Source organism: Holdemania massiliensis AP2 (genome assembly GCF_000327285.1).
GTDB classification, from domain to species: domain Bacteria; phylum Bacillota_I; class Bacilli_A; order Erysipelotrichales; family Erysipelotrichaceae; genus Holdemania; species Holdemania massiliensis.
Map to the genome: position 1 here is coordinate 29,496 of NZ_HE998572.1, position 57,671 is coordinate 87,166.

The window sequence follows — 57,671 nt, forward strand, 5'->3', positions numbered from 1 at the left end:
CCGTCTACAATATGCTGAACTGTGTAGCTCAGATCCTTCGTCTGATTTTCATCTACCTCAAAATGTGCTGTGTACGTTGCCGCCACATTCAAGCCGCCAACTTTGTTCGGTGAGAAATGAGCTTCTGTGCTGACTTCATCACCTGATGCGTTCGTCCAGTTCACAAAATGGTATCCTGCCGAAGCCGTTGCTGTTGATCCCTGGGCTTTGCCCGTCGCCGGGCTTAATGTTTCATATGTCGGATCTACATTACCACCTGTGGTTGCTTTGTAATTGATTGTGATATCCTCATCTTCAATCCATTGCGCTGTATAAGTTGCATCTGCTGTTACTTTCTCTTGAACTGATGGATTCCAGCCGGCAAACACATATCCTGGTCTAACCGGATCATTAATTAGAGGTGTATTGCTGTTTTTACGCAAATCAGAGTAAACTAATCGTTCACTGCTTATACCACCGTTTAATACATAAGTGACGGTATATTTTTGCTCCGCAACATACTTTCCATAATAGTTTGTATTCTCAGTAATTTTTGAATTAAAATTTGCAGGTTGCGTACATGCTTCATCCGTATACCATCCATCAAACTTATAAGTATCACCATCAAATGTACGATCTTGCGTTGACGGCTTACTTAAGGTAGAAGCAGAAGTCCCTGAAGGAACAAGTATGGAATACCCTTCTTGAATATCAAATGAATCAGAACCTGGCATTTTCATTCTGAACGTTACGTTATACAGATTGTGTTCATTGATGAAAATCTGACCATCCATATGGAAAGTCGGGGTATTTGTACTTACTGTAGGGTTATAACCGTTATTTCCAGCATTAGCCCCTTCCGCTCGTACAAGCCGAATCCATTCCAAAGTATAATATCCTTCTTTTGTTTCATTTCCGCTCCCTGGCGCAGCATATTGATATGTTTTTCCAGCAACATTGATATTAGGATAATTCCCAGGATAGGTAATATTTAGACTTTCATCATACAGATTCACACCATTTGCATAGGTACCCGGTGCATTTAAGCCCACTAGCGATCCTTTTCCCATACCATTCCATATACTGTCAGGAGTTCCTGTACTCCCTATCGTTTTTCCTGGAACCAAGGAATAGAAATAAAGGTCATAACTTTTTTGTCCCGCAGAAACAACATTGACAATAAATGTTTCTGATTTATTGACGTTCCATGTGTGAGTAATCGTCACTGTTCCCGCCTTTTTTCCAGTAATTTTAGCGGTATTACTTGAAGCGTTACTAATTGTTACAGAACCTCCATCGTTAGAACGCTGGTTCCATTTGTGATTATAACTCGTCCAGCTGCCTGATCCTTCAAGATTTGCGGTCGCACCTATTTCCAAAGTGATTTCATTTCGCGCATAAGTTGTTGGCTGATCTTTATTCAGATTTTCAGAAGCTTGGAGTTCAGTCAATCCCTCTACCTCGACAGTTACTTCTTTTGCACCAATTTCAGTGTATTCCTGAGCACTTGTATCAGTTAAAGTGATTTTGAAAGTATATGTTCCATTCTTCGTTGCAATAAAGTCAACCTGACGCAAAGAATCGAGTTCATTCATAACGATTGAAGCATCATCAAGAGTCAGTTCTTCCTCGTTATAAAGAATATCTCCCATGGAAATTGACGGATTACCTAAAACACCTAATCGAATATTTGCACTTGCTTTATTTTCATTGAATATTAATTCATTAGTAATTTCAATGATATCGTTCGGATTCTCCGTCGGTTCCGTTACTTCCGGAGTTTCCGTAGCCTTAGGTTCCTCACTAACCTCCGGTGTAGTTTCTGGAGTCACAGTCGGCTCCGGAGTTTTTTCTGTTTCTTCAGGCTCATTGACCTGCGTTGCAGTTGGGTGAGCCGAAATGTTTAAAGATTGACTTGTTTCCTGGACTTCAACCGTATCGTTAAACGCGGCTCCATCCAGATCCATCGAATCAATTTCATAACCATCGTTGGCTCTGACGGTCAGGGTTCCTGGTGCGACTGATTTGGCTGCGGATACTGTCTGACCATTGACAGTAACGCTTACAGTTAAATTTACGCTATCACTCGCATCAGCCCCGTTGGCGCTTGATTCAATACTGACTACAGAATCGACATCAAAGCTTTCCGCTACAACACGTATCGGCATATCCGTAAAACAGGACATCGTCATCGCTAAGACGGTCAGCCACTTTAAAACTTTGTCAAACCTGTTTGTAATCTTCATCCTCGTTCCTCCTCTCTATTTTGATCATTTTTCCATTAACGCCGACCTTCTGATTTCCTGCAATCCATTCGATTTCAGTTTCGTCGTTAATGACCGTAATGATAGCGTCTTTGTGGACTCCCGGCTCAAATTCAGTAGGCTCTGCTTTCTTCAGGATAATCGCAGTTCCCTTTTTTACTTTTAAGCCAGCTTCATCCTTGTTGTATTTAATCTTGGAATGCTTGGGATTCTTATAGCCCCAGGTAATTGTGTAGCTGCCATCGCCGTTGTAATCAACATGGTTGACAAACAAGCTGAGATTTTGATTCTTAGACATCACAGCAGCCGCAATCACGACAACGCCGGCAGCTAAGAAAGCAAAGAACATCACAGAATCCTGATTTCTGCGGGCAGCCTGCGGCGTGGACTCATCTTCAATTTGTTCCGTTTCCGGTTCGGGTGTGGGCGAATCCGCCAAAACTCCGGTCGGACACAGGAGCAGCATGGCTGTTATAAAACTGAAAATTAATCCTTTCCGCATACACATTACCTCCAAGACACCCTTATCCTATCAATCACTGGTTATAAATCGGTTAGATTTCCAGGTTTTAACGGGGAAAGTTTCAATATTTTCTAAATTGGCTCGCTTTCCTGAATTCTTAAAAAGGGCTATCATAAAAAAAGGAAACAAAAAAGATTGCAGAAGCTCTTTCTGCACGATATAACTACGTTATAAATAAAAAAGGAGGAGAAGGTGATACAATGAAGGGAATGCTGGGAGCGGATTTGGGCGGCTCCGCCATCAAGCTGATTTTTCACCGTAATGACGGAACGATGCAGACACAGACCTGGTCAAAGGCAATCCGTACAGAACACGAACTAACCGAGGTGATTGCAGCCTTTCTAATGCAGGCGGACATCGCCGCTGAGGACATCGAAGGGATCGCCCTGACCGGGGTTGGAAGTTCCTTTATCCGCACCGCGATTTTAGGTAAGACGCCGATGTTGATTGACGAAATCCAAGCCATCGGAATCGGCGCGCAGAAACTTTCACAGAAACAGGACATCCTCGCGGTCAGCATGGGGACCGGAACTGCCTTTGTCCGGGCGGATAACCACCAGATTCTTCATCTTGGCGGCACCGGTGTAGGCGGAGGAACACTGGCCGGTTTGGCACTGCGGTTAACAAAAACAACAGAAATCGATGCCTTTGCCCAGCTGGCTTTGCACGGCAAACTGGAAAATGTTGATCTGAAAGTCGGCGATCTGACCCAGAAAGAAATAAAAACACTGCCCTCAGACTTGACGGCAGCAAATTTCGGGCAGTTAAAAACGTTGGGCAGTCCGGCAGATCAGGCCGCAGGGGTGATCAATATGATTCTCGAAACGATCGGCGTAATGGCGGTTCTGGCACTGCGTTTGGAAAACACGAAGACGATCGTCTTAACCGGCATGCTGACAAAACTACCTCAGGCGCAATCTGTGTTTGAACGGATGAGTCAGCTGTATGCTGTTGATTTTCTCATTCCTCCCAATGCCCCCTATGCCGCTGCATTGGGAGCCATCCTGGCCAGTGAAGGGTTAGATCGTAAAGATTGAAAATTGTTACAGACGAAAGAGCGTAATTTTTGCTTTTTCGTCTTTCTTTTTTTCTGAAACTTCGCGCAAAGGAGTTCTCTCATGTTAGAATGAAACTACTTGTTTGAAAGGAGAATGAACAAATGGATTTTAAGCAGTTAATCGACGAAATCCCGGCCTATGATCATTTCATGACCGTGGATGAAATGGATGCCAGCACCTTGAAACTGGCAGAAGAATATCCAGATTTAGTGACGGTGACACAGGAGGGAACCTCGCGGGGCAATCATCCGATCTATTGTCTGAAGATTGGCGATGGTCCGAAAAATGCCTTTATGTTCGGATGTCCGCATCCGAATGAACCGATGGGGGCGATGATGTTGGAATATTTCTCACGGCGCTTATGTGAGGATGAAGCGCTGCGCAAAGAATTAGGTTATACGTGGTATCTGATTAAAAGCATAGACGTTGACGGAACCCAATTGAATGAAGGCTGGTTCAAAGGACCGTTTACAATTACCAATTATGCCAAAAATTTCTTCCGTCCGGTCGGCTCTGAACAGGCGGAATGGACATTCCCGTTTGTTTACAAAAATTACAGCTGGACCTCGCCAATCCCGGAAACTCAGGTATTAATGAATATCATTGATCGGGTCAAACCGGAATTCATGTATTCCCTGCACAATGCCGGCTTCGGCGGTGCGTATTGGTACGTTTCCGGAAATGAGCCAAGCTTGTGGGATCGCTTCTACAAAGCGGCGGAAAAGCAGAATGTTCCGCTGAATTTGGGTGAACCGGAAATGGTTTATGTCACGCAGTATGCCCCAGCCTGCTACAAAATGACAGGCTCCAAGGATTCTTACGACTATTATGAGAAAAGCATGGAACATCCGGAAGCGATGATGAGTTGCGGCACCAGCTCTGATGATTATGCTTCCCAATATGGGACTTACACATTGGTTGCCGAGCTGCCTTATTTCTTCTCACGCAAAATTGTTTCCGATAAAATCATGCCGTTTACCCGGGCGGAAGCCGCCATTCAGGGTCAACAGGTCAGCCACGATCAGATTGAAGAGATCGGCAAGATTTTAGAACCGGTTAAGCCTTGGTTTACGGATGATAATCCTTTCCCGAAAATCGTTCTGCTGTCTGTTGATAAAAATGACGCTTCCACTCAGACTCAGATTGATTATTATAAAAACACGGAGGCCTACCAACAGCCCTGCAAGGAATCAGAAGCCTTTGATTGTCTGGATATCACCCGTTTCTACACCCTGCTGAGCTGGGGCTTAAGTGTACGGGCAATCCGTTATGCGATGGAACACACCGATATTGATCCGCAGCTGGCAAAGACAGCTTTGGACAAGGCTCAGGCTGGGTTTGACCGTCTGGCCGCCGCGCTGGAAAACGACATCGACTATTCTGTGGTTCCGATCCGCAGTCTGATCGGCGTGCAGTTGGAAAGCGGCATGATCGTAGCCGATCTCATCCGTTCTAAATAAGGATTGAAAAAAGGAAAATCGCCGGATTTTCCTTTTCTTATATCTATTTTTAGCTTTATTCGTCAATTCCTTTGCGGCGATAGACAAGATTGAACGCCAGGGCACAGAGTCCGACCCAGACGATCATCACAGCCAAGCTCATGACGCCTTCCAGACTGACTAACGGAAGACCTGATGCCTGACGCATAACCAGATCGATAAACGCGGTTGTCGGCAAAAACTGAGCGATGGCATGAATGTTCGAGTTCATCGTTGAGAAGATTGCCGGCAGCATAACCAGAATCATAAATGGCGCGGACAAGGTTCCGGTTGACATTTGGTCTTTGCACAGCAGGCCGATCATTGCTCCCATAAACAACAGACTGAGCGAAGCCAGGGTCCCGCCAATCAGATACACCGCAAAGAAATCCATGGATCCTTTTAAAAGGAAGAAATCAACAATTGCGACAATCGTCATTAAAAATAAGGCAATCAGCGATTTGCTTAACAGGAATTCTTCGGCCGACACATCCGAAAGCATTAAAGTGCGCAGCGTGTTCTTTTCTTTTTCTTCCGCGACCATCATGCTTAACAGACTGATCGGGGTCATTGCCAGGTTCATGATCTGACAGATCACGATGAAGTATACAGTCGCCTCACGGTCTTTGGTCATAGGAAGAATATAACCATACATAACGGCAAACACAACCGGCAAGATCAGCATGATCAGTGTATTCTTATTGATCAGCGTCATTTTCAGATCCTTGCGCAATAAGGCAGTCATGACATGACTTCTGAGCTTCATCGTAAATCCCTCCCCGTCAGCTGCAAAAAGATTGTCTTGAGATCCGGCTCCTGCGAATGGATCGTTAACAGCTGACCTTCCTGTTTTAAGGCTTCGCGCAGCGCTTCCGCGTCCTTGCGCACGCGCACGCAGGTTCCGTCCTTGTAACGCAGCTCCACCGCATCTTCGGCATATTTTAACCGCAAATCAGAAGGCGTGCCTTCTTCTACGATATGCCCTTCATTTAAGAAAGCGACGTGATCGCATAATTCCTGAGCTTCTTCCATATTGTGTGTCGTCAGAAAAATCGTTGTTCCCTGGCTGTTCATCTGCCGGATCAGCCGATGCACGTCCTCGCTGGTTGAGGGATCCAGGTTCGCGGTCGGCTCATCCAGAAACAACAGCTTGGGCTGATGCAGAATGGCCCGCGCAAACATCAGCCGCTGCTTCATGCCGCGGGAAAGCTTCTCCGCCTTCTTATTCTGGTGTTCGGCCAAACCCAGCTGTTCAAGCACCTGCTGAATCCGAGTATCGGTTGTTTGGGAAATCCGGGCAAACAGCTTTAAGTTTTCTCTCACTGTCATCTTTTCATAAAATCCGCTGTTGTCCGTCAAGACGCCAATCTGGGAATACAGATCATTACGTCCGGGGACCACCGGCTTGCCTAAAACAGTTAATTCACCGGACTGCGGCTTGAGCTGCCCGGTCAGCAGTTTGATCGTCGTCGTTTTGCCGGCCCCGGAAGGTCCGAGAAAGCCATAAATTTCTCCCTGCTTCACGACGCAGTTCAGTTGATTCAGCGCCGTCTTGCCTTGAAAGGTTTTGGTCAGATTGGCGATGCGAATACATTCGTCCATCGTAGGTTCCTCCTTTGAATATCGGCTTTGATTATATCGGCAACAACAGCGTCTGACAATGAAATATCGACCAGCGGAGCACTGAGAATGTTCAATGGAGTCCTGAAGCGGTTAAAGATTCCACAGCCGCTTCAAATCATCGACACGTCCTTTGCTTAATGGTATGTCAACATCCGGTTGCGTCTTCAGCTTTAAGCCGTAGGAATTGCGCGTCCAGCGGATCAGTTCCTTCACCTTTTCCATATTGACTAAATATGAACGATGACAACGGAAAAAACCATAGGCCGCGAGCCGGTCCTCCAGCTCCTCCATGGTTGAGGGCGTGATAAATTCGCTGCCGTGGACAACGATTCGGCATTTGCCTCCGACGCTTTCTGCGTAATCGATTTCCTGAGGGTCAAAAACAAGAATTTTATCTTCCAGCTTTACGGGGATTTTACCGCAGGCATGCGGCTGAAACGCATCGGCTTCATTCTCCAGTTTAACCAGACTGCCTTGATCCAGCGTGTAGCCAACGCCGGGAAGCAGATACAGCAGCTTCAATGAAACGGTGGTCGTGATAATCTTGGTCGAAACAGCTTGTTCCAGCCAGGCTAAAATCACCGCGCGGCTGCTTTCGTCAAGGTTTAAGAGTGGTTCTTCGATCCAGAGAACCGGCGCCTGATGCAGAATCTCCCGAGCGATGGCTAAACGGCGGCGTTGGGAATAGTCTAGTTTTTCAATCGGCGTCCGTGCCAGGGTTGACAAACGCATCGTTTCCATCACGGATTGAATCGGCAATGCCGATCGGAACAGGCTGGCAAAAAAGCGCAGATATTCCGCTGTCTTCATGTCCTCATAAAAGGCCTCCTGACGCCGCACGATGCCTAACGGACTCACCGCAAGCAGGCAATCCCGAATCTGATCGCTGCCTTGATTGTCGCATTCGATATGAATTAAATGCTCTCCGCTTTCAAGCAGCCGCTGTTTCCACGCTTCGTTCATCCGTTTTCCCGCCTTTCTGATTGTCTTATTTTACATCACATTCGGCCTGTCAAAAATGAAATCTTTCTTAAATCGTGACCTGAAAATGGGAGAGGGCCATCTTCATTGAAGAAGAATCCTGCGGCAGACTTACGGACTGTCCATGTCCCCTGTGCTGCTTAACCCAAAAGAAAAGACGAACGTTGAATGAGTTCGTCAGTTCTGTCTTTCATCGTTCACAACAGCGCAGAGGAAAAGTGTTCATTCCCTTTCGCTGTCTGTCTTACTTTATTCGCTTTTCAGCGTTATCGGACGGCGGTTTTCATAAGCATTTTTTATTGCCTGAATGAAATCGCCGTGCGGATCGTTCAGGGAAATCGTAGCTCCGGTGCGGACATCTTCCAGCATCTGCTTTTCCTCATCCGTCAAAGCCTTAAACTTGGCCTTGTCTTCCTCACTCTTGGCTTCCGCCTGCAGCGGACGGCCGTTGGCATCGGTATACTTGGCAAACCAGTCCTCAACTTCCGCAATCGTCTTGCCGACAAACAGCTGTTCAAAAACATCGGCTTCACTGGCCCAGGTCCCGCTGTTAAGCTTATAGCTGTCGCCGCGTTCCCGCTTTGTTTTCCAGGTTTCAAATTCAGCTAAATACTGATCTTCACTGTCGGCGGTTTTGCCTTCAATTTTGCCGTCATGATTTTCATCGTTGTTATAGCCGCCCTGGCCCGGGAACCCCGAGAACTGCGGCATATCCGCGCCATCGTAGTTCGGCGTTGCAACTTCCAGTTCATCCAGCCTTAATGCTGTGATCCGTCCTTCGTCATCAAACAGTGCGCTGGCTACTACAGTATTGAAGCTGTAAACCGGCACTTCCTGATCATCCTTGCCCGGTCCAACGCGGCCGTTGGAAACCAATCCCAACCCTTCTGCCGCAGCTTCTTTGACTTCCAGCGGCTGACGCATTGCATAAGCTTTTTCCAGCGCTGCGATGAAATCGCCGTGCGGATCTTTCAGAGAAATCGTGGCTCCGGTACGGACATCTTCCAGCATCTGTTTTTCGTCATCATTTAAAGCATTAAATTTAGCCTTGTCTTCATCGCTCTTGGCTTCTGCCTGCAATGGCCGGCCATTGGCGTCGGTATATTTAGCGAACCAGTCTTTGACTTCAGCGACGGTTTTGCCTGTAAACAGCTGTTCAAAAACATTCATCTCACTGGCCCAGGTCCCGCTGTTAAGCTTATAGCTGTCGCCGCGTTCCCGTTTTGTTTTCCAGGTCTCAAATTCGGCCAGATACTGATCTTCACTGTCAGCGGTTTTGCCTTCAATTTTGCCATCGTGGTTCTCATCATTATTATATCCACCTTGACCTGGGAACCCCGAGAACTGCGGCATATCCGCCCCGTCATAATTCGGCGTCGCCACTTCCAATTCATCAAAATTCAAATCCAGAATTTGACCATTCTGATCAAACAGTGCGCTCAGCACGACTTCATTGAAGCTGTAAACCGGCACTTCCTGATCGTCTTTGCCCGGCCCTAAGCGGCCATTGGAAACCATCGCCAGGCCTTGATAGAGATCCGCCGCGGCGACGTCCTTCTTTGGCTCTTCCTTTTCAGCCTTTTCTACATAAGGATAAGCCTGCGGATCCAATGCATTGTTGACCGCATCCTTAATTCCCTGACTGGTGAAAGTCGCCCCGCTGACATTATCCACGTCTGCGGAATTGGCTTTGACAATGGCAGCTGGAAGCTGTTCAATCGCTTTGGAGCCAATGCCCTGGGTTTCTTCATCCCCAACAGCTTTGACCTCTGTGATCTTGCCATCTTTGCGCGTCAGGGTTACTGTAATCAATCCGCCGAAGCCATTGCCTTTCCCTTCCAGTGTTTCCGTTTTCGTTTCTGAACTGCTGCAGGCCGCTGAGGAAAGCATCAGCAGAGCAGCGATCAGAAGCATCGTCAACTTTTTCATAAATTTTCCTCCCTATGATGATTTCAGCATACCACCCGTCCCCGCTTCCGGACAGTCCTTTGCTTCACCGAGTATGGATTAGGGCAGAATCATTATCGATAAACACTAGTTTCTTTTGCTTTATACATTTTCTTATGGAGAAAGCGGTTACGGATGTCAGGCTGGAAAAGATTGAAGTAAAAAAGGAAGCAGAGCTTGGCATTTTTGATAAAAATACGAACAAAGACAAAAAACCGTCGATTCAATTCACTTTTTTCCGACATTGTTTTATGATTAATTCAGAAGCTCTCGGCCATTTATAACAGTCTGTTTAAAAGGGGAAAATGAAATTGAAGAAACAACTTCAGCTTTCAAGCACAACTTTGCTGCTCGCGGCAATCTTTTTATTGATCAATGGGTTAGGGGGAGCCTGGATCTGGCATCGGGAAGTACGCTGGATTGAAAATACTTTATCGGGCCATGGCGAACACGCCGAAATCCAGCTCAACGAGGTTATGGCAGACTACACCCATTCCTTCCAGCTGTTTGTTTGTCTTTTGGATCAGCTGATTCAGGCGCATCCCGATCCGGATGAAATCTGGAATGAATTAAAAGGAATGGATTCCATGTTAGCCCAAATCGAACAAGAAACCTTCGACGGCGTATATATGGTATATCAGGATCGTTATCTGTATAGCTGGGATACCCCTTATGCTGAAAATAAGAGTACAGGCTATCAGCCGCAGGCGCGGCCTTGGTATCAAAATGCGGTGAAGGACCAGGGGGCCGTCGTCTTCACTCCGCCCTATATGAGTTATGCCAATCATTACATTCTGTCAACAATCTCACAGCTAACGGTACGATTATCGGTTCTGACCAGGAAGCGTATTTGGGCAGCGTTTTAAGCGGTGAGACGGCAGCTGCTGAAAAAGCGCTGAGACAGGCGGAAGAAGCCCGGGATAAAATCACTGAGCAGGGGCAGGCAAAGCAGAAAGCCCAGGAAGAAGCGGAGGCAGCAGCACTCTTCCTGCAGTTTCTTCAGACCAACAGCCCTGCCGTCAAACAGCTTTTGGATCAGCCGGCACAGGTGCTGCCCGTCAAAATTGATCAACGCCATTATTACGGAACGATGCAGACGGGGGAGTCCTATCACGTCCTGTTTCTGGTTCCACTCACTTCCCTGCTTGCCCAAAGCGTGCAGGTCTGGCTACTTCCGCTGCTGAGCATTGAACTGATTTTGGTCTACGGTTTAAGCCGGATCCGCAAGGAGCTGCATACCCGCGAGCTGCGGCAGGCCTATATTGAATTGGGACAAACCCAAAAGCGGTTGGAAATCGCCTTGAAAGCAGCCCAGAAAGCAGCGGCGATTGATGATTTAACCGGTATGATGAACGTCAAATCTTTTTGCCAGAATGTTACGGAACAGATTCAGCACATGCAGGAAAACGATCATGGGATTTTAATTTTCCTGGATGGCGATCACTTCAAGACGATCAATGATACCTATGGACATCAGGTCGGTGATGAGGTTATCAAACTGGCTTCCCAGATGATCATCGGACGTATCCGTACGATTGACTTGGCATCGCGGCTGCATGGCGATGAATTCGCAATCTTTGTTTCCAACACTCAGGATTACCAGGTAGCCCGAAAAATTGTTGAGGATATCAACACAACATTGCTTGCCGAATCAGCGCGGCGGCATATGCCGAATATCACCCTGTCCGCCGGAGCGGTCATCGCTACATGCAAAAGCAGCTATCCCCTTCTGGCAAAACAAGCCGATCAAGCGTTATATGATGCTAAAGCAACGCACAACGGCGGTTTTGCCCACGCTTGATCTGACCGCTCAGACCTAGAACAGTGCAGCTCGATTTTCGGGCTGTATTTCCTTTTTCCGCAGCTCGGCCGCATTGACTTTTTAAACAGCCTGACCTTCGCTCCCCTTCTTCCTGTTCCCGTTTTCCAATGCCTGTTTTGACAGCATCATATTTCATTTTCGTTGGAGAAGCTGAACCTTACTTTTATCTTCTGAGGATTCCTCTGTTTCTCTTTCTGGCCGCTTTCCGCTTCCGCGTTTCCAACAAAAAAGCGAGCAGAGAAGAAAAACCTTCCCTGCTGCGCTTGTCCGCTTTAGATCAAAAGCAGATAACCGCTTTCTGCGGGTTTGAGTTGTTCGTCGGTCAGCGTATCCCCGACAACGTTGAGATCCTTGTCCAGAATCATGATCCGACGGCCTTCCGGAACGCTCATTGTCCCGTCAAACGGCTGATCTAGGCGGAAAGTCTGCGGATGATCCGCAAAAGCCTGCCCCTGATAAGCCGGCAGCGTATCCGTGCGCTGGTAACGATAGGAAGCCACTTCGCACAGCTCGGCCTCCCCCTGTGTAAAGAAGTAAGGATCAATCAAATCACGGCTGCCATTGCAGGGGGTGCGCAGAAAACCACGCCCGCGATTTTCTCCAGCTGGAATAAAGCTGCCGTCAAATCCGCCGCTGTACACATCGCTGCCCTGCCGGCCGCTGAACGAAGCGACAAGAATGCCTTCAAAGTCCGGCAAGGCTTCCAGACTGAAACCCGTCATGATCTCCCCAATGACTAAATCCTCCGGCGTTGGATTCACGACAACATAGCGATGATTTAAGCGCTGCTTCCAGGTTTCACTTAACGGGGCAAACGCTTTTGCCTTCATCGCCACCGGATAGCATACGCCGTTCATCTCACTCATCAAATATTCATCGCCTTGTGCTTCGGCAAAGAAATAACTGACCTTTTCATTGGCAATCCAGCGCTGGCCATCGTAGCGCAGATAGGATTCCCATGGGTAAGGCTGACCTTTTAACGGGGTATCCTGGAAGTGGGCAATCGCCCCCTGCATGGCCACGGTTGCAATCGCGCTGGGCATCAGATAGATGCCGCTGCGGGCCTCAACCACAGCTGGCGGAATTGGCTGCGCCCGCTTATAGATTGAAATCCCTTTATGCTGCAGGAGCCATTGCGCCAAAATGTGCAGCGCCGCCTGGGTCACATCGATCTTGCAGTCATGCGTTTCACTGATCGCCAGCACCGCGTTGTACTTGGGAATGATGATCAGCTGAGATGTAAACTGGAAGCTGTTGCCGCCTTTGCGCAGCACACCCTCACCCAGATCAAAATCAGGATCACTGAAGCAGACCGTATCCCAGCCTAAACCATAGGACGGACTCTTCTGATCCTGGGCTAAGAAGGAAACACCCTGCGGCTTAGCCATTTCCTGCTTGCTGGCTTCGGAAAGAATCGGATTCTCAGATAAAAACAACTGGCCGAATTTGCACAAATCGATCATCGATGTCGTCAATCCCCCAGCGCCTTCCACCAATAACAATTCAGCGGGTTTGGCTTTTTCATGAACTAACGGAAAATCCGGATTGCGGTCCTCAATCGTCCGCGTGGAATCCGCCTGAATCGGACCGGTGATGTTTTCCCGCAGAAAATCACTGTACCGCTGTCCGCTGACGCGGGCGACGACGATCTCAGCCAGGGTGAACCCGTCGTTGCAGTAAACCGAATATTCGCCCGGTTTGGCTTTGAGATGACTGTTCGCCAGATAGTTCAGCACTTCTTCATCATAGTCGCGTTTCGTTAAAGCCGTGACAGAAAAACCTTTCCACTGAGTTCCCGGCAAACCGCTGGCATGGTTTAACAGATGCCGCACGGTGATCTTTTTATAATCTTCATCCAGCATTGTAAATTCCGGCACGTACTCCACGACCGGTGTATCCAAGTCGATCAATCCGCGCTGAACCAGCACCATCGCTGCCGCCGTACAATAGATTTTGGAAACCGAGGCTACATTGTAGGTGCAACGTTTTTCCGCCTGGATCTGTTGGGGCTGATCCTGCCAGCCTAATGCATCGGCCGCAACCAGTTCGTCCTCCACCCGCAAGGCATAGGAAACCGACGTGTAATCCTTGGCCAGCGTCATTTTTAAAAAGTCTGAGGTTCTCTTACTCCATTCGCAATCCATATCTTCCACTCCTTATTTTTGTTCATTATACCGCACATCATAAAGAAAAAACACAGGGAAAGGCGGATTCCCGCGATTCCTTGTGTCTCTGATTCTAAAAATGATTGAGCTTGATCGCGGATATCCAGATTCCGCTTACCCCAAGGCGACGTCCAGAATCATCATGATCAGAAAGCCGACCATAAACCCGATCGTGCCGACGTGAGTATGTTCCCCCAGATGGGCTTCCGGAATCAGTTCCTCCACGACGACAAAGATCATCGCACCAGCCGCAAACGAAAGCAGCCACGGCATTAAACCGGCGATCTGCGAGGCTGCCAAAACAGTCAGAATTCCGAAGATCGGTTCAACGATTCCGGATAAACTGCCGTACAGAAATGCTTTAAACCGACTGAAGCCCTCTTGTCTGAGCGGCAGGGAAATCGCTGCGCCTTCCGGAAAATTCTGAATCCCGATGCCAATCGCCAACGCCATCGCCGCTGACATCAAGGCTGGATCCTGATGCTGAGCGGCCATCGCAAAAGCCAGGCCGACCGCCATGCCCTCGGGAATGTTGTGCAGCGTCACCGCCGAGACCAGCAGCGTTGTCTTTTTCCAGTTGCTGCTCAAGCCCTCCGGCTGTTTCTGTTCCAGATGCAGATGCGGAAGAAGATGATCCAGGGCAAACAGAAAGACGCCGCCGGCCACAAAACCGATCGCTGCCGGAATCCAGCCGACTAACCCCATCGCTTCCGCCTCGCTGATCGCCGGAATTAACAGCGACCAAACCGAAGCTGCCACCATGACCCCGGCGGCAAAGCCAAGAAAGCTTTTCTGGATATTCCCTTTGATTTCATTTTTAAAGAAGAAGACGACGGCTGCGCCGGCAGAAGTTAACAGAAAGGTAAAGCCGGTGCCCAAAGCCGCGTAAGCTACTGCGTTCATAAGTGATCCTCCTGATTGTTAGTTTTATTTAACTTTATAAACTTATTGTAGAGTAGGGAGCGATGAAAGTCAATTTGGACGCTTCTTTTTGCTTCAATTCTTTCATCTTTCTTTCAGAGCGAAGGGTTTTCTTCCCACGTGATTCTTAAATGTGGTATCCTATTGAAAACAGAGTAAACTAAAGGAGCGATACCATGACCTCTGCCAAAACCCAACAATATCACGCTGTGGATGTGATGAAATTTGTCTGCGCCTTTCTCGTCATCGTTGTCCACACTTACCCCTTTTATGAAGTCTGGCCGGATTTAGGCTTTGTCACAAGCAATATATTAGGAAGAATCGTCATTCCGTTTTTCTTTATCTCGGCCGGTTATTTCATGCAGATCGGGCGCTGTCATAAGGATGAAAATTACTTCCGAAGCTATATTAAGCGGCTGATTAAGCTGTATCTGATCTGGAGTGTGATCTATATTCCGTTTGGGATGCACAAGCTGGGCAATATGATGGAAATCAGCGGAGCTTTGTGGCTGGCAGCCTTGCCGATCGCTTTGTTCAATATCGGAACCTACTTTCATCTGTGGTATATGTCAGCGCTGATTTTTGCGATGGTTTTCTGTCATCTGTTTTTAAAGAAATTTTCAATGAAGGCTTTGTTGATCCTGGGCGGTCTCTTATTTCTAATTGGATTGGTTGAAACCTATCATGGCTTAATCACCAACGAAATTCTGCTGCAGTCGGTCAACACCTACTTTTTACTGATGTTCACAACCCGCAACGGCTTGTTCTTCGGCGTGCTGTTTGTCGCGATGGGCATGGCACTGGCTGATCTGAACCAGACGAAGACCCTTCGCCATCCCTTTATCAAAGCGGCTGTAGCCTTCGTTTTGTTAGTCGCAGAAGCCTTCACTGTCCGGCATTTTCATTGGGCTTTGGATTACAACATGTATTTGATGACGGTTCCGTTTATCTTGTATTGGTTTGCCGGACTGCTGCAAACGCAGTTAAACTGGAAGCTGAATTTCAAAGCGCTGCGTGAAGCCAGCACCGTGATTTATTTCTGTCATGCGATGTTTTTGGAATTGGGTGAAATCTTACTGGGTTCTTTGTATTTAAACAACGGCGCCGTACGGTTTTTCTTTGTCTTTCCGCTGACGATGATCCTGACGGTCATCATCCGCAAATGGCTGCCCTTTCTGAAATGAACCGTTCCTTACAAAAGTGTTCGTTGAATCGATACTTTTTTCTATGACAATTTCTCGCTTTTATACTATAATGATACACGAACCTATTAAAAAGCTTGATCTGAGCCAAATTATAAACTTTCCTCAGATCAATTAATCTAAAATACCAGCAGATAGAAAGGTGGGATTGGGTGGCAAAGCGCAAGCGAAACCGCACGCGGAAAATCAAACCCTTTACGATTTTACAGAAAACCTATATGATCGCAGCGGTTTTCATTCTCGTTGGTCTGATGACCGTCTACGGTGCAGCAATGATCGTGCTGAAAGGCCCGTCGGTCACCGTCAGCAACCTGCTTACGAGCACGATGATGGAGACCCGGACGTTAAAAAGTGTTGCCCGGCTGTTTTTTTCGGAAGAGGAAATGGAAACGATCATGAACCGCAACTCCGTCAGTGATACCGATGAAATCACGGACTCCGAAACGGATTTTGTCATTGACGAAAGCAAAAAAGATAAAATCGAGATTATTGATATCAAAGGTCCGACGTATGAGGGAAAATTGATGATTGTCTACGATCCGTCGCGCATCCATCTGGCCGTCAATTCGGATTTGGGCAATGCCAACGAAGGCTACTTCGTTGAAGAATACGTAAAAGCCAACGATGCCATCGGCGGAATCAATGCCGGGGGCTTCGATGATCCCAACGGTCAGGGAACCGGCGGAATTCCTTACGGCATCGTGATTCAGGATGGCGAGCTGGTCAGCGGCGGACTGGATGATTACAATTCCGTCATCGGATTTAACGAACAGAATAAGCTGATCGTCGGCAACATGACCGGACGGCAGGCGCTGGAGTACGGCCTGCGCGATGCGGTGACGTTCAAGCCGATCTTTATCGTCAACTATGTTCCGGTTGAAGTCACGGGCACCGGCGGCGGGGTCAATCCGCGCACGGTGATCGGCCAGCGGGAAGACGGAGCCGTGCTGCTGCTGGTCATCGACGGCCGGCAGACAACGAGTCTGGGAGCTTCATATTCTGACTGCATTGACATCATGACGCAATACGGAGCGATGAACGCCGCGAATCTTGACGGCGGGTCTTCGTCGGTCATGGTCTATGACGGCAAGATTATCAACAACGTGGTTTCCATGAACGGCGACCGCAAGGTTCCGACCGCCTTTATCGTGAAATAACAGGAGGGCCTGCATGAGCAACAACGAAGAACAAAAAAAACCGGCCGCGGCGAAAAAGCAGAAGCCGGCAGGCAGCGGGACTTCCAAACGTCCTGCCCGTACCGCCAAACCGGATCAGCCGGTGAAAAAGAAGAAGAAAAAGACGGAAGCGGTGCTGCATCACAGCCCGGAAGGACATACCGGCGGCAAGCAGGAAACTACCGATCTGTGGCATCTATCCGTCGAGCGTATTCGCGAGGCTTCCGAGCGGGAGAGAAGGAAGATCAATTCTTCCAATCAGCAGTTTCTCTATTTTTTGCTCAAACTGTTTCTAGTCCTGATGATCTTGGGCAGCGCCGTCCTGTTTCTGACCTGGAAAGTGCTGGAAAATTACGAGAAGAGTACACCGAACGGAGCAATGAGCAGCTACGTGCATCTGCTTCAGGCGGAGAATTATGATAAAATCTATGAGAAATCTACGATTATCTTTACGCAGTTCAATGAAAAAGAACCGTACATCGAATATCTGAAATCCATTTACGAAGGCGTCGATTTGAAAAAAGCGGTGTTCTCAAAAAAAGCTTATTCCAACGATACGTTTTTATATTATGACATGATGGTGGACCGGCAAAAAATCGCAACGCTGGAACTGATCTACAACGAAGATGAAAAACAATGGAATGTCCGGACGGTAACGGATGCGCGCAACTTCTACATTGAAGTCTTTGGCGATGCCCAGGTCTATGTCAACGGAATCCGCCTGAATGAAAACTACATCACCGAACGCAATGTCAGCTCGGAAGCGTATTCCAACCTCTTCGATCTGAACCAGGCACCGCTGGTCACCCGTTATCACATTGACAATCTGGTCGGAATTCCCACGGTCACCACGCAGGATGACGCTCAGTACAGCGTCGTCAAGGATGCGCTGCAGGACTGCTTCTATATTGCCGATCGTCCAGGCGGAGCCATGGAAGAGGTCATGCGGACGCGGATCCGTGATACGGCCATGACCTATGCGAAATATATCTCAGAAGATACGCGCTTCTCTGATCTGCAGCAGTATTTATACCGCCGGACGAATTATTACAAAGCGATTTCCAGCTTCGTGAACCGCTACTTCTCGACGCATGATTCCTATCGTTTTGACAACATGCACATCAGTGATTTGATCAGCTATGGGGAAGACGTCGGCTTTACCGGAACGATTTCGTTTGGTTATGTCGTGACGATCGAAGGTGAGAAATCCCAAACCTATTCCAATACCTACCAGATGACCTTCCTCAACGTCAGCGGCAAATGGCTTTGCAGCAACCTGGTGATTGCCAACCAAAGTCAGCCGGTAACTGAGGAGATCGAAGCGGAAACGGAATAATCCCAACAAACTCAATGAAAGTCAGCCGGGGAATCCCGGTTTTCTTTTTGGTTTTTTTACGCAAAATAAAAAAGCGGACAGTGCCGCTTACTTATAAACTGAATTTCGTTGATCTGACTTATTTAATGATTTCGCCCATTGCTGAACCCGAGATCGCTGCCGCATTGGCTTCATCCGTATCGATATGCATAGCCAACGCATATTTCTCAGAAACGCGGACAACCGTATCCCCGAAAGTCAGGCTGCGGCCATCCGTATCTATCTTCACAGAAACAATCTGACCGTTGGTGACGCCAAACTTTTCCGCATCGGCCGGCGTCATGTGAACATGCCGTTTCGCAGCGATGACACCTTTCGTGATTTCAATGGAACCGGCTGGACCGATGATCGTTACACCCTGTGTTCCTTCAATATCGCCGGACTCCCGGATCATGGCTTTTACGCCCACCGTACGGGCATCCGTCAAAGACAGCTCAACCTGGGTTTCAGGACGGGTTGGTCCCAGAACGGACAGCTTCATTTCGCCGCGTTCTCCCTTGATTGTTACCTTTTCATTCGAAGCGAACTGACCTGGCTGGGACAGCTCTTTCTTTACAGTTAATTTGTATCCTGGACCGAACAAAGCTTCAACGTCGGCATCGCTCAAATGGATGTGACGGGCAGAAACTTCAACTAATACTTTTTCTTCTGACATAATTTTACTCCCTCTTTCTTTCATGTTCATTATAGTCAATTTCATAAGCTTCGGCAATGGAATTGATTATTTTTTGGTCAAAATTTCGCCGATGATTAATCCGTTGGCCGCCGCTTGGGACAGCGACCGGGTAAAGCCTGCGCCATCCCCCAAAGCGTAGATTCCAGGGCAGTCTTTAATTTCAAAGTTGACACAGTCCGGGCGGGCGGAATAATACTTGCATTCCACGCCGTACAGCAGCGTATCATAGTTAGCGGTCCCCGGCGCCACCTTATCCAGAGCGTGCAGTGTTTCAATGATATTGTCCAGCTGACGCTTCGGCATGCACAGGCTTAAATCACCTGGCACAGCGTTGAGGGTCGGACGGACCGTCGACTGCTTCAGCCGCTTTTCATCCGTCCGCCGGCCGCTTTCCAGATCGCCTAAACGCTGAACAAGCACGCTGCCGCCGGAAATTTTATTCGCCAGCGAAGCGACGTAACGGGCATAATCAATCGGGTCGTTAAACGGTTCGGTGAAGCGGATCGTGCAGAGCAGCGCAAAGTTGGAATTGTCAGTCTTGCGTTCCAGTTCTTTATAGGCGTGGCCATTGACCGTCAAAACTCCGTCGGTATTCTCAGTCACGACTAGGCCGCGCTCGTTAAAACAGAACATCCGCGTCGTATCCCCATAGGCTTTTGACCGGTACAGAATTTTAGGCTCATAGATTTTCTTGGAGAAATGCTCCCATACCATCGCTGGCAATTCAACCCGCACGCCGATATCAACCTGATTATTAGCACAGGCCACACCGTTGCGTTTGCACCAGTCCAGAAAAACCCGACTGCCGGCACGGCCGACCGCAAAGACGATTTTCTCTCCCTTGACACTGTACTGTTGTCCGCGATGCGTAAAATAGACTTCGTGTGTCTGCTTATTCACATCCGTGACCGTACACAGCGTTTCAATCTGGATGCGCTGCTTTAAGTCATCGACCAGATTCTGCATCGTTTTTAAGTTGGCGTCTGTTCCCAAATGCTTTAACTGCGCCTGCTGCATATGCAGATCATAGCGCAGGCAGAGCTGCTTCAGCTCATCATTGGGCACAAAACGTTCCTTCTGAGCCCCAAAGTGCATCAGCACCTGATCCGCCTGTTCGATATAATCCATGACTTTGGTGGGTTCCATGAATTCCGGCAACCATCCGCCGTATTCTGTTGAAATAATATACTTGCCGTCTGAGAAGGCCCCCGCACCGGCAATTCCCTCCATGACTGCGCAAGGCTCACATTTCAGACATTTTTCGGCCTTGCCTGAAATGATCGGACATTGGCGGTGTTCCAAATCCAGTCCTCGTTCCAGAAGCAGAACCGACGCTTTTGGATCCCGTTCGGCAATGCGGTAAGCGCACATTAATCCGCCGATGCCGCCGCCGATGATCACGACATCATATTTGTTGTTACAATTCAAACCCTGATTCCTGCCTTTCTGTATTGACCTTTTCCCGCTCTCCATTTTAGCACAAAAAAGCAGGATTCCCAACGTTTGTATGATATAATAGGAAAAATTGGAGGAAAGAAAATGATTCTTGAAAAACAGCTGAAAGGAACACGCGCTAAGCGTCCGGTGATCATCTTCCTGCATGGCTTTGGAAGAAAACGGACAGGTGAGCTGGAGGCTTTCCAACAAGCGTTTGAGAATGATTATGAGATCATCATGCCGGAGCTTTTTGATCCAGAGGACCCGAAGGATTCCAATGGGATTTTATGGGCGAACCGGGCCCTGCATGTCGTTGAAAAAGAATTGCTGAAACAGCGCCGGGTCATTCTGGGCGGGTTCTCAATGGGCGGTGTCATCGCCAGCTGGATCGCGTCGATGCTTCCAGTGGAGAAGCTGATTCTGATCGCACCGGCCTTCGATCTGATCAATCTGAAGAATACCGGCAATATTCTGACCTCGCTGATCACTCACTTCACCCATCTGGAATCACCGCAGGAAATCGCCAATTTTAATGGTCTGCCGGCAAACTTTTTTCAGACGCTGATCGACGTTGTCGTCCAGTTTCGGCCTTATGCTTCCCGCTTATCCTGTCCCGTGCTCTTGATTCATGGTTCCCAAGACGGCATCGTTTCACCGCAAAGCTCAAAGATTGCCTTCTCCCGCATGCCTTCCGCTCAAAAACAGATGTTTGTGATTGAAAACGGACATCATGTCATGTTTGAAGATGAAGGTGTCTGTCCGGAAGTTCTGGCCTTGATCCAATTGTATCTGAACGATCAGATCGTCATCCGGAATGAGGAAATCTTGGAAGAACAACCACCCCAAGAAGAAAAAGCAGAATAAACCTGAAATCTGATCATTCAAACGTGAGCGTCGTCTTCGTTTGCTGAAATCAGATTTTTTTCTGTTTTAATTTATTGCGAAATTATTACAATTTAATGACAAATTTCACACAATCTTCATAAATTTAAACTATACTTTTTTTCATGAGGTGAATGGAAATGAAATTTGATCGATCTTTTTGGCTGCGGATTCTGCCCTGGGGACTGTTTGGCGCGGCCTTGATTTTCTTGGCTGTTCAGGGTTTTTCCCCGGAAGAAGCAGCTGGCTGTGCCGTAAGCATCAGTGCCGACGGCACTCATATCGGAGATTTGCTGACGACCAGCGATTTGGAAATTCAGATCAACGGTTTGCCACTAAATGTGGATCTTTCCGAAACGGCGCCGTTAGTTGCACCGTTGTCCTTGAGCCGGGAAACGACCAATATTCTGACCTGGACTTCCAGTGACAGAAATCTGCAGATCAGCTGGAATGGTCAGAAGCTGACCTCCCCCGCCGCGATTGAAGTGGAAACCCTCAGTCCGCAGCAATCCTCCGTTCTCACGATCCGTAAAGGCGATTGTCAGCGCCATGTCACCGTGCAGCTGCTGCCGGACAGCTTCCCGACGGTGCAGTTTACCGGTCACAGCCCAAGCGGCGGGGATTTTTATGGAGATCTGATGAATGATGACGGGGATTCCTATATCTTTAAAATGGATAACGACGGACAGCTGTTGTATTACTACCGCGGTTTTTATAATAAGAGCGGTTCAGTAATGAATTTCCAAAAGCATGAATTAGACGGTGTCGTCACTTATTCCTTCTTTGAACCTTCGGCCGATATTTCCGATCATTTGTTGTATATGGGCGTACAATATGGTCACATCAATCTTCTCGATGATCAGTATCAGCTGATTCAACAAATAGAACTTTTGCCTTCTGAACATCTGCCCGCAGGCGGGATGTGTGAGAACCACGAGTTTTTGATGCTCGGTGAAAACCATTATCTGCTTACCGGTTCTGTTGATCAGAACCTATGGGTTTCCAGTGAACAGCGTTATGTTCGGGTAAAAGCAGCCTTGATCCAGGAAATTCTAAACGACGAGGTCATCTTTGAATGGTGCAGCAGCGATCATCCGGCCTTGTTGAGACAGTCGGTAGAAAACAATGATTATACCAATACCAATGATACCTATTACGCTGCGGATTATGCGCATATCAACAGTCTGTGCGTAGATCCGAATGACGGCAATCTGATCGCCTCCTTCCGTAATCTGGATGCAGTCTTAAAGATTGACCGGCAAAGCGGACAGATTCTCTGGACATTAGGCGGCTGGGTGATGATTTCGGGTTGGAGGAAGAGCAGCTTTTCTCCCGTCAGCATTATGCCAAGCTGACGGATGAGGGAACTTTGCTTCTGTTTGATAATGGCAATGCCCAGGAACAGACGCGGATTCTGGAATTTCAGTTAAATGAGAAAAATCAATCGGTGATCACATGGAAGGAAATGATGGTCGATGGAAAATATTCCTTTGCGACCGGCTCGGTGATGAAAACCGAAGCTAACACCTACGTCATCGGCTGGGGCACGGGCAACGTACATTCGCTGATGAGTGAGATTGACTTTGACACCCGCGAAGTTGTGGCGGAGATGATTCCGGCCTATGGTCAATACAGCTACCGTGTGGTGAAGTTCCAGTAATGGATTGAGATAAGCGAAACAGAAAAGACGGGAATGCGTTGCCGGAAGGAGATTCCGGCAACGCATTCCCGTCTTTTTGATGTGATCATGATCTAATTTTGAGATGAAGCTTCAATCCCGTCAGGCTCTGAAACCGCTTCTTCAGCCGGCGGATAGGCTTCCAGCAGCCGCTGCAGTTCCTTTTCCGTCAGCGGCGTGGCTGAGCCATGACGAACGTCTTCATTCGGCAAGGTATACTCCGACTCATCCAGCCAGCGCAGATCGCTGTTCTCTCCCAGCGTTGAAAACTGAGCGACATGGAAGGTTTCGTATGGATAATAGTCCTCATACAGGTAGAAGGAATTTTCTCCATTCACCGGGAACACAAACGGGCCTTCCATAAAGCGCAGCGGAAACAGGAATTCCTGATCATAGGCTTCACCGAACAGATTGGATAACGCCTCTGTGGAAGCGTAATAAATCGTCTGCGCAGCTTTGCGTTCATCTTTGTAAAACAGCCAGTACTTTCCCTGCGTCTGCAGGACGGTTCCGTCGATCACCGTATAGCCCGGCTTAAAGAAATTGCCCGGATAACTGTAATGCTCGAAATCCTTCGTCGCGACATAATACAAGGCGCTCTCATCCTTTTCCGTCGGATCCGAAAAATAGATGTAATATAAGTCCTGCTCAGGATCATAGCTCATTTCCGGCGCCCAGGCCCGAGTTCCGCTCATCTTGAGGAAGGGATCCCATAATGAAACGGAAACAAGCCGATGGTCGGTAAATGTCACCAGATCAGTACTGCGCCAAAGATAAATATCCGGATTGTCAAAGCCTTCGGTAGCCAGTACCACAAAATCACCGGATTTATCCCGTCCGATAAACGGATCACGGATGCGGCCGTTACCCAGTTCGGACGTCAGCACAGGCTGGCCTTGATTGAGATCTGTCCAATGCAGGCCATCGCGGCTGTAAGCCAGTTTGCCGCGCTCCTCGCCCAGCTCTCCATTAAAGTAGGAAAGCACGTAGCCGGTAAATTCATCCAGCACCACAACGTCGCGCTCGATCGTTTCGCTGAGTTGTTCCTGACGGAGGGTTACCCGCAGCCTAGCCTTCACTTTCTCGGTTGGCTCTGTTTTGACGATCCGATTCTCCTGCAGCTCGATTCCGCCGCTCAGCACCGTCCATTCCAGTTCGGATCCGTTGGCCGCCGAGGCCGGCAGCACATCATTCTCGTTCATCAAGGTCTGAAAGTCGTTATTGACTGCGATTTGATCCCGCTTTAATCTTGTTTCCGGGGAATCCGCGAGGACGTGGAAGACAAAATCCTTGGTAAAGGTCTGACCCTGATGCTCCACATGGGCGGTGATCGTCACGGTCTGATCCCCCTGAGCCGTTGTCGGTTGGGTCAGTTTGCCCTGATCCGTAATGATTTCCGGCTTATCGCTGGTCCAGCTGAAGTATAACTCACGATACGGATTTTCAGCAAACCAGAGATTGCCCGTCAGATCATCCCGATTGCTGAAATGGAAGGTATCCAGTACGGCTTTGGGATAAAACCGATCGAATTCAGCGGCCACTTCCTCCGCCGTCCAAGCTTGATTGATAATCTGAAAATCCTGGAATGCCCCCTCCGCCTGCGGATCATTGTAAATCAGGCTCTTGCCTAGGATCAGCTCCTCGCTGCGCAGCTGTTTGACCTGCTTAGCGACATGGCCGGATGCGGTTTGCTGGCCATTAAGATATAAGGTCACCGTATTGCCTTCCTGCGTCAGTACGATGTGATTATAAATTCCCGTTTCTACCGTGGCTTCTTGATCTGAAATGACCCGGTAGGCTTTGTTTCCGGATTGGATGGAATAGTTCAGCCCGCAGCGCTCTCCGGTTGGATTGCCGGAGGTCGCCAGCTGCATCACATGCCGGTCATCCCGTCCCATCGAAAGCAGGGTTGTCCATTCAAAATTGGCTTCCGGTTTAAACCAGAAGGAGATCGTAAAACTCTTGGAATTACGCAAAATCTTAGACTGCATGCGATGTTCTGTTTCTGCGCCAAGACGATAGGCCTGAGCGTCAATCCCTTCATCGCTGAACAAAGCCGGATCACTGGACGCATAGGTTTCCATTTGATCCTGAATCAACGTCGTGCGGCAGCCGCATAACAACCCCGCAAGCAGGCAAAAGCCGCACAGCCACTGAATGATTTTTTTCATGCCTGCACCTCTTTATTCTGATTCATCTTGTGCCGGATTAAACGCCATCCGCGCTGAATCAGCTTGCGGAAGGAAGCATAGGAGAACCAGTAAACAATCGTAAACACCACAAACACAATCATGCCCAGAATGACGCAGCCGATCAGAAAATGCAGGGTTGACGAGGTGACAAACGCCTGCTGCGTCTGCCAACCCGCATAGGCCGCCGCTCCGATCAAGACCGCCACGGCCAAGCGGGAGAACACCATCTTATAGTAACGCAGCGGATTTAACCGGAATACTTTTTTATAAACCAAGACCGGATTATAGAGGAAATCCACGGTCCAGTTCGTCAGCATCGTCGCGGCCAAGACCCCCGCAATACCTAAAGGCTGAATCAAGACGATCGACAGCACAACCTTGGAAATTGCCAGCAGGTAAGCGTTGTTTTTGGCATCCTTAAACAGGCCGTTGGCATCGCGGCAGATGATGATCGGCTCACGCATCGTCATGTAGAAAATATTGATCGCAAATAAGAAGGCGATCAGGAGGGTCACCGAATATTCAGGACGCATTTTCATCCAGATCAGCACGAACCGCCCGATTACCACAAAGATGCAGACCCCGATGATCGAAGCGATGTAAACCGCAAAGTTGAAAAACTCAGTAAACACGCTGTAGGAATCCGCACCGGAGTCATTGAACAGATTGCCGAAGCTGTTGATCGGCGAGGTGATCGCGGAATTGATAATCTTCGACACCGATTCCGTCAGATAACTGTAAGATCCGTACACGCTGGTCATCGTGTAGCCCATGAAAAAGGTGATGACAAGATTATCAGTATTGTTGGTGGCCAGCGTCGATAGACGCTGAATAATCGTATATTTTGCGTTCTTCTGAAAAGCGTCATCATACGCCAGCTGCTTGTTTTCCTTCAGCCACGGATAATTTTTCAAGGCAATCCGGCGGGCGATGAAGTTGGCGATGAACACCTGCAGCCCTTCGATGAGGAAGATATAGACATACGGCAGTTTCAGCAGGATGACCCCCACCATCAAGACCATCCGCAAAATCGCAATCGTCTGAATCCAGATGTTGATTTTGTACTCCTTTTGATCGGCGATGATGACAAAATTCGGTCCCATCAAAAAGTAAGACAAACCAAAAGGAACACAAAGGATCAAAAACATCGTGACCGTTTCACCATATCCCAATGGGGACTGGGCAAACATCGGAAATAACAGCGCCGTCAGCGCGCCGACGATCAGTACCGCCATGCCGGTGAAGCGGAATACCTTGACCGCACCGTTATAAATCGACAGCACTTTGCCGCGGTCATCCTCGGCCAGCGGCTTAAACAACAGCTGGCGGAAAGCCAGCGAATAGCTCAGCTCAAAGACGTTCAGAAAAGTGATCACATTCATGATCGTCAGCTGCAGGCCGTTGAGGTCGCTGCCATACAGATCGATGAACATCCGCACCTTGATAAATCCGAAAATCGGAAGAGCCACGCTGGTGATCAGACTCACCAAAAAATTGTAAAATGAATATCTTGTACGCATAAGCTCCTCCTTTCTTAATGAATCACTCGCTTATAAAGCGGCAGCGTCAGACTGCCGAAGGTTTTTAAAAACAACTGATCTTTCCATCCCAGATATCGGATGTACGGATTCTTTTTCCAGTGGGGATAGAACTGCTGCATGACGGTATCGCTCATCGTTTTCAATTCTTTTGTTAACGGTGAGCGCAGAAAGCGGAACATGCCGTACAGCCGCAGATGCTCAATATGTAAATATTCCAGTTCATCGTGATATTGTTCGCTGCATCCCATCGCCGCGAACTGATCGCGAACCTGCTTCATCACGGGAAAGATTTCCTTCAGCCGCGCGCTTTGGGTCACCGACATGATCGAGCCTTCCCGCTGGCGGTAATGAATCCACGCGGCATGCTGAATCCCAATCTTTTGACATTGGGCGAAAATCGGCATCGTCACCGGGATATCCTCATACCAGGTCCCGATTGGATAACGAAACTGCTGCTTCATGAAGAAATCAGCGCGATAGAGCTTGTTCCAGGCAAACATCGGCGACAGAAAGGCTTGTTTGATCGGACTTTCAAAGGCATGCGGATTCAGTCCCGGCATGATCCAGGACGGCTGTCCGTTTTCATAAAAGTATTCGATGTCGCTGACCACTACATCCGCGCCCTGTTTCATCACTTCTGCCATTTGGGCATAATAATCCGGATCCGCCCAGTCGTCGCTGTCTAAGAAAGCAATCCACTCACCTTCCGCTTTGTCCATCGCAAAGTTGCGGGCATCGGACAGGCCGCCGTTGGGCTTGTTCAGCTGCGCAAACAAGCTGGGAAAACGACGGACATAGTCGGCGATGATCTGGGGGGAGGTGTCGGTCGAGCCGTCGTTCACCACCAGAACCTGTAAATTCGGATAGGTTTGCGCTGCCAGCGAATCCAAGCATTCCGGCAAATATTTTTCCACGTTGTAAACGGGGACAATCACAGTTATTTTCGGTTCCACAGCGATCCTCCTGTTTCATGCAATAAGTATATCATAAACCACTCCCAGCCGTTCGTTTTTTTCGTGTGTGAAGCAAGCCGACGAAAGCCATTAGAGCGCCGGCCGCGCTCACCGCTAATCCCAGCGTCAACCCCCGCGGCCAGAAATGCAGGGTGATCTCATGGGTACCCGCCGTCAGCGGCAATTCAATAAACGTGTTTTGAAAGACTTCAATCGGAACTGTGTTGCCGTCGATTTCAGCCTTCCAGCCTTTGTCAAACGGGATCGTTGTCAGCAGCTTCTGCCCTGCTTCAGCCTGAACCTGCATCGTGATCGTTGAACCGTGGATCTCGATGTCTTTTGCGCCCTGCTTTTGAACCTGCGCCGCCCACTCAGCCAGCGCCGACAAATCCAGTGAGAATACCTCAGCCTTGCTCAGCCGCAGCAATTCATCGCGAACGACCAGCTGAACGAGAATATCCTCGCCGGGCGCATACGCGCCGAGGTACTGAGCTCCGGCATTGTAGCCGGTATGATCATCCCGGGCGTAGTTCTGATTGATCCACAGCTGATACCACGTTTCATCCGTTTCATAAGGCAGCTGCAGGTAGAGCGGATCTTCCTCGTTTAACGACTGCGTATAAATCGCAATCGAAGTTTCCGCGCCGGGACGCCGAGCCACAACTAGCGGCGAACTGCTCAATTCATTGCCATCCCAGACAAACAAATCAGGATCCTTCAGCGGAGTGATGATCGGCTCAGCGCCGCACAGTTGAGCCAGCTCATTCTGGGCCAGAAGCGTCGTCGTCTGCGGAATCGGGGCATCACCACGATCTTCAATCACAAACCCCAGCGGCAGCGCATACGGATTTTCGAGAATTTCAAAGGTGGATGTTTCAGCGATTTTCGAGTAGTGATCGGCCTGCGTCTGAACATGAATTTCGCCTTTTTCCCGCAAGAGATAGCGAAGGCCGAGAAACGCGTCGAGAAACAGCGTCGTGCCCTGGTAAGTGCTGCCGAACATCCGATGACTGACGCCGTAGTGTTCAAGAAAATCGCTGACCTTCTTATCATAGGTCGACGAATAGTGAGAAATACCCGGATAGTTATAGCCCAAACCTTCATTCTGGTTGCGCATCGACAGATTTTCGATGCGATAGCCGGACTCAGACTCAAAACTAGCTAAAGCTTCCTGCACCGCGCTTTGATAATCCAGCACTTCCTGGGCTGAAGCATAGCCATCATAGACGTTATCGTGATCCAAAGAACGGAAGGCCGCCGTACAGGACAGCGCCAATTCCCCGACTACAACTACCGCCAAAACTTTCTGGAATCCATAAACAAGCAATGCCGTGATCACCATAAGGAGTCCAGCCGCGGCCAGTTTCACCGGCAGCGTCATCGTCGTATTGCAGGCTAACAGAATCAGACTGAGCGCACTGCCCCAAAGCAGCGACCGCTGATCCCGGCTTTCCCAAACCTGTGCCGCTGTTGCAATCAGCCAAAAGATGATCACAAAGCTGAATCGAGATGGAAAACCATAGGGCATGGAAAGAAAATGCCACAGTTTGTAGAACGGCGTGATCAGCACGGAGGCGGCAAACAACAGCAGCATCAGCCCATCGACAACTTTTTTCCGCTTTGATCGAGATCGTTGAAAAAACGAAGAGAGCACCAGAATTAAACAAAGCAGCCCGGCGTAGTCAAACGTGATTTCCTGTCCTAACGTAACCGCCGGGACAAACGGGAAGGCATTGTTCAGCCCGATCAAGCGCTCCATGCTGAATGAAGGCAAAACCTGCGCCGGCTGAACAAGGCGGTTATTGATCACAGAGAGAAAGCTTGGAATTAACAGCCATCCATTGCAGGCTAAACCAATCCCCATCCCCAAAATGCCTTTTTTCAGCACGGTTAAAAAGGGAATCGTCGGTTTCTCGCTGAAATAGCGCGCCAAAACAAACAGGTAGGCAAACATCAGTCCCATCAGCGCGGTGTAATAATTGGAAAAGACGCTGACCGCCACTGCCAAGGTAAACAGCTTCGCCGATTTCCCCTGCAGAATCCGCTCGGCTCCCCATAACAAGACCGGCAGCCAAATCAGCCCATCCAGCCACATCACGCATTGAGAATAGGCGATCGCCGTCCCGCTGAAGGCATAACCCAGTGCAAACAGACCGTGAATGCAGCGCTGACCAAAGCGTTGATCGAGATAGATCAGCATGGTCATACAGCACAAACTCAGTTTGATCAGCGTTACCCCGCTGATGGACAGCAGAATGGCCTCTTGAGGCAGCAGCGCAAAAAGCAGCTGCAGCGGACTGGAACAGTAATAGGAAAAAATCGGAATGAAGCTGCTGCCCATCCCCGCAGCCGATGCATAAGTCAGGCTGTTTTGTCCGGTGACAATGGTATGCAGATACTTGAAGTATTCCACATACTGAATGTTCAGATCATTGATCAGCAGGGAACGTCCGCCAAAAGGAACAAAGCCCAGGACGGCGAAAATCCCGCACAGCAGGACGAACGTACCCAGAAAAGCGAGAAGCGGCCGGCGGCTTATTTTCAGTCCGCGCATCCGCTACTCCTTGACGAAGGACTTCACCCAGCGGCGATAAACCGGATGCGAAAGGAAGGAGGTCAGGACAAGCTTATCCTTCAGCCGTTCCCGATTTCCGGTGTAGCCAAAGCGCTCCATCCCTTGAAGGATTGCCGAGCGATACGGCATCAGCTTTTTTACTAAACCATACAGAACTTCCGCATGCGCCTGTTTTTCCTCCGGCGTGCCCTTAATCCGGCGCAGCTGATAGAAGGAAAATTTGTAAGCTTCAAAAATCCGATAGTAAAACAGATCCGGTACCTCCGGACAGGACTTTGCCTGATCCAGAATCGTGGAAAAGACCTGGGCATGCGCGTCAATCACCTGCGGCTTCAGATCCGTCATCGTGTTGCCGGCCCGGTCGATCAGATAATACGCCAGAGCTTTATCCGTATAAACTACGTTTTTCGCATTCAACAGACTGATATAGAACAACAGATTGTCGGTGTAGCCGATTTTATGCGGAAACTGAATCTTCTCAGCTAAGCTGCGGCGGTACAGTTTGGCATGCGGAGAGGGATCGATGAAGAAAAGATTTTCAAATTCATCGGTTTCCTTACGATAACAATGACCGGACTGCAGGGTTGTAAACTTGGTGTTGTAGGCTGGATCATAGGTCTGTTCATCACTGTCAGAATAAATAAAATTCTTACTGCCGATCACCAGATCGGCCTGATGGGCATCGGCCAGACCAACTAACGTTTCCAATGCGTTGTCAGCAAGATAATCATCCGGATCACAGACCAGAAAATACTCCGAGTCCAATCGGGCAATCGCCATTTCCAGAACTGAACCATATCCGCCGTTTTCCTTGCGGATCGCCACGACTTTCTCTGGATAAGCTGCGGCATAGCGGTCAATGATCGGCTGTTCGTTTTTCGGCGAACCGTCGTTAACAGCGTAGATGACATAGTCGGAATAGGTCTGGCGCAGCAGGGAATCCAGACACTTGGCAACATATTCCTCCACATTATAAATGGGTACGATGATGGTAACTTTACTCATAGTCAGCTTCTCCTTTATTTCATGGTTCAGGGGCTTAGCGACGAAGCAGGCTGCGGGTGCGCAGATAGGCTTTCAGTGCCTGCGGACGCATGTAGATCCAGTCATTTTTCTGGCGGTTGATCGGATATCGGCATTCCGGATAATCCGGAAACTGGGTATGAATGAAGGCAAAACAGGCGTCAATGTATTCATCGACCAGCTTTCGGTCTTTCACAGTTCGGGTTTTCTTCAGATTTTCAATAATGTTGACGCAGGCCAGATATTTGAGTTCTTCATAATATTGATCAAAAACCCCTTCTTCACGATAATAGTTCATCGTTTCCTCAGCCATGTTCAGAATATGATAGGCCTTCTTGTTAAACGACTGAGTGATATTGCCTGGCCGGTCAGCCAAGTAATCATACAGCGGCTCATTGACGAAAGCGATGGATTTGGCTTTCAGCAGCAGCTTGTATGTCGTTCCCAGATCTTCATACAGATAACCGACCGGATAGGTGATGTTATTTTCCTGAAACAGGGAAAGCCGGTACATCTTGTTCCAGGCCGCATTGAGAATGCGGGTAATCATCTCCGGATTTTCCTTTAGGGTATAGGTTTTCTCATCACTGTAGCGGTTGGCGATGACTTCTTTCGTCTTGGTTTTCATAAAGTATTGATAAACGTCAAAAATGACCAGATCCGCCCCTGTTTCATCGAGCTTGGCGGACGCTTTTTCCAGTGCCTGCGGCTCAAGAAAATCGTCTGAGTCGACAAACACGATATAAGGCGACGTGGCAAACTTCATGCCGTAGTTGCGGGCATCTGACAGTCCGCCGTTGGTCTTTTCCAGCACTTGAATGCGGGAATCCCGGTTTTTATAGATGTAAAGCAGTTCGTTGGAATGATCCGTTGAGCCATCGTCCACGCACAGAATCTCAATATCCTGCAGGGTCTGATGGATTAGGGAATCCAGACATTTTTCAAGATAATCCTCGACGTTATAAACGGGTACAACAACGCTGACTTTACTCATGGGCGGCTTCTCCTTTGCGATGATTTAGCACTTTGCGGATCAAGTTCATATGGAAATCGTCATTCATCAACGTCAGCAGGCCAAAATAGACGATTACGCCGGCAGCGATCTGAATGAGGTTGGTCGTAAATCGCGGACCCATCGCCTCACCGATAAAATGAACAGGAAGCATCATGACCAGCGACGCGATGACATATTTTGTCACTTCCTGGATCCGGAAGCCGAGATTCAGCTGTCCCCGAATCGAGAGCCATTGCGTAAACGTCACCATAAACTCAGCGATGACAGAACCAGTAATCGCGCCAAACGCCCCGAGCTTCGGCATCAGCAGAGCGTTCAGGCAGAAATTCGTCACGGCCCCGATGATGACTGAACGGGTATATTCCTTCGTTCTTCCCACCGGCAAGAGATACTGCGTGCCAAACACATTGCTTAAGGAAATAAACAGGATGATCGGCGTCGTGAAGATGATCAACGGTGTTACGATCTGATAGGTTTCATCCAAAAACCATCCAATGAAATACGGGATCAGCGAAATAATGCCGGCAATCATCGGAATCGCCAGATACAGCGCCATGCGTAGAGTCGTGCGGAGAAACCGCAGCACTTCCTCATCCTGTCCTTTGGCATGAATGTTGGCGATGCGCGGCAGCATCACACTGCCGATCGACGTGATAAAGAACAGAAACATTTTAATGAATCTTTGAGCCTGATTGTAAAAACTGACATGGCTGACATCGGCATACAGATATCCCAGCATAGAAACGTCCAGCATCGTATATACACTGGTCGCAATCTGCGGAATGAACAGCATCAGATTGGGTTTGAAATGCTTTAGGACATCCTTGAAGTGAATCGGCGTCCACCGGACATATTGTTTTAACTGCGTCCACATGATCAGCTGACCGAGAACTCCGGAACCGGCGTTGATAATGATGAACAAGCCGAGATCAGAAGGCTTTTTGACAAACGCAAAAATCAGAATGATACCCAAGATCTTCACGATCATGTTGCGGATCGAAGCGGTTTTAAAATCCTCGACGCCATAGAAAAACCATGTGATATCGAGCGCTACTGACAACAGTGAAATCGTTTGAATTGTGGCGTACAGCCGCACGTTATCGCCAACGGTAAACAAGTAAAGGAAATAGACGAGCGTCGAAGCGCACATGCTTAAAAACTGCATCGTAAAGATTTCAAAGAAGGTCTTTGACATCTTGATCTGATCGTCCCGCACACGCGCGATTTCGCGGTTGCCATAAATCGATACGCCCATGATGCCAAACAGCACAAACCACTGCACGTTGCTGCCGGTCCAGTCGCTGATTCCCAGCATCGTCGCCCCCAGCGTTCGGGTCACATACGGCACGGTAATCATCGGCGCTAAGACGACTAAGAGCTGATATAAAATATTATAGAAATAGTTTTGTAATATCTTTTTATCCATAAAATCACCTTTATTTAGTATACCATGAATAGAAGAAAACTGCGAATTGTTATCGCAGTTTCCCTGAATTAAACATTTGCAGCGCTTTGGCGACAATCGCGTCCATGTTGTAGTACTGATACTCAGCCAAACGGCCCAACAGATGCAGATTGTCAATGCCGCGGATCAGATCGCAATAGGCTTGATACTGCTTCCGGCATTCTTCTTTCGCAATCGGATAGTACGGAATATTCCCTTTTTCCGCATTGTGGTGATAAGTCAGCGGGTATTCAACCGCAATCGTTGTCGCTTCCGGTTGTTGGTCTGCCGGCATCAGCAGTTTATATTCCGTAATCCGGGTGAAGGCATTTTGTTCTGCCGGAGTTGGATAGTTGACAGTCGCCGCCTCCTGATAGGTCTGAGAGTGGCTTTGAAGATCAAATTCCAGGGAGCGATAAGGAAGCTCGCCTAATGGATAGTCAAGCAGATCGTCGATCGCTCCGGTGAAGATCACGGGTCCGTCGAACACTTCGCCTTCAAACAAAATCTGCTTTTTATCGAGATCAACCTGCAGACAGGACTTGGCCTCCGTATTCAGACGAACTTCAATTTTCTCGTTTTTCAGCATATTCTCAAAGATACCGGTAAATCCATGAGCCGGCATCATCTGGTAAGTGTCCTGGAAATATCGGTCATCATACGAAATATGCACAGGCACACGGCCGGTCACCGCCGGATCGATTTCCTCCGGGGTCTGTCCCCATTGCTTCATCGTGTAATACTTAAAGACATGTTCGTAGATGTATTCGGCCAGTTCATTGATTTCCGGATTGGCATTCGCCCGCAGCTGCAGGATCGGTACTTTTTTCTCCATCCCGTATTCCTTGATTAACAGCGTCTTTAAGCGATCCGCCTTTTCCTTTGGGAAAGAGCGTTCAATCGTCGTCAGATTAAAGGGAATAGGCGCAACGATGCCGTTGATGTGTCCGAGGACGCGATGCTGGTAAGGATACCAGTCGGTAAACTGCGAAAGGTAATCCACCACCTCTTTGGAATTGGTATGGAAGATATGCGGTCCATATTCATGGCGGCGGACGCCGTTTTCATCAATATAGTCATACATGTTGCCGCCAAGATGCGCCCGTTTTTCCAAGACGAGCACGCGCTTGCCTGCGGCATTGGCAAAGCGTTCCGCCGCGACAGCGCCGGCAAAGCCTGCGCCGATAACAATTACTTCTGGTTTCATTCCGTTCTCCTTTTACGGTCTGTCCTTATACATCATTTGATAGTAGTTCTGATACTCGCCCTGCAGGATATGTTCCCACCATGCGCGATGGTTCAGATACCAGTCGATTGTCTGGGGAATTCCCGTTTCAAAGGTATACTTCGGTTTCCAGCCCAGCTCAGTCTCGATCTTTGTCGGATCCATCGCATAGCGCAGATCATGACCTGGACGATCCTTGACAAAGTGAATCAGAGATTCAGGTTTATGCAGTGCGGCCAGAATGGTCTTGACCACTTCCAGATTCGTTTTTTCATTATGTCCGCCGATGTTGTACACTTCGCCATCGCGGCCCTTGCGCAGAATCAGATCAATGGCCGTGCAGTGATCGTAAACATGCAGCCAATCGCGGACGTTCATGCCATCACCATACACCGGCAGGCTTTCATCAGCCAGTGCCCGGCTGATCATCAGCGGAATAAGTTTTTCTGGGAAATGGTAAGGTCCATAATTATTGGAACAGCGGGAAATCGTCACTGGCAGCTTGAACGTGCGGTGATACGCCTGAACTAACAGATCGGCACCGGCTTTGGCAGCGCTGTAAGGGCTGGAAGTATGAATCGGTGTTTCTTCAGTAAAGAACAGATCCGGACGATCTAGCGGAAGATCCCCATACACTTCATCGGTAGATACCTGATGATAGCGCTGAATTCCATACTTACGGCAGGCATCCATCAAAACCTGAGTTCCGATAATATTGGTTGTGATAAAGACTTCCGGGTCTTCCACAGAGCGATCAACATGCGTTTCTGCCGCAAAGTTAACGACCATATCGAACTTTTCTTCAGCAAACAGCTGATCAATGAATTCCCGATCCCGGATATCACCTTTCACAAATTTGAAATTCGGCTTATCCATAATCGGTTCGAGTGTTTCCAAATTTCCGGCATAAGTCAAAAGATCCAAGACGACAATCTGATCTTCTGGGTAAGTATTAACCATGTAATGAGCGAAATTACCGCCGATGAATCCGGCGCCGCCTGTAACTAAAAATTTCATGAATGAGTTCTCCCTTGTTCGTTTTTTATTCGTTCAATTTCTTTTTGAATTCCGTCCTGCAGCGACGTCTGAATTGTAAAGCCTGTCAGTCGTTTCAATTTTTCAATATTGAGCACAATCTGATCCACAACCGGGACTTCACTGTTGACGTGATGAACCTCGATCGCCTGCCCCGTTTTTTCCTGGACTTCATCCAGAATTTCAGTCAGACTGGTTGCGGTTTGCGAAGCCACATTCACCACTTCGTTGGCAATTTGATGCTTTAAAAGCAGCTGAATTGCCCAGGCAAAGTCTTCGATATAAATGTAGTCCCGGCTGCTATGCGGGGAAGCCCACATTTCAAAGACTTCATGATTCAGTGCCTTTTCGATCAGGATTGGGATAACACCTTGCTTCTTATCGGTTGTCTGATGTCCGCCATAGGGATTCGCTAAACGCAGGATCAGATAAGGCAGCCCTGAATTGCGAATGACTTGTTCACAGCGAGTCTTGCTTCGAGCATAGAGTGTAATTGGATGCAATGGCGCTTCTTCACTAATTGGCTCAGAAGCGTTGCCGTATACCGTACCTCCAGAGGACATAAAGATAAACAGCTTCGCTCCGCGTTGTTTTAATTGATCTAGTAAAAATGCATATTTTTCTTCTACGCCACGCAGCGTTTTTTCTTCATCTTCACTGCGGGCATTGTTGGCAAGCAGGGAAATGGTATCAATGACAACGGCGTCTTGAAAATCGATTTGATCGAGATCCTCAGCTGAAAAAGCATTGATTTCTTTGAAATGGCTGCACAACGGCGTATAGGGACTAGGCAAGCCGATGACTTGCGTTTCCGCTTCTGCACTGAGCAGTGAAGCAAGATTGTAGCCCAAATAGCCGCAGCCTAATAGTATGATTTTCATCGCGACTCCTTTATTTGTTATAACTGGTGACAAAATTCCCGGAAGCCACCGTTCTCAGATGCTCGCCATACGGTGATTTTCCATAAGAATCGGCAGACTCCAACAGTTGCTGGGTATCAATCCAGTGATTGTAGAATGCAATTTCTTCTGGAACTGAAATCTTGATGCCTTGTACTTCTTCAATGGTTTTTACGAAATTGCTGGCCTGAGCCAAAGAGCTGATCGTGCCGGTATCTAACCAGGCAAATCCGCGGCCGAAAACAACACAGTCAATTTCGCCTTTTTCCAGATAAATTTTGTTCAAATCGGTGATTTCATATTCACCTCGAGCGGATGGCTTCAGATTTTTCGCGTATTCGACGACGCGATTGTCATAGAAATACAGGCCAACAACGGCATAGTTCGATTTCGGATTCTCCGGCTTTTCTTCAAGAGAAAGAACTTTGCCTGTCTTGTCGAATTCTACAACGCCAAAGCGTTCTGGGTCAGGAACATATTGACCAAAGATCGTCGCCCTGCCCTTATTGTTTTTGGCTTTTTCCAGCATTTCACTGAAGTGATTGCCATGGAATATATTATCTCCCAAGATTAAGCAAACATCCTCATCGCCGATAAATTCTTCACCTAAAACGAAGGCCTGAGCCAACCCATCCGGTGAAGGCTGAACTTTATAAGATAATTGAATGCCGAACTGATTTCCATCGCCCAGCAAGCGCTGAAAATTAGGCAGATCCTGCGGTGTTGAGATAATTAGAATATCGCGGATTCCTGCCAGCATCAGTGTTGACAGGGGATAATAAATCATTGGTTTATCATAGACAGGCAGCAATTGTTTTGATGTCACTTTGGTCAACGGATATAACCGTGTGCCGCTGCCTCCAGCAAGAATAATTCCTTTCATGGATTTCCTCCCAAACTCATTAATTCTTCATTATTTTAACATAGTTAGGCATTGAATGCCATTCATTCATCGAATTGTAAAAGGAGTTTAATCGTCTCTCTTTTCACAAAGAAAAGAAGACCAAGCAAATCAGCCTTCTTTACAATAAATTACTTAAAGATTTTACCAAACAGGTTGAAAAATTTATTAGGGAAGATAAAGGCAGCAGGTGGTTCTCCGTTTCCTTCGCCTTGTCCATCTCCAGCTTGATTGGTATTCTCACCATCATTACCACTCCCACCATCTTCACCTCCGACTGGCTCATCAGTAGAATCCGGACTTTCGGGCGGAGTTACAGGTTCCGAGGGCTCTTCAGGAGTTGGGGTTGGTATTGGGGTTGGTGTCGGGGTCGGCGTAGGTGTTGGGGTTGAAGTAGGAGATTCTGTCGGAGTTGTAGAAGGTGTAGGTGTCGTTGACGGAGTCGGTGTTATTGTTGGTGTCACGGTAGGCGTTGTCGTCGGTGTAGAAGTCGGATTCGCAATACATCCAACACCGCCTGTATTTAAGTCAGAGTCATTCTTTGCATAATAACCGCTTTCGCAGACACAAGCGTTTTTCCCGGAATCATAGTAGGAGTTCGCAGGGCAGTTCTTCGTGGCGCCTTCATGGGTAATCACATTCACTGTGATTTCCGTTACGTTTTCAGTTTTAATTCCCGGACGAACACTTTGTCCTACAACTGTGTTTTCAGCATAGGAATCAACGTAGCCTTCCTGTCCTTGATGAATCTTATTAACATAAATCGTAATCTTTCTTGATGCTGCCCACGCCTGAACTTCAGACAGCTGTTTACCACTGAAGTTAATCACGGTATCTGGAACTTCATCATGGATAATCGGTTCTGAGTAAGTTTCATTTGACAGAGTCGGCGCTGTGAAGACCCAGTTGGCACTGAATGAAATTGCTTTTGGCGCGTCGATTTTAGAATCTAAGTTAATATTTCTTAAAATTGCATTCCGGTTATCCGTAACTGAACCTTGGTAAACACGATAAATATAAAGATTCAGCTGCATACTTTCATTCCATTTAGAGGAACCATAGCCTGTAACACGGGAACCTACCATGTTAATAACATTGGAATTTTTAACATAGCTGCGGTTCATCTTCTTAATCGAATAGTTAAACAAGCTGATCAGCTGGTCCACCGTGAAGTTTGTCGATACATTCTCACCGGCTGCATCCAAAACCTTCAGCGCTTTATTCACATCTGTTAATTTCATAGCTTCCGTCAGAATAGCTTGGATGACCTGCTGCTGATTCGCTTGGCGCTGGAAATCGCCGTTTGCGTAGAGATGACGTTCACGAGCATAAGCCAACGCCTGCTCACCATTCAGTCGGTTTGTTCCAGCTGGAACCCAAACGGTCATCTTGCCCCGGGCATCCGATTTCTGACCAACGAATTCATAAGGATTTGTGATGATGACCCCACCTAAGGCATCGACCATTTCAACGACGCCGGCAAAATTACTTTCAAAATAGAAATCAATATCTACATCCATTAAATCCTCAACCGTATCAATCGTACACTGACGGCTGCGGACACGGGCATGGGTGATCTTATCTTCAGACTTGCCGGCATAACAAGCGATTGGAACATAGCTGTCACGGGCAATCGATGTTAAAGTCACCTGCATGCTGATCGGATTGAAAGAAGCCAGCATTAAGGCATCCGAACGCTGTTCATCAGTACCGATAATCAGAACTGTAAACGGTTCCTTCGTGATATCTTTATCAGAACCTGATTCCGTTGTCACAGTGATATTCTTATCAAAGGTTAAGATAGCTTTGGTATTGTCCAAAAACTCACTGTAACCGTCATTGACTTCAAACATGGCAACATAGTTGCTGGGTAAAGCTGCCGCATCAATTTCACCACTGAACAGTGCCATCAACATACTGTTGTAATCATCGTATTCGTGATAGGTAACATTAATCTTTTTAGCTTCCAATTCCTTTTTCGGAAGGATGTATCCTACCTGTTCCTCGGTATTGGATAAAATACCAAAGGTTTTTCCTTCCAGATCATTAATGTCATTGATTGTGAAATTATAGCTTTCACTGTAAACAACAAACGAAACTTCAACTTTTTCATCGGTAGTACCGGTATTGATAATCTTATCAATGTTTTTATTCACTCGTGTTGTAACATAGGTTAAAGCGCCTCCGGATAAAAAGGCAATCACTAATACGCCGATGGTGACATACAGGATATTCTTTTTCATCGCATAGGCATTGTAAGCAATTAATCCATTCAACAACAGAAGAATCACTAAGATAACAACATTAATTACAACAAACATGGATTTGCTGAAATTGCTGTAACGCGTGATGTTCAGAATGCCTAAGACCATTAAGATATCGGTCAGAATTGCAATGGCAGCCAGAACGAAGTTAATATTGGAAAGTTTACGTTTACTCATTTTATTCTGTTTCGTCATAGCTAACCTCCTTAATCATAATGATCGAAGAACTGTGCAATCTCATAACGTCCATTGTTATCGACTACAGTGAAATAACCTGTCTTCTGAAAACTATTGACATCAATTTTAGAACTGGATTTATAATTCCAAGAAGCTTCAACATAATAAGCTTCATATTCTTCTCCAGAATAATGTTCAAATTTTCCAGCATAAACGACATCCGTCAGTGTAATATCAGTCACTTCCAGTAAATTTTCGCGGCCATACTGGCTAATATATAGATCTAGATCTTTATAAAATTCCCAGCGTGACTGTTCTTGGAAACTGGTGAACATCGGTCCATAGATATACTGCAGACCGCCAACTTCATAGTTTCCATCTTTATTGGTCCAAGTAAAATAATCGGCAATGAAGCACCGAACTATGGCTGCTGTTATTGCGTTAGGGTCTTTTCCTTTTAACGCTTCAGTCAATTTTTTGAACTCATCCTGCTGAAATTGAGTTGGATTGTTGCCAATAACATATTGATCATTCTTCATGGATGAAGTATTTGTTTTTTCAACTACTTCCCCGCTTCCCGCTGATTTTTTCGTTGAAATGCGGATGATATTGAATCCCATAACGGCAACGACAACTAACGATGCCGCCAGCATCATATAAATAATCTGTTTATTCTTTTTTGCTCGTTTCGCTTTCGCCTTATCCTGCTTACTCACTAACATTCCTCCTTTTGCTGTTCATATTTTTTACGGATGATGTATTTCGGACGTTTTTTGGCTTCCATGTAGGTTTTGGATAAATATTCACCAATAATACCTAAACTCAATAACTGAATCCCTCCCAAAAACAAGATGATGACAACCATTGATGGATACCCTGCTACTGGATCGCCAATAATCAACGCTTTCCCAAAGACAAACAGCATATAGAGAAAGGCAATGATTGAAACCAGAATTCCAAATATTGTTGCCATGCGCAAGGGTGCAACCGTAAAGGCAACAATTCCTTCAATGGCGTAGGCAAACAATTTCCAGAACGACCAGCTTGTTTCACCAGCAACACGTTCCACATTTTCATATTCCAAATAAACTGTTTTGTATCCAACCCATGCGAAGATCCCTTTTGAAAAACGATGATATTCCTGCAAGGATAACACGCTGTCCACGACTGGTCGTGTCATCAATCGGAAATCCCGAGCTCCATCCACAATTTCAACTTCCGTAAACTTATTGATCAGCTTATAGAATTGTCTGGCAAAGAAAGAGCGGATTTTCGGCTCTCCCTTTCGTGTTACACGCCGTGTACCCACAATGTCGACATGCTGCTCATTCATCACTGTAAACATTTTGGGTAAGTACTCTGGCGGATCCTGCAAATCAGCGTCCATTACCGTAACATAATTTCCCGTTGCACTTTCCAGCCCTGCCAGCAATGCGCCTTCTTTACCGAAGTTTCGGCTAAAATCAATGACGATGACATGCTCAGGATGAGCATCGTGGAGTTTCGTTAATTCTTCTAAGGTCTTGTCGCGGGAACCGTCGTTGACAAAGATAATCTCATAATCCATTTTCATAGCGTCTACGACTTTCGTTGTTTCGCGGTAAAAGATGTTCACCGTTTCCTGTTCGTTATAACAAGGAACTACGATTGATAGCTTGTCCATATCTAACCTCCGCAAATTCACCATTTAATTATAAAGGAGAAATTCAAGAAGTACAAACAATTTCCTGAATTGTCATGATTCCTTAATATTTTAAAATCAGTGATCTTATTTTTTAAATCGATGAAATAGTTCGGAATAAAGCATAATATTCCAATTGCTGACTGTTTTGAAATAGCGATTCTTCATGCCTCCTAACGATTTTAAATAGGGATTTTTCTTCCAATTTGGGAAGCATTCATTTAAGCGATCCCAGCCCATTTGAATCGTTGTCCGGCGGTCTTGTTTATCTGATATCTTCGTGCTTCTTAAGAAAGAGTTCCCTAAAAAGAACTTAATATGCAAATATTCCAACTCATCATGATATTCCTTTTCCCAACCCTGAGATTTAAAATAATCACTAATGATTTCAAAAACATGAATCATATCTTTCACTTCATGGTTGTTCGTATGGGTAATCGAATTGCCTAATTGGACATAGCTGACAAAAGCTTCGTCAACAAATGCCAATTTTGTGATATGCGGAGTCAGACAGTAAAGAAAGCAAGCATCTTCATACCGATATCCTCGCGGAAACTGTAATCCTGTCTTTCTGACAAAATCAGTACGGTAAATTTTATTCCACAGCGTTGCGAATAAATGAATCAACATGTCTTTGCCCGGAGCATAAGGGCCTTCTTTTTCTAATCGTTTTTCTTTGTCATATACCCAATTAAAATTAGAAATCACCACATCGGCATTTTCCTTTTTCGCAGCCGCGACCATTTTCTCAAACATATCCAGTTCGGTATAGTCATCGCTGTCCAGAAAGCCAAAGTATTCTCCCCGAACCTGAGCTAATCCAAAATTACGGGTATCCGCAATACCGCCGTTTGTTTTCTTAAATGGACGAATTTGCGGATAACGGGCAGCATAATCATCAATGATCTGCTGACTGTTGTCTTTTGTTCCATCGTTGATCACAATGATTTCCATATTTTCAAGTGTCTGATTCACTAACGAATCAAGACACCGAGGAAGGTATTTTTCAACATTGTAGACTGGTACAATCACACTGAGGATGGGTTTCATGTTCCACCGCCTGCCTTTCTGATTTCTAATTTATTCAGTCCTGGTTTCGTTTTACCTATTATAGCATTACTACAGGTTTACAACAATAGACCTGATAAAAGTTTCATTGAAATAAAAGCCATGGTCTCCCATGGCGATCAATTTTCGCTCTGTTTTGGCTGCAGGACGAGATTCAGCAGCACACCGACCAGCAGCGCCATAAATGAAGACGTCAGAAACTGATCAATCGTATGTCCGCTGATGTAAGAAGAAACTAAACCGCAGCCCAGCGCCATTGCATACACTAAAACATCCAGACGCAGCATTCGCTTCCAACGAAGCAGTACTAAGACAGCGCCGAAACAAGTGACTAACAACCATGGAAGCACTGTTAAAGCTGCCCCTGCATAGCCCATTGTATAAATCTGCTGCGCAAAATCGCGTTCTAATAAAATCGAACCATTATTAAACGTCGAATATGCCATTCCTAAAAACTTTTCCTTCCCGGAAAGCTCACTCCATTTATAGTCCATAAAGATTTTCTCAATCTGCCGGCCATTCACACGCTGCTCTAAAGGCAATTCCAGAACATCAACCCAAAATTTAGGATCGGCCGTGTAATAGTACCATTCCATATAATATTGAGTTGGTACACTGGCCATCAGATTAGCACGGATTCCATAAGCCTCAAACATAAAGCGATAATAATCGCTGGTTTTCAGCTCAGTCGTATTCTCTAATGAACTGCCTAATTCTTTGCGCAGATAATCATCCTGCAGCAGGATCGCGGTATTCGCTGAATCGATACTCTGGTTCACGACTGCTGGGGAATGCGGTAAAATACAGGCGCTGACTAGCGATGTTCCCGCACAGAATAAAACTACGGTTTTCTCAATCCGATTCTCCTTCATCATGAAAGATGTAAAAATATAAAGTACCAAAAAACCGAATGGAATCAATACAGTGCCGAAAGTGGCAACCCGCGTCGAAAGAATAATCATGGATAAGCTGTGAATGCCAATCAACGAGCCCAACGCAATCCGTTCCTTTTTGGATGAACTGCGCTGAAAGAATAGATACAGTAAAGGCAGCAGCATAAACATTAAAATTCCCACGGTATTTCCTTCTTCAAAGAAAAATTTTGAAGCCAGCTGCCGCGGATGAATTTTGGTTGGATCCGCATAAATGCCTAAAAACCAGCTGAGAAAGGGAGCAGCTGTCATTCCTGAATAGGTAGACTCTCCAAAAACAAACAAATCACCGAGAAAAATCGGAACCGCTGTTAAACAGGATAAACTAACGGTAATTTGTTTAATTATTCTCTCTGTCAGATGAAGGTGATAGACACAGTACACCATTCCATAAGGAATGACGAGGGTCAGCAAATAAGTTATTTCCTTGGATAATTGAAAGAAAAAGTTGGGTGTCAGATATAAATTTTTATAGATTTCTGCCCCTTGACGAATGTGCAGGAAAAAATAAACAGCCAGGGCAATGCCATACAGCCCACCTAACAGTAACGTTTTCTTTTTATTTTTATCAGCGAGAAAAAAGACCCAGCAAATAGCTAACGGTATGATTAAGAATCGAATCATGGTTGACGGTCTTGGGATACCGAATTGATTCAGAAAGGGATAGATCAGATAATCCAAATCGAATACCGGCTGCATAACAAACAGAAGGAGAACAAAATATTTCATTGCTTTTTGTGATTGAAAGAACGTTTTTATTCTTGTCATTTTTTACTCCTCCCTTTCTGTTTTTCCAGCAATACCGAAGACTCGATCTAATAAAATAGCTGCGACAAAGGCCATGAACATCGTCGTTACAAACTGATCCAAGGTATGTCCGCTAAGATAAGCAGCACCTAAGCCACAGCACAGGGACGTAGCCAAAACCATGACTTCTAAATTAAGACACTTTTTCCATCTAAGTAAAACAAACACAGCTCCGACGGCAGTTAAAATCAGCCACGGTCCCGCCAAAAGAATATCCCCAAGATAACCCAGCGTGTATTTCTGTTGGATAAAATCCTGTTCTAATAATATAGAACCATTCATAAACGGCGTATATCCCATTCCCAACAGCTTCATCTTTGCATCAGCCATTCCCCATTTCTCATTCATGAAATAAGTTTGGAATTGACGTCCTGTCAGGCGTTGCTCCAAGGGAACAGTAAACAATAAGTCACTCCAAAATACGGGATCTTTTTTATAACTATACCAATCCATATAGTACATCTTCGGTATGCTGGAAATAAGATTATCCTCAATTCCTGATTTTTCAAATGCCTTTAAACAAAAATCCTCGTATTCCTGAGTTCCCGGCGTTAATTTTAAACGCCCCTCATAAGCCAAAATTCCTTTTTGCAGCAAATCATCATCACCTCGGACTGCGTCATCGCTGATAGCATCACGCTTTTGGTTTTGAATCGCTGGCGTATACGGCAAAATCAATATACTAACCAGGGATACCATTGCACTGAACAGCAATACCAGTACTTTAACCTTCTGATGCTTCAGCAGCAAGCTATCAAAGAGATACAGTGCTAGAAAAGCGATAGGGATTAAAAAAGCACCGAGTGAAGCAACCCGCGTTGATAAAATCAGCATTGACAGACTTTGAACGAGAATTAAGATTGCCCAGGAAATTTTTTCTTTTCGCTGCTCGCTTTTGGAAAAGAAATAATACATTAACGGCAGCAGCATGAATAACAGAATACCAATCGTGTTTCCTTCATCAAAAAAGAACTTACATGCTAAACGCCGAGGTTCCACAGTTTCATAAATACCAGTAAACCAGCTGAAAAAAGGAGCGGCGGTATTGCCAAGATAGGTAGACTGACCAAAAACCAGCAAATCACTGATTAAGATTGGAAATGATATTGTAGCCGATAAAATCGCTGTGATCTGCTTTAATGTTTTGGTTTTGATACGAATTGTGGTAAAGGCCGCAATCAGGCCAAAAGGAATGATTAAGGTTAAACAATAGGTTAGTTCACCAAAGATAGAAAACTGAAAATTGGAAGTCAGACGCAGCAAGGATGCAGTGTTGCGTACAACTTGAACGTGAACCAAAAAATAAACGGCAAACACGAGAATATATAGTCCACCTAAGATTATCGTTTTTTTACGATTCTTGCCATAGGCGTAAAAACACCACACGATTAAAGATGGAATCAACAAAAACCGAATCAACGTGGATGGACGCGGAAGTCCAAACTGATTTAGAAATGGATAAATTAAATAATCTAAATCAATGATCGGCTGAAATGCCAAAATTAAAAGTAATATTCCTATTGCAGTTCCTTGTTTTAACCAAGGGTGCAAAAAAGCTTTGATTTTTTGCATGGGCCAGCCTCCTTTGTGCATTTCTGTGATATTGTATCGGTTTTTATCTCGAATGTCTAACTTTTATTGCTTTCATTCCTATTGTTTTTTATAGAAAATTAATTTTGTCGTTTCAGGCAGCCCGTAATACTCTTTAAAACTATTCTGATGATAGGTATCTCCTTCTTCAATATCTGCCGAATGAATACTCTCTTCCGGCATTCGCGGAATCCACGCTTCATCATCTTCAGGATGTTCGCGATAGTACTGGAGAATGGATTCCCGTTCAGCTTGAACTTGGGCGACCTGCGTATAAATTCGCTTCCATGACAGACTTCGCTGCAGACACAATCCTCCGCAAATAACGAGGATAATCGCTGCTTCAGCGTTACTCGTTTTAATTCTGGAAGCGATCGAAGCTGTCAATAGGATAATGAAATAAACTGTATACAGTGAGCTTCGAGGGCCATAAATTGGCGACAGCAGCATCGCTAAATTACAGGTTCCTGCCATCATGACCATCATAAGCTTTTCCACTCGTTCTTCATCCTCATATAAAGTGAAGAGAATCCAGAATAGATTAACAATATAAAGAAGATAAAACAGAGAACAGAAGATCATCCCTCCGGTCGTTTCCAAATCGTAGAAAACACTGAAAAATTCTAAATTCAGCTTCTCGACGAAGGTCGGCGCACAGCAAGCCACAATGGCCATCGTTAAAATGAGTCCCTGAACAACTGCCGCCAATTTATCTTTTTTGTTCATCCAAATTCGATCAACCCAATGATGGATCAGAGCAAGGAATGTGATCAAACTCAAAATCAGCATCATATATTTATTGGCAACAAACGTGTAATTTAAGAAATGTGTCCAGTTTTGTTGAATTTGACCCATCAGTCCCAATTCAATCCAGGTCTGGTTATCCCGAGCCAAGCGGAACGCCGCCCCTGGCGACATCCGAATCAAGGCGAAACCAAGAATACTGATGGCGAATCCGACAATCGTCAGTTTTAAGGCATCTTTCCGCTTGAAATAAGCGTAAATGAGCATTAAAAGATTAAGCAAAATACTGGCTGCCGAAATATTTTCCATGGCCAAACCAATGTAGAAGTTCAGAAAGATTAAAACTAAATAATGGACAGGTTTAATTTTTTTATCAGTAAACAAAAGGGTCTTCATCATCCAAATAACAAGCAAAATTAAAAACAGCGGTACAACATAGGTTGTGCCCATAATCCACGTATAGGTTTCCATTCGCAGACGATCTGCGACTGTCAACATCATCGCTGCGATCAAAATCGCAACTGAGAAAGAATTGCGCTTTGGATTGACAATTTGATATAACAAAACATAGATGCCCGCGAACAAGGCTGGATTTAATAAATTCCATAATCCTTTGTGCGGGGCTACAATAAATCCCCATAGTTCCGCAAAATAGCGGCCAGACCAGGTAAAATAAAATTCCCATGCCTTACCGAACGGATTTCCGCTCATTCCATTGACGGCATAACCCCAATCATCGCCCGCCAGCGGTGTCCTGACTGTGATATAGTAAAATAAAACAAAAATAAATAAGGCTCCACCCAGCCAGCACCAGGACTTTCCTTTTTTTAATCTTTCCATGCATCCGCCTCCGTTATAAAACTTCTGTAAATTTTCGGATGATTTCATCATTCGGATAATGATATTCCTGCAGCTGCTGCTTCATTTTCTGCAGCTCTTCTTTTGAATTCAAAGCTTTTAACAAGCCTTGATTTAATCCTTCTTGACTGTTCTCTACAATCCAGCCATAATGCGGCGCGGTAATTTGTTCATGCACGCCTGCCACTTCTGTGGATAAAACCGGAGTTCCTGCGATAAAGGATTCATTGATCACCGTTGCAAAGCCTTCATATAACGAAGGCAAAACAAACAAGTCACAAGCTCGGATATCGGCATACGGATTTGTTTTAAAACCAAGAAAATGAACATGCGTCAGCTTCAGTTCTTTCTGCATCTTCAATAACATTTCTTCCTGTTCGCCACCGCCAATTAAGTAAAGCTCATGATCAATTCCCTGATTGATCACATATTGATGAGCTAATAATAAGCGATCTGCCGCTTTCTGCGGATGGAAACGAATAACCGAAATAATATTGATTTGGGTCGGATCAATATCCGCTAAATCATCCATCATCTCCATACCTTTTTCGACTTTTTCAGTATTCATTAAATTATGGATTGTCATTACATTTTTGATTCCAAATACTTTCTTATAAGCTTCGGTCGCTTCCGCGGAATCCGCTATATTCAAGTCGATACGCTGCAGGGCTGACTTTACCAAACGCATATGATTCGCAGAATAATTGCATACGCTGTAATCGGTAAGTACCCAGTTTACTTTACGCTGACTGTTGCCATAAGCGGTGAAGATCGTACAAAAGCCTTCTTTTGCCGCCATTTCCACATCATAAGTCTCACTCAGCATTTTCTTTCTTTCTTTCAGAATTTTTTTTCGGATCAGCCCGGTTTTCATATAAAGCAATAATCGCAGCTTACTAAAAAGATGGGAGAGATCTCGCTTTTTCAGCAATTCCTTTAACGGACTGTCAACAGCATTAAAAAACGGTGTACCTTCAATAATATGGACGCCGTCCGGAACATCCTGAAGCAGCGTTCCAGTTTTATGTAAAACCAGCAAATCAATTTGATAGACCTGTTGATCAAGATTTTTCATTAATGTATTCAAAACTCGGGCTACACCGCCCATTTCCATTTCATCATTAACAAACAAAATCTTTCGTTTTTTATGTTTATTTTGATCGGTCATAAATGCCGAGCACCGCCTTCCATTGTTTTCGCTTTAACAACGCAATAATCATTTTCTTCTTCAATCCCACCGATTTTACCATTATATCGTTTTCCCAACCCGGATAAAATTGTTTCAAATACTTCATGTTTTCTTTAAGATAATATTCCCTGTCTTCAGATCGATCAAAATCTTTTATCCGTAATGTTGTCAAATCCAAACCGTGAATAATATAGCAGTGCTTCATTTCCTGAATAAATTGATTTTTCAATTGCTCATTAGAACAATGCGTTTCAATATAATCAATCACGCGTTGGATAGCTTCATAAATATGAAAGATTTTAGGATTGGCGCTGTGAGCAATTGAACCTGTCCGTTGATAATAAACATAGAAAGGTTCATTGACTTTAACAATTCGTTCCGCATTGAAACATATCATTGGAATTGTAGCCAAGTCTTCATACCATTTTCCAATAGGGAATTCAATGTCCGAAAATAAAGATCGAGCAAACAGCTTATTACAGGCACTATTGTTCATCCGAATCAGTTCCGGATGTGTTTTTATATCTGCTACCTGGAAATCCCCACCACTGGCCAATTCAACCCTGCCGTCATCATAGAGGTATTCCATATCACAAACTCCAATTTGAGCTTGATTTTCCAGCATAGTTTCTAACAGCTTTTCAATCATCGCAGGCCGAATAAAATCATCACTGTCAATGAATGCAAAGTATTCTCCCTGAGCTCTTTGAATTCCATAGTTACGCGCATCGCTCAATCCGCCGTTTGTTTTCTGCAGCAAATGAATGCGGGAATCTTTTTCTGCCCACTTCTGCATCAAAGAATAAGATTCATCCGTTGACCCATCATCCACTAATAAAATTTCCAGATTTGAATAGGTCTGATCTACGATCGACTGAACACAACGATCCAGATACATTTGTACGTTATAAACAGGAACAATGACACTGACTAGATGTTTCAATTTTCATCACCTTTTATAGTATACCAGAATTTAATTCGGGTTGTGAAATTTTAGAAGAGGAAATCTGTATTTAAAAGTTAATTCTGCATCCTTTTCAGTACATTGGGCATTGAAAATACTGCACATTGAATCGCAAAGGAAGCGATAATTAATATACGATAAGTATAGAAATAATGCATAAACGAATGATTGCGCAAGATTAGTATCCATATCAATGGAAACACAACAAAACAAAGAGTAAGTAAGAGTTTCTGCACAAACGCTTTCCAATCCTGAATCAAATGTGAAATTAATGCGGGAATTTTCGCAGCTAATGGAATATAAAACAACAACGCATACGGTAACCGCTGGAGTAATTCCAAGTTTTTATTAAGAACCAGACTATATGTTAGATCTAAGTTTTTGACTTCATCATTAGTTCGTAAAATGATCTGTTGGAAGGCATCCAAATAAATATTTTGATGTAAAACAAGCGTAGCCACCGTCCACTTCCCCATCCACATGGCCGCATACCCACTCAGCCACGCGCATCCAATCATGAACAACAATCCGATGGAAGATAACAGTGATCTTCGTTCCATCGTGAATATCAGTAACACCGCTGGAATGCCAAAGGTGACCAGTGGATAAGTCAGCAAGTCAAAATAATTGGTGATGATACCAATCAAAAAGAAGAAGTAGATTGCATTCTCGCTCTTATTTAAACGTTCTCGAAACCTGAACAATAAAATTATCGAAAGAAGCGTAATGTAAACAATAAATGAATACTGCAGGCAATACGCTGTGGCAACAGGCATGAAGAAAACAAAAGCGACTAATAAAGGAATAACCAGTTTTTTCCCGCCTTTTTCACTCATGACCTTAACCGCGATCCCAAGCAGGAGAATTTGCAGGAATAAATTCAAAATTCTGAAATCCAAATAAGTCATCGCTGACAGAGCTATTTTCAAAGGCAGCAAATAGCCATGCCAATATCGTGCATAGGCATAGGTTTGTTTTCCTTCCGTCTTTCCTTTTACTAGATCCAGAAACGTTTGCTGCATTGTCTGATCTTCATTAAAGGAATGATGCGCGGCCACCGCATTATAAAAATGACTCTGATTACTTTCATAAATCAAGGTATTCATCATCAGAGCATCAGTATATAAATCCAACATCGTTGCATCATCATTTTCTATCACGCGATAGTACTCAAACTCCATTTCACTTGCAAAGACGTCAAAATTCTCCTTTAAGTTATCTTTTATCGGCTCTACAGGAAGTGAAAAAGCGATAGTATTTAGAGCTAATCCTCCGGCTATCGCTATTAATAAAATTAAAGCCAAGTTCCTTATCATTTTAAGTTTATTCATGACTGCCATTATAGATAGTAGTAGAGTCGAAGTCAAATTAAGATTTTCTAAACATATTCTTTTTCACTGATATCAGAATTAAAATTACCAATGATCCTAATGAAATCCCAAATCCCACTTTTAGATAAGGTATCTCATATTTAAATTCTATATGATAGTCACCACGAGTTAATTCGAAACCTATAAATCCCAAATTCACTTTTTCGTAAGAAATTTCCTCGCCATTAACAAAAACTTTCCAGCCTTTATCATACGGAATAGATGTGAATAAATATCGCTCATCAGAAAGACTAATATCTGCTGATATAAAATCCCTCTTAAATGTGACATTTTCAAATTTCTCTTTTTGAGTCTGTTGATACCATTGATCGTAACTTCCTTCATCAGGCTCAAAATAAACATCCATAAAAGCTGCTACACCAGAGTTGTTTACCCCTTCAACAACTATTCTGTCTATTTTTTGAGACTCTTCTATATAAATATCTACATAATTGTATTGACTATAAGCTTGGGATTTTATTAATTCATTTCCATTGTATAAAGATAATGTGATTTCAGAAACTCCGTAATTTACAAGATATAAATTTCCGTTTGACAGCGGTTCGTCTAATTTTAATTCTCTGTGATCTTCATCGGGCAATTGACCAATATGGCTAAAATTATCATTAAGTACATACTCTATATTATTGCTTTGTTCAGTCACTAGATAATCCTGCATTATTTGGTCTTGTATGAACACTGGCAGAGTTTTAAAATAATCCTTATTAATTGTATTTTCATAAGTCTTTCCTAATTCAATGAAATAGGGATTTTTATAAATCGTAAAACCTGCCTCGTCATGATATAAATACTCGTAACGATCAGGAATCTGTGTCTCAAAATCATATGTTATCCAATACTTTGCTGACATTAAATTGTAGACTTTGTTCCTTCCCATAGCCTCTGATACAAACCAATTCGATCTTGAGCGATCATAGAAATCATCTGTCTCCACATTATAAACTGTATTATAAAATGAAAAACCAGGATAATTTTTAGAGAAAGGCTCGTTAGGCGTAGTAATAACAAAGGCTCCGGGAGCTCCAGGAATTTGATATGATTCTGATCCATACAAAACGCGATAATATCCTTTATCAATGGATTTAATATAATTAATTGCATCGGTAGTTTGTTCAGGCTGTTCAAAATAAGTATGATCAATTGCATAATTGTAAGCAACAAATATTCTTCCTGAAGCAAGAGCTTCCAATGCCAAAACAAGGATCAACAACCATGATTTACGATTCTTCAATTGAAAGTAAAACAGATAGAGCATCAGATAAGTAATTTCCAGCAAAGAAACGAATCCAACTTCTATCAGCTGCTTTCTCGGCCAATAGTGATGAAGGTACATATTTATCACAAACCCCATAATACACAGAATAGAAAAAAGTCCAGAATACAATAGCTTCCGTTTTTCAATTAATCCTGCTTCTAGTTCATCATTAATCTCAATCATCGACAAAGCACCTAAAAATAAAAACATATAAGTCCATCTTGTATCGATGGATCGCTGTAATAAATACCATAAATATTGAAAAATTAATGTAAAACCCAGAAGTAAATAACCAGCAAAGTAGCTGTTTCGCTTTAATTTATCCTTTACACAAAAAAGCAATGGTAAAAGCAATGGCGTAATGATTAATGCAAAAAGACTGCATCCTCCTCCCCAGCCAATAAAATCATGAGTATATTCTGGTATATAATAGCTGGCGTTAAATCGATCAAAAACAGGAGTGAAGATTGTACTTATGAAATAAATCAATTCATGAACTCCAATTGTATCAAATGTTTGAATATCACTTCCAGTGAATCTGCTGCTATTTATGATTAAATACGCGCAGGGTACTAATATGACTGCGCTTATTCCTATACCTAACAGAACATATCCAACAAATTTAAGCGCTTCTATGATCACATTCTTCCATAGCAAATAATTTCTGTTAATTGCAATATATCGAATTAAAGCATACAAGCATAAAAAAGGTACAAACATATATAGAAAATAGTAATTGATAATTCCTAATACTCCTATCCCTAGAACTAAAGGCACTATTTTACTTTTCTTTAAATATAGTTCAACAAATCCTAAAATTAAAGGATAAAACAGAAAAGCATCTAAAAACATATTATACGCAAAGTAAAAAAACATCCATCCTGAAAAAGTTATTGAGAAGCATGCAATTAATCGAGATCTAATATTTCTTGTGATTTTGCCAGTCCAATAATAAGTAGTTAAAAAAAGCAAGATTATCTTAAGCATATTCAAATTCAAAAACAAATATTTAATCAATTCTCTTGGAAATAATAAAGTAACATAAAAAAACGGACTTGTTAAGAAATAATAAACATATGCCATTACATTTCCGCCAACCCCTAACGACCATTCAAATTGCGACAATGTACCTGAATGAAATCTTTCCCATCCACCAAGGTAAAACTGATACATTTGTTCTACAGAATCACCCGGCAATATATAAATACCTCGGTTAGTAAAAAAAACATTTAGAAATATAAGAAAAACTATTATAATAACCATGACAGGTATAAGCAATTTTTTAAATTTTGTCTGCATAGCTTCCTCCATCATTTCTATCATGGACTATTATAAACCAGAATCTTCGAGAATACCAATTTCATACAATCAAAAGGAGTTAAATTATGAATATCATCATACAGATTTCCAAGAAAAAGAAAATTTTAATTATTTCCTTACTTATATCTTTTTTATTTTGCGGCTTATTACTTAGCTCTCCTTCAATAATAAGAAGTGATGATTTAGTCTTTCATTTGAATCGAATTCGAGCTCTTGCTAACTCGATTAACAATGGAGATTTTTATCCTTATTTATTTCAAACACAAAATTTTAATTATGGCTATGCATCGCCTATTTTTTATTCAAATATCCTTTTATACCCAGCTGCAATATTGAACTGCTTTGGGTTAACAATTATTCAATCTTACAAAATTTTAATGTTATTGTGTACATTTCTTACTTGTCTATCAATTTCTTATTTTTTAACAGAATTCACAGGAAATATATTTTCTATTTCAGTCGGAATGTTTTTTTATATTTTTTCAGGGTATAGAATAACTGATTGCTATACAAGAGGGGCTTTAGGAGAAATTTTTGCATTTATATTTCTACCCTTAGTTTTGTATGGGATTTATAATCTATTCTATGCAAATAAAACAAAGTGGTGGCTCTTAACAATTGGATACACAGGCTTACTCTTATCTCATAATATAACTTTCTTATTAAGTTGTTTCATGTTCTTAGTATTTTTAATCATAAACTTAAGAAAAATTATTAACGATAAATCCATTTTCATCTATACCTTTATAGCAATAAGCATTTCTATTGGATTATCTGCATTTTTTCTATTTCCAATGTTAGAACAAATTAATTTGCTAACGATAACAAATAATACCCCTCTAAATACCTTAGTTTTAACTTTTTCAGATATCCTGGGTATAGCCAACAAAACATACATATTTACACCAAGTTTGATTTTAATTCTTATACCATTATTTCATTTCAAGAGCCTTAGTAAAAGCTGCTTTTTCAAACACACCTATTTCTTAGGCCTTGTCACAATTGTTCTTGCAATGATTCCCACCCTATGGAAAATACAAGCTTTTGCTGTAATCCAATTTCCTTGGCGATTACTTATATTATCATGTATTCTTTTGATACCTGCTTTTTTAGACACTTTTGATCATTATAAGATAAGTTTTAAAGCCATACTTATATTATCAGAACTAGTTTGCGTTATTTATTGGCTAAACTGTCAAATAGCATTACCTATATTATCGGTTACCGAAGATTCTCAATTAAACATAGATAAATTAGTAACTACATTTGGTGATAGCGTGAATTACAACTCGAGTGAATTGGCCCATGCCGAATACTTGCCTAATAAAGAATTCAACTATCGATTCGCCAAACGAAAAATAAATACCAATCCTCTTACAAATGAGGAAATTGTTTTTTCAGAAACGTATGACAAGTTAACTTTCACACCATCCTCAATTAGCGAAGAGACTACTTATATTATTCCGTTAACTTATTATAAAGGCTACGAAGTAAGAATAAACGATTTGATAATATATCCATATCCCGATTCAGATAATGGCTTTGTCACTTTCGTTCTTAGCAATGAGCAATCTGGAAAAAAAGTTGAAATTATATATAAAGGTACAAAAACACAAAAATTAAGTTTTTTTATTTCCATCCTGACATTCCTTTATTTCATAATATATATGATAAAAACTAAGCATAACTTAAAATCTAAAGATAGAATTTAACACTTAACAATACAAATAATCTTATTCTGGTAATAAAGAAAATTCATAAAGTTCCGGATTTTTTGGATAAAATTCACGATATCGTTCACTAATAATCTTACGCACTGAATTAGGAACCTGTTCTATTCTCTGATAGATGTTAACATGAACATCATTATCTAAATCGTATTCTCTAACAATACGATAGTATGGATCAGACTCCTCAGAATTTAGCATAAATTCAGCTAAAATACTGACACATTTTTGATTTTCTTCACCAAATTGAAGTTGAATTGGATCTGCAACAACAATATAGTAGTATTGGAAGAAATCCTCCGGAATGCCGTCGCGATAATCGTAAGCATCAGCCACTAATAAATTTGCTACCCCTTCATTCTTTTCTGGGAAAAATGCATTTCTAAGCATGTCATCATTAAATAATACAGAATTAGATAGCACATAAACATATTCATATTCGCCAGGAGTTTTATTTAAGAAATCAGCCATATTACGAATTTTATCTAAGTCACTGCGAATTCGTAAATCTGGAAAAGGCGCTGATATTAACACATTAAGTTTATCTAAAGTCTGATCTGCTTTTTGATTCTTTCCAAACAAAACTGTTTTTGAAAAATTCACACAAACCAGGCATGCAGAAGACACTAAGAGCACCATGCCGGTTTTAGCGGATAAACTGTCAACGATTTTTTCTAATCCTATCATCATAAGGATCATGACCGGCCCATTAATAATGTAATAATGATGGGATCCAAAGCTCTGAACACGATTAAATAAGATGATTGCCACCAAAGTCTGAATAATACATAATATAGTAATAAGCCGATGTTTTTTCGACTTTATACCATAGACCACGCCTGGAATCAACAAAAGAATCAAAAGCCAGCCATAAAACTGAATAAACCAGCCGATGATATAAGTAGCACCTCCAACCTTGGCTACAGAATAAGCTTCTGCATAATTATAGGTTGTAATTGTCCTAAAGAGTGGGAAAAATAAAGTTAACAGAATAGTTAAAGGAATTAATCCGCAAACTAGCATATTCAAAAACTGCACTTTGATTTTTTCTTTGGTCAAAGCATGATCAATTCCTTCTCGAATTAAATAGGCTAAGGTATAAGCCACATAGAAACCTACAATCCAATAAGCAAACCATCGCCTTACTAAGAGTAAGATAATCATAGACAATCCGATAAATATATTATTTCTCCAGCTAAACTTTTCTAAGCCATCTGCATAAACTAATAATAATATACTTGTAATAAAGGGTAAGCCCGCACTTCCTATGTAACCAAAAACCATCGAATAAAGATTACCTGCAAAGGTTGCAATTAACATTCCTAGAAAAACCTTTTTCACAGTCAGTTTATTCTTTTCAATAATCATTAAACTAAAAATATATAAAATAAGATTAGCTGGCAGTATAAAACTATTAAACATAGCGAGTATAAACCGTGGATATGTATTTCCCAACAATTGTGTTGGGAAATATAAAAACCACTCAGGCAAAAACGAATACTCTGAATAATTCAAAGAAAACCAAAGATTATCCATCGCCTCTTTAACACTGCGATTCATCATCTGATTAAATTCTACAGATTTTCGCCAAAATCCCCCGAAATCCCAATAAGCAATAAATTGTTCTTGTCGCAAATGAAAAAACAACAAAATATTAATTATTACAAAGTTAAGAAACAAAAAGACGAGTATAGACTTCTTATTTTTCTTTATCG

At 44.5% G+C, this 57,671-nt stretch carries 44 protein-coding genes (1 of these 44 only partly in view); 11 read left to right on the plus strand and 33 right to left on the minus strand.

From position 1 onward, the window contains the following. Together BN162_RS16650 and BN162_RS16655 are read right to left on the minus strand one after the other, a co-directional pair. A partial coding sequence (locus BN162_RS16650; protein ID WP_040452441.1) for an InlB B-repeat-containing protein occupies positions 1–2,225 on the minus strand: 2,225 nt, incomplete at its 3' end. Beyond that, the gene (locus BN162_RS16655) at positions 2,203–2,745 is read right to left on the minus strand and encodes a hypothetical protein (protein WP_020226272.1); all 543 of its coding nucleotides are present in this window, start codon (positions 2,743–2,745) and stop codon (positions 2,203–2,205) included. The genes BN162_RS16655 and BN162_RS16650, both read right to left, overlap by 23 nt. A 221-nt stretch (positions 2,746–2,966) precedes the next feature. Between BN162_RS16655 and BN162_RS16660 the strand changes: the two genes are divergently transcribed. Further along, the gene (locus BN162_RS16660; RefSeq protein ID WP_020226273.1) at positions 2,967–3,803 is read left to right on the plus strand and encodes an acetate and sugar kinases/Hsc70/actin family protein; all 837 of its coding nucleotides are present in this window, start codon (positions 2,967–2,969) and stop codon (positions 3,801–3,803) included. 122 nt (positions 3,804–3,925) lie between these two features. Then, positions 3,926–5,284, plus strand: coding sequence for a M14 family zinc carboxypeptidase (locus BN162_RS16665; protein WP_020226274.1), 1,359 nt, complete (start codon positions 3,926–3,928; stop codon positions 5,282–5,284). Between the two features lie 55 nt (positions 5,285–5,339). Here BN162_RS16665 and BN162_RS16670 read toward each other — a convergent pair whose 3' ends face one another. From BN162_RS16670 to BN162_RS18175, 4 genes are all read right to left on the minus strand, one after another. Continuing rightward, positions 5,340–6,068 carry an ABC transporter permease gene (locus BN162_RS16670; RefSeq protein ID WP_020226275.1) on the minus strand — a complete coding sequence of 243 codons (729 nt, stop codon included), beginning with the start codon at positions 6,066–6,068 and terminating at the stop codon, positions 5,340–5,342. Next, positions 6,065–6,904, minus strand: a complete 840-nt coding sequence (locus BN162_RS16675; protein ID WP_020226276.1) for an ABC transporter ATP-binding protein — start codon at positions 6,902–6,904, stop codon at positions 6,065–6,067. The genes BN162_RS16670 and BN162_RS16675 overlap by 4 nt, the downstream gene beginning before the upstream one ends. Before the next feature lie 111 nt (positions 6,905–7,015). Next, positions 7,016–7,888, minus strand: coding sequence for a LytTR family transcriptional regulator DNA-binding domain-containing protein (locus BN162_RS16680; RefSeq protein WP_020226277.1), 873 nt, complete (start codon positions 7,886–7,888; stop codon positions 7,016–7,018). A 267-nt stretch (positions 7,889–8,155) separates the two neighbouring features. Further along, complete coding sequence (locus BN162_RS18175; protein ID WP_020226278.1) at positions 8,156–9,835, minus strand: FMN-binding protein; 1,680 nt, start codon at positions 9,833–9,835, stop codon at positions 8,156–8,158. A 329-nt stretch (positions 9,836–10,164) separates the two neighbouring features. Here BN162_RS18175 and BN162_RS18980 point away from each other — a divergent pair, with 329 nt between their 5' ends. Beyond that, positions 10,165–10,719 carry a PDC sensor domain-containing protein gene (locus BN162_RS18980; RefSeq protein WP_208854775.1) on the plus strand — a complete coding sequence of 185 codons (555 nt, stop codon included), beginning with the start codon at positions 10,165–10,167 and terminating at the stop codon, positions 10,717–10,719. Then, positions 10,704–11,654, plus strand: coding sequence for a GGDEF domain-containing protein (locus BN162_RS16700; RefSeq protein ID WP_208854776.1), 951 nt, complete (start codon positions 10,704–10,706; stop codon positions 11,652–11,654). Before BN162_RS18980 ends, BN162_RS16700 begins: the two co-directional genes overlap by 16 nt. Positions 11,655–11,947: 293 nt before the next feature. Here BN162_RS16700 and BN162_RS18180 read toward each other — a convergent pair whose 3' ends face one another. Together BN162_RS18180 and BN162_RS16710 are read right to left on the minus strand one after the other, a co-directional pair. After that, complete coding sequence (locus BN162_RS18180; protein WP_020226280.1) at positions 11,948–13,819, minus strand: serine hydrolase domain-containing protein; 1,872 nt, start codon at positions 13,817–13,819, stop codon at positions 11,948–11,950. Positions 13,820–13,954: 135 nt separating this feature from the next. Beyond that, positions 13,955–14,743 carry a ZIP family metal transporter gene (locus BN162_RS16710; RefSeq protein WP_020226281.1) on the minus strand — a complete coding sequence of 263 codons (789 nt, stop codon included), beginning with the start codon at positions 14,741–14,743 and terminating at the stop codon, positions 13,955–13,957. A 194-nt stretch (positions 14,744–14,937) separates the two neighbouring features. Here BN162_RS16710 and BN162_RS16715 point away from each other — a divergent pair, with 194 nt between their 5' ends. The 3 genes from BN162_RS16715 (at position 14,938) to BN162_RS16725 (ending at position 18,474) form a co-directional block, all read left to right on the plus strand. After that, the gene (locus tag BN162_RS16715; RefSeq protein WP_020226282.1) at positions 14,938–15,945 is read left to right on the plus strand and encodes an acyltransferase family protein; all 1,008 of its coding nucleotides are present in this window, start codon (positions 14,938–14,940) and stop codon (positions 15,943–15,945) included. Between the two features lie 170 nt (positions 15,946–16,115). Beyond that, positions 16,116–17,120 (plus strand): phosphodiester glycosidase family protein, encoded by a 1,005-nt coding sequence (locus BN162_RS16720; protein ID WP_020226283.1) that lies wholly within the window; start codon positions 16,116–16,118, stop codon positions 17,118–17,120. A gap of 13 nt (positions 17,121–17,133) precedes the next feature. Further along, the gene (locus tag BN162_RS16725) at positions 17,134–18,474 is read left to right on the plus strand and encodes a hypothetical protein (RefSeq protein WP_020226284.1); all 1,341 of its coding nucleotides are present in this window, start codon (positions 17,134–17,136) and stop codon (positions 18,472–18,474) included. Between the two features lie 118 nt (positions 18,475–18,592). On the opposite strand, the gene pduL is transcribed toward BN162_RS16725, so the two are convergent. Next, entirely contained in the window at positions 18,593–19,168 is a 576-nt protein-coding gene (pduL, locus tag BN162_RS16730; protein ID WP_020226285.1) for a phosphate propanoyltransferase, read from the minus strand. A gap of 66 nt (positions 19,169–19,234) precedes the next feature. Further along, on the minus strand, positions 19,235–20,617 hold the full coding sequence (locus BN162_RS16735; RefSeq protein WP_020226286.1) for an NAD(P)/FAD-dependent oxidoreductase: 1,383 nt from the start codon (positions 20,615–20,617) through the stop codon (positions 19,235–19,237). Positions 20,618–20,728: 111 nt separating this feature from the next. Here BN162_RS16735 and BN162_RS16740 point away from each other — a divergent pair, with 111 nt between their 5' ends. The 3 genes from BN162_RS16740 to BN162_RS16750 all read left to right on the plus strand — a co-directional run bounded on the left by BN162_RS16740 (position 20,729) and on the right by BN162_RS16750 (position 23,168). Next, positions 20,729–21,490 carry an alpha/beta hydrolase gene (locus BN162_RS16740; protein ID WP_020226287.1) on the plus strand — a complete coding sequence of 254 codons (762 nt, stop codon included), beginning with the start codon at positions 20,729–20,731 and terminating at the stop codon, positions 21,488–21,490. Positions 21,491–21,648: 158 nt separating this feature from the next. Next, positions 21,649–22,863: an arylsulfotransferase family protein gene (locus tag BN162_RS16745; protein WP_040452446.1), complete on the plus strand. Its 1,215-nt coding sequence runs from the start codon at positions 21,649–21,651 to the stop codon at positions 22,861–22,863. Continuing rightward, on the plus strand, positions 22,818–23,168 hold the full coding sequence (locus tag BN162_RS16750) for an aryl-sulfate sulfotransferase (RefSeq protein ID WP_020226288.1): 351 nt from the start codon (positions 22,818–22,820) through the stop codon (positions 23,166–23,168). The genes BN162_RS16745 and BN162_RS16750 overlap by 46 nt, the downstream gene beginning before the upstream one ends. Positions 23,169–23,260: 92 nt before the next feature. Here the strand turns inward: BN162_RS16750 and BN162_RS16755 are convergent, their stop codons facing one another. The 22 genes from BN162_RS16755 to BN162_RS16860 form a co-directional block, all read right to left on the minus strand. Further along, on the minus strand, positions 23,261–25,357 hold the full coding sequence (locus BN162_RS16755; RefSeq protein WP_020226289.1) for a LamG-like jellyroll fold domain-containing protein: 2,097 nt from the start codon (positions 25,355–25,357) through the stop codon (positions 23,261–23,263). Then, positions 25,354–26,898, minus strand: a complete 1,545-nt coding sequence (locus BN162_RS16760; protein ID WP_020226290.1) for a polysaccharide biosynthesis protein — start codon at positions 26,896–26,898, stop codon at positions 25,354–25,356. Before BN162_RS16760 ends, BN162_RS16755 begins: the two co-directional genes overlap by 4 nt. Positions 26,899–26,912: 14 nt before the next feature. Beyond that, a complete protein-coding gene (locus BN162_RS16765) occupies positions 26,913–27,872 on the minus strand; it encodes a glycosyltransferase family 2 protein (RefSeq protein ID WP_020226291.1) in 960 nt (319 codons plus the stop codon). A gap of 31 nt (positions 27,873–27,903) precedes the next feature. Continuing rightward, positions 27,904–30,426: a YfhO family protein gene (locus tag BN162_RS16770; protein ID WP_020226292.1), complete on the minus strand. Its 2,523-nt coding sequence runs from the start codon at positions 30,424–30,426 to the stop codon at positions 27,904–27,906. A gap of 3 nt (positions 30,427–30,429) precedes the next feature. Continuing rightward, on the minus strand, positions 30,430–31,452 hold the full coding sequence (locus BN162_RS16775) for a glycosyltransferase family 2 protein (protein WP_020226293.1): 1,023 nt from the start codon (positions 31,450–31,452) through the stop codon (positions 30,430–30,432). Positions 31,453–31,486: 34 nt separating this feature from the next. Then, the gene (locus BN162_RS16780; protein ID WP_020226294.1) at positions 31,487–32,464 is read right to left on the minus strand and encodes a glycosyltransferase family 2 protein; all 978 of its coding nucleotides are present in this window, start codon (positions 32,462–32,464) and stop codon (positions 31,487–31,489) included. Beyond that, on the minus strand, positions 32,457–33,911 hold the full coding sequence (locus tag BN162_RS16785; protein ID WP_020226295.1) for an oligosaccharide flippase family protein: 1,455 nt from the start codon (positions 33,909–33,911) through the stop codon (positions 32,457–32,459). The genes BN162_RS16780 and BN162_RS16785 overlap by 8 nt, the downstream gene beginning before the upstream one ends. Before the next feature lie 49 nt (positions 33,912–33,960). Further along, positions 33,961–35,136: a UDP-galactopyranose mutase gene (glf, locus tag BN162_RS16790; protein WP_020226296.1), complete on the minus strand. Its 1,176-nt coding sequence runs from the start codon at positions 35,134–35,136 to the stop codon at positions 33,961–33,963. A 12-nt stretch (positions 35,137–35,148) separates the two neighbouring features. After that, positions 35,149–36,171, minus strand: a complete 1,023-nt coding sequence (rfbB, locus tag BN162_RS16795; protein ID WP_020226297.1) for a dTDP-glucose 4,6-dehydratase — start codon at positions 36,169–36,171, stop codon at positions 35,149–35,151. Continuing rightward, the gene (locus tag BN162_RS16800; RefSeq protein ID WP_020226298.1) at positions 36,168–37,070 is read right to left on the minus strand and encodes an NAD-dependent epimerase/dehydratase family protein; all 903 of its coding nucleotides are present in this window, start codon (positions 37,068–37,070) and stop codon (positions 36,168–36,170) included. Before BN162_RS16800 ends, rfbB begins: the two co-directional genes overlap by 4 nt. 10 nt (positions 37,071–37,080) lie before the next feature. Then, positions 37,081–37,971, minus strand: a complete 891-nt coding sequence (gene rfbA, locus BN162_RS16805; RefSeq protein WP_020226299.1) for a glucose-1-phosphate thymidylyltransferase RfbA — start codon at positions 37,969–37,971, stop codon at positions 37,081–37,083. Positions 37,972–38,120: 149 nt separating this feature from the next. Then, positions 38,121–40,448 carry an LCP family glycopolymer transferase gene (locus BN162_RS16810; protein ID WP_020226300.1) on the minus strand — a complete coding sequence of 776 codons (2,328 nt, stop codon included), beginning with the start codon at positions 40,446–40,448 and terminating at the stop codon, positions 38,121–38,123. 11 nt (positions 40,449–40,459) lie between these two features. Beyond that, positions 40,460–41,146, minus strand: a complete 687-nt coding sequence (locus BN162_RS16815; protein ID WP_020226301.1) for a hypothetical protein — start codon at positions 41,144–41,146, stop codon at positions 40,460–40,462. Continuing rightward, positions 41,146–42,093: a glycosyltransferase family 2 protein gene (locus tag BN162_RS16820; protein ID WP_020226302.1), complete on the minus strand. Its 948-nt coding sequence runs from the start codon at positions 42,091–42,093 to the stop codon at positions 41,146–41,148. The genes BN162_RS16815 and BN162_RS16820 overlap by 1 nt, the downstream gene beginning before the upstream one ends. A gap of 105 nt (positions 42,094–42,198) precedes the next feature. Then, on the minus strand, positions 42,199–43,161 hold the full coding sequence (locus BN162_RS16825; protein WP_020226303.1) for a glycosyltransferase: 963 nt from the start codon (positions 43,159–43,161) through the stop codon (positions 42,199–42,201). A 137-nt stretch (positions 43,162–43,298) separates the two neighbouring features. After that, entirely contained in the window at positions 43,299–44,879 is a 1,581-nt protein-coding gene (locus tag BN162_RS16830) for an O-antigen ligase family protein (protein WP_020226304.1), read from the minus strand. Between the two features lie 3 nt (positions 44,880–44,882). Continuing rightward, entirely contained in the window at positions 44,883–46,490 is a 1,608-nt protein-coding gene (locus BN162_RS16835) for an O-antigen ligase family protein (RefSeq protein ID WP_020226305.1), read from the minus strand. Between the two features lie 78 nt (positions 46,491–46,568). Then, positions 46,569–48,092, minus strand: coding sequence for a DUF6056 family protein (locus BN162_RS16840; protein WP_020226306.1), 1,524 nt, complete (start codon positions 48,090–48,092; stop codon positions 46,569–46,571). 13 nt (positions 48,093–48,105) lie between these two features. Continuing rightward, complete coding sequence (locus BN162_RS16845; RefSeq protein ID WP_020226307.1) at positions 48,106–49,278, minus strand: glycosyltransferase; 1,173 nt, start codon at positions 49,276–49,278, stop codon at positions 48,106–48,108. Next, a complete protein-coding gene (locus BN162_RS16850) occupies positions 49,262–50,242 on the minus strand; it encodes a glycosyltransferase family 2 protein (protein ID WP_020226308.1) in 981 nt (326 codons plus the stop codon). Before BN162_RS16850 ends, BN162_RS16845 begins: the two co-directional genes overlap by 17 nt. Before the next feature lie 77 nt (positions 50,243–50,319). Continuing rightward, positions 50,320–51,594 (minus strand): hypothetical protein, encoded by a 1,275-nt coding sequence (locus BN162_RS16855; protein ID WP_147612215.1) that lies wholly within the window; start codon positions 51,592–51,594, stop codon positions 50,320–50,322. A gap of 37 nt (positions 51,595–51,631) precedes the next feature. After that, positions 51,632–54,208 (minus strand): YfhO family protein, encoded by a 2,577-nt coding sequence (locus BN162_RS16860; RefSeq protein WP_020226310.1) that lies wholly within the window; start codon positions 54,206–54,208, stop codon positions 51,632–51,634. 86 nt (positions 54,209–54,294) lie between these two features. Here BN162_RS16860 and BN162_RS16865 point away from each other — a divergent pair, with 86 nt between their 5' ends. Continuing rightward, a complete protein-coding gene (locus BN162_RS16865) occupies positions 54,295–55,941 on the plus strand; it encodes a glycosyltransferase family protein (RefSeq protein WP_020226311.1) in 1,647 nt (548 codons plus the stop codon). A 21-nt stretch (positions 55,942–55,962) separates the two neighbouring features. Here the strand turns inward: BN162_RS16865 and BN162_RS16870 are convergent, their stop codons facing one another. Further along, positions 55,963–57,671: the 3' portion of a hypothetical protein gene (locus tag BN162_RS16870; RefSeq protein WP_020226312.1), read on the minus strand. The gene runs 85 nt beyond the window's last position; 1,709 of the gene's 1,794 nt are visible here — the last part of the coding sequence; the start codon falls outside the window, past its right edge; it ends in the stop codon at positions 55,963–55,965.

Excerpts from the sequence above, each read along its gene's own strand:
- BN162_RS16785 (WP_020226295.1), bottom strand. The coding sequence starts at position 33,911 with ATGGATAAAAAGATATTACAAAACTATTTCTATAATATTTTATATCAG.
- BN162_RS16860 (WP_020226310.1), bottom strand. The coding sequence starts at position 54,208 with ATGCAGACAAAATTTAAAAAATTGCTTATACCTGTCATGGTTATTATA.
- BN162_RS16680 (WP_020226277.1), bottom strand. The coding sequence starts at position 7,888 with ATGAACGAAGCGTGGAAACAGCGGCTGCTTGAAAGCGGAGAGCATTTA.
- BN162_RS16745 (WP_040452446.1), top strand. The coding sequence starts at position 21,649 with ATGAAATTTGATCGATCTTTTTGGCTGCGGATTCTGCCCTGGGGACTG.
- BN162_RS16760 (WP_020226290.1), bottom strand. The coding sequence starts at position 26,898 with ATGCGTACAAGATATTCATTTTACAATTTTTTGGTGAGTCTGATCACC.
- BN162_RS16820 (WP_020226302.1), bottom strand. The coding sequence starts at position 42,093 with ATGGACAAGCTATCAATCGTAGTTCCTTGTTATAACGAACAGGAAACG.
- BN162_RS16740 (WP_020226287.1), top strand. The coding sequence starts at position 20,729 with ATGATTCTTGAAAAACAGCTGAAAGGAACACGCGCTAAGCGTCCGGTG.
- BN162_RS16800 (WP_020226298.1), bottom strand. The coding sequence starts at position 37,070 with ATGAAAATCATACTATTAGGCTGCGGCTATTTGGGCTACAATCTTGCT.
- BN162_RS16845 (WP_020226307.1), bottom strand. The coding sequence starts at position 49,278 with ATGACCGATCAAAATAAACATAAAAAACGAAAGATTTTGTTTGTTAAT.
- BN162_RS16670 (WP_020226275.1), bottom strand. The coding sequence starts at position 6,068 with ATGAAGCTCAGAAGTCATGTCATGACTGCCTTATTGCGCAAGGATCTG.
- BN162_RS16660 (WP_020226273.1), top strand. The coding sequence starts at position 2,967 with ATGAAGGGAATGCTGGGAGCGGATTTGGGCGGCTCCGCCATCAAGCTG.
- BN162_RS16775 (WP_020226293.1), bottom strand. The coding sequence starts at position 31,452 with ATGAGTAAAGTTACCATCATCGTACCCATTTATAATGTGGAGGAATAT.
- BN162_RS16725 (WP_020226284.1), top strand. The coding sequence starts at position 17,134 with ATGAGCAACAACGAAGAACAAAAAAAACCGGCCGCGGCGAAAAAGCAG.
- BN162_RS16865 (WP_020226311.1), top strand. The coding sequence starts at position 54,295 with ATGAATATCATCATACAGATTTCCAAGAAAAAGAAAATTTTAATTATT.
- BN162_RS16710 (WP_020226281.1), bottom strand. The coding sequence starts at position 14,743 with ATGAACGCAGTAGCTTACGCGGCTTTGGGCACCGGCTTTACCTTTCTG.
- rfbB (WP_020226297.1), bottom strand. The coding sequence starts at position 36,171 with ATGAAATTTTTAGTTACAGGCGGCGCCGGATTCATCGGCGGTAATTTC.
- BN162_RS16840 (WP_020226306.1), bottom strand. The coding sequence starts at position 48,092 with ATGGAAAGATTAAAAAAAGGAAAGTCCTGGTGCTGGCTGGGTGGAGCC.
- BN162_RS16780 (WP_020226294.1), bottom strand. The coding sequence starts at position 32,464 with ATGAGTAAAGTCAGCGTTGTTGTACCCGTTTATAACGTCGAGGATTAT.
- BN162_RS16755 (WP_020226289.1), bottom strand. The coding sequence starts at position 25,357 with ATGAAAAAAATCATTCAGTGGCTGTGCGGCTTTTGCCTGCTTGCGGGG.
- rfbA (WP_020226299.1), bottom strand. The coding sequence starts at position 37,971 with ATGAAAGGAATTATTCTTGCTGGAGGCAGCGGCACACGGTTATATCCG.
- BN162_RS16855 (WP_147612215.1), bottom strand. The coding sequence starts at position 51,594 with ATGAATAAACTTAAAATGATAAGGAACTTGGCTTTAATTTTATTAATA.
- BN162_RS16665 (WP_020226274.1), top strand. The coding sequence starts at position 3,926 with ATGGATTTTAAGCAGTTAATCGACGAAATCCCGGCCTATGATCATTTC.
- BN162_RS16825 (WP_020226303.1), bottom strand. The coding sequence starts at position 43,161 with ATGAAACCCATCCTCAGTGTGATTGTACCAGTCTACAATGTTGAAAAA.
- BN162_RS18180 (WP_020226280.1), bottom strand. The coding sequence starts at position 13,819 with ATGGATTGCGAATGGAGTAAGAGAACCTCAGACTTTTTAAAAATGACG.
- BN162_RS16675 (WP_020226276.1), bottom strand. The coding sequence starts at position 6,904 with ATGGACGAATGTATTCGCATCGCCAATCTGACCAAAACCTTTCAAGGC.
- BN162_RS16835 (WP_020226305.1), bottom strand. The coding sequence starts at position 46,490 with ATGCAAAAAATCAAAGCTTTTTTGCACCCTTGGTTAAAACAAGGAACT.
- BN162_RS16810 (WP_020226300.1), bottom strand. The coding sequence starts at position 40,448 with ATGACGAAACAGAATAAAATGAGTAAACGTAAACTTTCCAATATTAAC.
- BN162_RS18175 (WP_020226278.1), bottom strand. The coding sequence starts at position 9,835 with ATGAAAAAGTTGACGATGCTTCTGATCGCTGCTCTGCTGATGCTTTCC.
- BN162_RS16655 (WP_020226272.1), bottom strand. The coding sequence starts at position 2,745 with ATGCGGAAAGGATTAATTTTCAGTTTTATAACAGCCATGCTGCTCCTG.
- BN162_RS16830 (WP_020226304.1), bottom strand. The coding sequence starts at position 44,879 with ATGACAAGAATAAAAACGTTCTTTCAATCACAAAAAGCAATGAAATAT.
- BN162_RS16715 (WP_020226282.1), top strand. The coding sequence starts at position 14,938 with ATGACCTCTGCCAAAACCCAACAATATCACGCTGTGGATGTGATGAAA.
- glf (WP_020226296.1), bottom strand. The coding sequence starts at position 35,136 with ATGAAACCAGAAGTAATTGTTATCGGCGCAGGCTTTGCCGGCGCTGTC.
- BN162_RS16770 (WP_020226292.1), bottom strand. The coding sequence starts at position 30,426 with ATGCGCGGACTGAAAATAAGCCGCCGGCCGCTTCTCGCTTTTCTGGGT.
- pduL (WP_020226285.1), bottom strand. The coding sequence starts at position 19,168 with ATGTCAGAAGAAAAAGTATTAGTTGAAGTTTCTGCCCGTCACATCCAT.